Raw genomic sequence first — 57,671 nt, forward strand, 5'->3', positions numbered from 1 at the left:
ATCAATCGGAATGAATTTACTTTGGCAGGATAAGTCAGGTTTATAATTAGCCATCACGTTCAACTGTAGCGAATAATAGTGATTAGATAACAGAGCATTAAAAAAGAACATAAAAATGTTCTTTTAGGAGAAATTCTACAGCCTCAACGCCGATGTTAATCGGAAAAAAATGGTGGGCTATTCTTGTGAGGAACGAACAAAATCCCACTGTTTTTTGTCCGAGTTGAACGCCTTGTTATATGGCATTTGATACACGAAACCACTTTGCCAACTCTTTAACTTTACTATCATTTAAAGCTAATTGTAATTCGTGTTCTCTTAATGATTTTAAAATAGAAACCAAATTTTTGGGGTGCTCTGTTGTTTGTGCGACAACTGCAAGTTGAAGGGCTAAACTGCAACATGATTCAAATGAGTAACTATCAGTTTGTTCACTTGCCAGTTCGAGTACTGGTAAAATAGAGTCAAAAGCATCGAGACTATCTATTTTTTCAACAACATCATCTCGCCATTGTGCAGCAGCCCACTCATCTAGAGATAAGTCATCTAAGGCTTTTGCTAAAGTAATTCTTAACTCATCGACTCGCAACATACTCTTGCCATATAACAGTTTATTCTGCCGCTTAAGCGGCTTTTTCAGACCTCTGAGATTAACACTTCCCTTTATAAGCTTTTCATACTCTCGCTCTAGAACAATCCTGTCAATTTTAATATCTATAAAAAACCGCACACGCCGTTTTCCTCTTGTTTCTGCTACGTCGATAGATCTTTATTTAGCTTTTCTCTAAAGAGAGTTTCCAAAGATGCCGTCCATTTCATGTGTTGTAGCACAAGCAATTAGGCTGAACTAGGGTGAAAGATACGGTAAATCGGGTCAAAGCTCTTTTTGATGTACGAGGAATGTGCACCGATTGTCACTCTGAAGCGCAACCTTTATTCCTCGGTTATAGGTTCGGCCATTTTTACTTTTTCTATCGCCAATAAACGCTTGTGTTGATTACACAAAAAGACAAACAAAACTGCTAATATAAAACATAAAACCAGTGTTAAAACCGCAAAGAAGTCCACTCTGTTTTCTAAAGACATTACCTTGTCATTCATGCTTTTATAATCTTCTAAATTGGCTTTAGATAGCTGAAGAATCGCTACACTACGCTCCAATTCAAACATCGTCTGCTCTATGGCTTTCTCTTCTGGTGCGGCTACTAGCGTCATAGCAAAAACGCTAATACATAAACTCAATACCCATCTGCGTAACATGACACTCCCCTTTCATTAAGCGATTGGCTTAATCTTAAACAATTTATCAATAATAGAGAGGAAGTTTACAAAGCCCTCCATGAGACACTAAATAGTTCTGACCCTCCTTTAAGAGTGTTTCAGGACTCGGCACATAGTCACTTCTGTTTAGTATTGCTTTTCATTAGCAAGCTACTGAATCAGCTGATGAGCCAGTGCGTATTTTACTAAACCTGCTGAAGTATGAATATCCAGCTTATTCTTAATATTTTGCCGATGGGTTTCTACGGTTCTGACGCTAATATCCAACACTTGCGCTATCTCTTTATTCGATAAACCTGTGGCCACTTCCACCAACACAGCGGTTTCGCGCTTTGTTAATTCTTCGTGTTTTTGCTCTAAGGAGGTTTGTGCAAACAAGGCATCTGAAGCACCAGAGCTAAAATAAGTTCCACCTTGATGAACCGTATTAATGGCTTGAACCAACTCTTCAGACGAAACGTCTTTTAGCACATAACCATTCGCTCCAGATTGAATTAACGACATGATGTATTCCTTGTCGTTGTGCATACTGAGCATCAGAATTTTGATGTCTGGCTGCTCGGCTTTGAAGCGTTTCGTCGCTTCTAAACCGTTCAACACTGGCATAGAAACGTCCATTAATACTAAGTCTGGCTTCAGCTCTTTGGCTTTATCTAGCGCTTCTAAACCATTCGCTGCCGTTCCAATAACTTGTATGTTTCCTTCTAATTCTAGGCGAGCTTGAAGGCCATCCAAAACTAAAGTGTGGTCGTCTACTAGCAATACTCGTAATAAAGAAGGCAAGGCTGTCATATTCTTAATTCGCTCTAATATCTTATATAAAAACTACACAGGGAAAGCGGCATAGACCCAGGCACCCTGACCCTTTTGAGAGGCTATATGGAAATCACCACCGATCAATTCCAAACGCTCTCGCATATTAATAAAGCCAATTCCCGGCTCTGGGTTATCCGAAATTCCTTTGCCATTATCTCGGCATTCAAACTCAATTTTCTGACTCTTCTGTCGTATTACGAGCCTTACAAAACTCGCTTCTGCGTGTTTTTCAATGTTGGTTAAGGCTTCTTGAGTGAGTCGATAAATGCTGATTTCCACTTCATCTGACATCTCTCTCGTTACTTCAAAGTGATAATCCACATCAATTTCTGTACGCTCAGAAAATTGGTCAATCAAGGAGCGTATCGCCGTATCTAATCCTAAATCATCCAGCAAAGTAGGACGCAAGTTATGCGAGATCTGCCTGACTTCATTAATGGTCTGGCTGATCAAATCACTGGCTTTTAATAGCTCTTCTTGAACAATTTCATGGCTATCGTTACGACGCAACTTGTTACCCGCTAACTCTATACGAAACTTACAACTTACAAGCGATTGGTTAATGCCATCGTGAAGTTCTCTTGAGAAGCCTCGGCGCTCGTTTACTTGCAATCGCATAAAGCGTTGAGCAACCGCATTCAAGCGCGTGTCTGCCAACTTGTGCTCGTGCAAGTTAATCACCACACCCAATAAAATCACCAAGAGAACAGTAATAACCGCGACGACAATGACAACGAAAAAACTCCCTTGAATATTACGGTTCATGGTCGCTTCTGTTTTTGCTAGCTCATCGTAAATATCGTCTAAATACAGACCCGTGCCCATCATCCAATTCCATCGGTCGATGGCTATGGCATAACTGAGCTTATCTTCTAATCTCATCAATGGCGGTTTCTCCCAAACATAGCGATGGAAGCCACCACCTGCTTGAGCGGCATTGATCAAACCTTGAATCAAATAGTTACCAGAACGATCTTGGAACGCCCATAAATCTTTACCGACAAAATCTGGTTGCGTAGGATGCACAAGGTTGACGCCCGACATTTCATAAACAAAGAAGTAACCATCATCCTCATATCGCAAATCTGAAAGTATCCGTTTTACTTCTTCCTGTGCCGTCACATCATCCATCTGATCGTTTTCTAAAACTGGCGTAATAGCGGACAAGGCAATATTTACGTGATTTTTAAGGGCTTTTTCTTTCGCATTGACTAGATTGTATTCATAAATTGCCAACTCTTCTGCTGCAAGATCTTGGGCAGATTGTAGGCTCAGATAGATAATAATGGCTGTCGCAAGAATCAGCGGCGCAACAGCTAATAGGATGATTTTACTTTTTAAGCCCACTCGGCAAGACCTGTTTTCTAGAATGTAAGAAGCGTAATGGGTCACTTTAACCTGAAAACGCACAAAAACAAAAAAGCGAGCTCAAAGCTCGCTTCCTTTTAACTTTGCATTTTGTGAGTAAGACCAATCTACTCACAAAATGTTTAACCTTCCATAAACACTTTAACCCATACCGTACCATGCAGGGAAAATCATAATGCTGGCAAGTACAAGTATTTGGATAATGATAAAAGGCATTACCCCTTTATAAATGTCCGTTGTACGAACCGAGCTTGGCGCCACCCCTTTGAGATAAAAGAGGCTGAATCCAAAAGGCGGCGTTAGGAAGGATGTTTGTAGGTTCATCGCAATCAAGATAGCAAACCACACCATGTTGATGCCCAAGGCTTCAGCTACTGGCGCTAGAATTGGTACTATAATGAACGCAATTTCAACGAAGTCGATGAAGAAGCCCAAGATCAAAATCGCGATCATGGCTAGAATGATAAAGCCCCATTTTTCGCCAGGTAAGCTCAACAATGCTTCTTCTACAATGTAATCGCCACCCGTGTAACTAAAGGCCATAGAGAAGGCTGTCGCACCCATCAAAATCGCGAAGACCATCGCGGTTACTTTAACAGCTTCTAAACCACTGTCGTAAAGCATTTTCCAGCTAAACTGGCCGTAGATTAGTGCCAAAATAATCGCACCAACGCCACCTAGTGCAGAAGATTCTGTTGGTGTCGCAATACCAGTAAAAATAGAACCCAATACGATTAGAACCAAAGCCAATGGAGGGATAATGGCTTTCAATGCGCTAATGATTTGCTCTTGACGAGTCTCGCCACTTTCATCCTGAGGCATAGCTGGCGCCATTTCAGGGTTCATGAAAGTCACAATTAAAATATAAACAATGTAGCTACCGATCAGAACCATACCAGGCACAAGTGCCGCTTGGAAAAGGTCGCCGACTGGAATACCCAACACATCACCTAGGATGATCAGGATAATAGATGGCGGGATAATTTGTCCCAGTGTACCTGACGCACAAATAGTGCCGCAGGCCAAAGACTTGTCATAGTTGTATTTCAACATAACAGGCAAAGAGATAAGCCCCATTGCCACAACACTCGCACCAACAACACCGGTTGATGCCGCTAATAAAGCGCCAACTAGAATAGTTGAAATTGCCAAACCACCACGAACACCACCAAACAATTTACCCATGGCTTCAAGCAACTGCTCCGCCAATCGGGTTTTCTGCAATACGATGCCCATGAAAATAAACAGAGGAACTGCCATCATGACGGTGTTTTCCATATAACTTTGTATACGGAACGGCATAAAAGCAAACATATCAAAACCTTCGGCAAATACACCGAAGATCAACGCAATACCGCCAAAAGTAAAGGCGACAGGGAAGCCCAGTAACAACATTACTAGAGCAACAAAAAACATGATAATGCCAATCATAAATGACCTACTAGCTTAAAATAATGACTTGGATTAGTGTTGGATAGGCGGATGAGAAAAACCTTCTTCACTCACACCACGGATCGCATTAATAGAGCGAATCATCATTCCTAAACCACTGATTGCCATAGAGAAAAAGGCAAAAGGAATCACCGCTTTAATAATCCAACGATAAGGCAAACCACCAGGATCGCCACTTGTTTCACCTAAAAGGTAAGCTTCTTGGGCAAAACCGACACCGTAGTAGCCAACTAGTAAGGTAAAAGGTATCAAAAGAAACACACAACCGAGTAAATCAATCCACGCTTTGCCTTTAAGTGGCAAGTTCTCGTATATCAAATCCACGCGTACATGCCCGCCATGTTGTAATCCGTAAGGAATACCTAGCAAGAAAATCGCCGCATATAAGTGCCACTCTAGTTCCTGCATTGCAATAGACACATCGTTAAAAACATAGCGCATCAACACGTCATAAAACACGTTGAATAACAGGCCAATGAATAAAACTGTGGAGACAACACCGAGTAGATTTGAGAAACGAGTAATACCTCGTTCTAGGCTCACTAAAAACATAACAAACTCCTAGAAATAAAAAAGGGTGAGAGCACATTTGTCCATGCTCTCACCCTGTAGAGGTCTTATTTCGCTAGATTATCAACACTATCAAGGTAAGCACGGTCGGAGATGTTTGTCCAAACACGTACTTGTTTCATGTAGTTCGCTTGAGAATCAAGGATTTCTTTCGCTAACGGATCCGCTGCTGCTTTCTCATCAAGTAGTTCTTGGTTTGCTTCTTCCATAGCAACCAATACGTCATGCGGGAAAGTTTTCACTTGAACATTTGGGTATTCCGTTTTCATTGTCGCCCAGTTTTTCGCACTCTCGTGGTAAGACTGGATGTACATATCGTAAGAAGCTAGCTTCATAGAAACACGTAGAATTTCGCGAAGATCTTCAGGTAGTTTTTTCCAAGTACGTTCGTTAACTAGGAACTGAAGTTCAGTCGCTGGCTCATGCCAACCTGTGTAGTAGTAAGGTGCGATTTTGTGGAAGCCCATACGTAAATCAAGTGATGGTCCAACCCACTCTAGTGCATCGATAGTACGACGTTCAAGGGCTGTGTAAAGCTCACCAGATGCGATGTTTGTTGGCTTAGCGCCCAATTTCGCCATTACTTCACCAGCGAAACCTGGAATACGCATTTTCAGACCTTGAAGATCTTCAAGAGAGTTGATTTCTTTTTGGAACCAACCGCCCATCTGATTACCCGTGTTACCACCAGGGAAAGATAATAGACCGAAAGGCTTATACACTTTTTCCATCAATTCCATGCCGTTACCTTCATAGAACCAACCATATTGTTCTGGTGTCGTCATACCGAATGGCATTGTTGTGAAATAAAGTGTGTTTGGCACCTTGCCTTTCCAATAATAGGAAGCAGAGTGACCCATGTCGTATTGACCAGAACGAACCATATCAAATACACCAAGTGGCGCTTTGTGTTTGTTCGCTGAATCAATGGTGATTTTTAGACGTCCGTTAGACATTTTTTCAGCGATGCTTGCCATGTTACGTGGCGCATCACCAAAGATAGGGAAGTTAGAAGACCAAGTTTCGGCCATCTTTAGTTTGTACACTCGGTCTGCTGAAAAAGCAGGCAGAGAGAAAGCGCTAATAGTAACGGCCGCGGCAGTAACAAGAGTTGTGATTTTTAAGGATTTCATTGTTTTTATCATCCTGCTGTCATGTGAAGAAACCTAATGACACCCACTTATGCGAGACTAGAAAGCGGCTTTGATAAACGTTTGTTCATTCAAGCCCAAGTAGCAAACATACATCGATACGCAAAGGTTTCGTTTATTATTGTTTTACATAATTGTGCAGGGCAGATAATTGCGTGAATAGAAAATGTAAACAATTCGTATGAATACCGAACTGGATTGGAAAACACGTAGACAAAACTAAGTAGTAATACTGATTTTTTGTTTTCTATAAACTCGCTACTTTCACAGCCATTTTGACAAATAAGGCTCTATCGCTTCCGCCCAAACCCTGTATTGACTTGCATTAGGGTGGAGAAAGTCATTCATCACATTGCTAGTCAGACAACCCTTTTCATCTACAAAGTGATGATTAATGTCGAGAAAAAATACGCGCTGATTATCCGCAAAATACCGAATTTTCTGATTAATAGTGTCATTTAAAACTCGTAATTTTTGTGTCGACTTCGCACTTCGGGGAAAAATAGCCAACAATAAAATTTTCGTTTCCGGCAATTTATTCGATAGAACAGAGAGAATCTGCTTGATGCCTGCAACCGTATCTTCCGGTGAATCCTGTCGATGACCTGTATTATTGGTGCCAATCAGCAAAACCAACAACTTAGGCTTAAGGCCATCCACTTCGCCATGCTCTAATCGCCACAAAACATTTTCTGTACGGTCGCCATTAAAGCCAAGGTTTAACGCATAACGTGGTGCGTAATACTCATCCCAAACTTCTGCGCCTTCTTTCTCCCAGGCTTGCGTGATGGAATCCCCTAAAAATACCAAATCCACACGAGACATAGATTTTTTGAGAGCCAGCTTCTCTTCATGACGAGGCATCCACCAAACGGTTTCTTGCGGCATTGGGTTTAACGCTAAAGCAGAACTCAAAGAAACCTCACTCATTAATTCACCCTCTTCATAATTTATTGGAACCGATCCTTGTTTTTGAAATCAGATATAAAAACCACCACGGAGCCGTTAGATGAAAACCTTACTTCGCGCCAGTTTAGCATTAATGCCACTTTTGATATTTCAGGTACACACCATTCAAGCCCAAGAATGGCATAGTGGTACAAAGCAAACTCAACTCGTCGAGCTTTATACTTCAGAAGGTTGCAGCAGTTGTCCACCAGCGGATAAATGGCTCTCTACATTAAAAGATCACCCAGCTCTTTTTGATGGTTTAGTCCCTGTTGCATTCCACGTAGATTATTGGAATTACATTGGTTGGGAAGACCCCTTCGCATCACCCGTTCATACACAACGCCAACAAACTTACGCTCGTGTTGGACACATTAGCCAAATGTATACACCAGGATTTGTTATTGATAATAAAGAATGGCGCGCTTGGTTTCGAGGACAAAAGACACTTCCTGCATCCAATAAAACCTCAGGTGAATTAAGTGTCGTCTTAAATGACAACAACATCTTGGACGTGAACTATAGCCAAAACCAAGACATGGAACTGCACGTCACTTACCTTGGAATGGGGTTGTCTACGAATGTAAAAGCAGGAGAAAACCGAAATCGCCAGCTGCACCATGACTTCGTCGCTCTGAACTACTTAACGCTTCCTGGCACTCAAAGCTGGAAATTACTCCTACCGAGCATTCCAGAAAAAGGCCAAGAAAAAACCGCTTTAGCAGTTTGGGTGTCAGACAGAAACACAAAAGAAGTGCTACAAGCCGTGGGTGGCTATTTGAATTAAGCCTTCGCAGACATATCGTTTTTACGAAAGGCCTTTATCTAAAGCATGCGTTCTAGGAGTCAGGTTCTAGCTCACTGCCACTCAGGCGAACTAGAACGCAGTTTCTTTGCTGGCGTCATCCAATTAAGATTCACGCCTTCAATTTCATAAGGCAAAGGCAACCTAAGTACTGGCCCCCAATCGGTTTGTTCATTAGTGCAATAATCAGAATAAACGCCAGCACCATTTTTATGAGGCTTCCCTTCAAGCGTGGCAATATGATCAATGTCAGCTTCCAATAAAATCTGAGCCTGTCTCGCCAACGATAAATGGGCCGAAGCCACTCCGCCGCCAGCATGTTGAAGGCGTAACGCTTGCATCACAGTAGCCGCGGTGAGGTACCCAGTGGAATGATCAAGTGCTTGATAAGGCAATGCGGTCACAATGCCCGAATTTTCCACCGCCAAACCACTGCTGCGCTGAACCAAACTGTCAAAGCCTCTTCGATTTTGCCACGGGCCTGTTGAACCATAGGCATTTACTCCAACAGAAATCAGAGCAGGATTCAGTTCAGATAAACGTGATTTTGTTAAACCAAGGCGCGACAAAGCGTCTTTACGGTATCCATGCACCAAAACATGGGCCGACTTAATCAACTCAATCAGCTTTGATAGATCTTCAGCCTCACGTAAGTCCAAACCCGCGCAGTTTTTCCCCACAGCCATATCAATTGTGTTACCGCCTTCATCCCAATGTGGCGGGTCGATTCGCAACACATCAGCCCCAAGATTGGCAAGAAATCGTGTCGCCACAGGGCCAGCAATAACACGAGTCAAATCTAGTACGCGCAAGCCCGATAAAGGGCGCTCCGGAGAGTGAAGCTTCCAATGATGAGAGGAAGATTGAGCAATTTCCCAATTCACAATGGGCTCTTGAGCAACCGCGGTGCCTTGCGGGTGCAACTGCCATTCTTGTCGATTACGTAAAACCGCAGCACAACCACCGGCATTTACGATCGCATTCTCAAGTTCTGTACTATTCCAGTTAGCAATCACCTCTGCCGCTTCTTCAGGTGTCGATACATCACCAAGCACGGACAAAGCACAATCACGATGATGGCTGGCATTTGTGTGTAATCGAATCCAACCATCACAGGCTTGATAGTCTTTTGCAAACTCGTCCCACTCAGACGGCAAACGCCAACCCGTCGGCATCACACTGCTCACACACCACCTATCAACTAAAGTGCGATCTATTTTCGCACTAGGTCGTATGCCAAAGTAATCCTGTATAAACATCTGAGCCGATGACACAGCCGCACGCACTGAAGCGCTTGCCAACTCATTGACGCCATGAAGAGGCTCTTCTGCACCAACAGACATAGATTGTTCAACACCTGAAACGTCAGTCTCACTGCAAACCGCTTGCATCATACTCTTATACATTTTTATTCATCCTGTAAAAACGCATCCGTGAAATAACGAATTAACCATATCTCACCAACAGAAAACTAGAAACTTTTATCAGCCTGATATGAATTGTTGAACCTTGAACAATTAACACAACACACTTTCACATCTAATACTTCAGCTATATAAAAATCATCAAGATATGTTAAGGCTAAACAAAAAATCCATTAAAAATGAGTGTGTTTTTAAGAATAGTTATTTACAAAAATCGAATTTACGGCATTCCTTACATCACTAAATTCCCCTTTTTCTTTACAAGATTCTTTACCGCTTTTAAACATGGCTACCCTTCAAATCCAATAACCTACCCTCCGCTGTGCTTGTTGCATAACACCTCACTCTATAGATTAAAACGTAATGAAAATTGCTCCTGGAGGAGTTATGGAGACATTATACTATTTGTCTATTCGAGCAAGCAGACTACTGTTGGTCTTTATTGGTCTATCGATCATTATTTTTGTGATTGCTCGATTAGTTCCCGGTGACCCAGCACGAATCAGTCTCGGCCCGCTAGCAACGCAAGAACAGGTAACCGAACTACGAGAAAAAATGGGCTTAGATAAGCCACTCGTGAGTCAATACGGTCAATATGTTTACAACCTATTCCAAGGCGATATGGGGGAATCAACGCTCACTAATCGACCTGTACTGACGGATTTGCAGCAAGCGTTACCCGCCACTTTAGAATTAGTCATTGTCGCCGTTATGTTTACCGCGATTATTGGCCTACCTCTTGGTTTATTTGCCGCTTATCGCCCTAATGGCTGGCTCGATCAAGTCACGAGGGTAACCTCACTTGTTGGTGTGGTAACGCCGTCTTTCTTACTCGCCATCATCTTGCAATTAATGGCCAGTATGAATTGGTTCGACTTACCTGTGACTGAGCGTATTTCCAGTAATCTCGATGCTATGCCCTCTTACACTGGCTTATTATTGATCGATTCACTGATCAATGTTCGCTTCGATGTTTTTATCGACAGCTTCCAACATCTGTTATTACCGGCCTTCGCTTTATCAGCAGCGGGCATTGCTCAAGTTATGCGAATTACACGTTCTTCAATGATTGAATTCAGTCATCGTGATCATGTGGATACGCTCAGAGCCTGCGGCGTACCACAAAAACTCATCCACTTTAAATACTTACTGAGACTCAGCACAGCGGCTCCATTAACTATTTTAGGGCTTGAGTTTGCTTCCCTTATTGGCAACGCCTTCGTGGTTGAAATGGTGTTCTCATGGCCAGGCGTTGCAAGCTATGGAGTACGTTCTATTCTCCACAAAGACTTCAACGCAGTTGTTGGGGTGGTTCTTATTTCAGGTGTTTTCTTTATCGTCGCGAACCTAGTGATTGATTTCATTATCGGCTTAATTGACCCACGCATCACACAAAAAGGGAAATAATCAGCATGAATAACAACGAACCTCGACTACCGAACGGGCTAGATGAATTCTCGATGACGACGGCAAGTAAGCAGTATTCAAATATTGGGCGAGCTTGGTATCGATTCTCACGAAATTACGCTGCGGTTATCGGTCTGATTATTGTTTGCAGCGTCATATTGATGGCTATTTTTGCTCCCTTAATCGCACCAAACCCAGAGCACGCTGGGTCATTTGTCAATTTTAGAGCCAGACACTTAGCGCCAAGCTGGGAACACTGGATGGGAACGGACAATGTTGGGCGAGACATATTTAGCCGTGTCATTTTTGGCTACCAAGTGTCATTGGCCTTGGTCGTCGGTGTCCTATCACTTTCCGTTCCTATTGGCGTATTGCTTGGCATTGTTGCCGCCTACGCGGGTGGCTGGGTTGAACAAACTATCATGCGCTTCAACGATATGCTCTTAGCCGTACCCCCTTTAGCTTTGGCGCTTGCGATTACCTCAATACTAGAACCTAGCCTGATCAATGCCATGATTGCCATTTCATTTTTATGGTGGAACTGGCATTGCCGGCTTATTTATCAATTAGCTAAGAGCATTGTCACTGAAGATTTTGTCGAAGCCGCAAAACTATCAGGCGCTTCCCATTGGCATATTATTACAAAAGAAATTCTTCCTAATTGCGTGGCTGCCATCAGTGTAAAAACGACATTAGATGCGGGTTTTGTCATTCTTTTTGGCGCTACATTAAGCTTTCTTGGATTAGGCGTTCAACCGCCTACACCAGACCTTGGCACCATGGTGTCAACCGGCTCAAATTACCTACCTGAATACTGGTGGGAAGCCATCATGCCGGGCTTAGCCATTCTTTATATCATCTTAGGATTTAACCTGTTGGGCGATGGCCTACGTGACTTTTTTGATGTTGAGGTATAAAGCAATGACCGTCGAATCGAGCAATTTAGTAGAAATAAAAAACCTCAACCTTTCGTTTAAAGTTTATGGTGGCACCAAACAAGTTTTACACAACATTTCACTGAGCATCGCACCCGGAGAAAGAGTGGCGCTCATTGGTGAATCAGGGTCAGGGAAAACCGTGACCAGTAAGCTATTAATTAACACGCTTAACCCTGAACAAATTCAAATCGAAAGTGGCGATATTTTCATTCAAGGAAAGAGCGCCCTGACAATGAGCAAAGAGCAGCGGGAAGCGCTAAAAGGCTCCGTCATGTCGATGATTCAACAGGACCCTCAAACCTCTTTCAACCCTGTCTTTCGCATTGGCACTCACCTGCTAGACATCATGCATTCAGGCGACAAAAACTTAGGCATAAAGCAGTCTAAAACAGAGCAAAAAGAACGCATTTTTGAGGTTCTCAGAAAGGTAAAATTATTGGACCCTGAGCGCGTTTATAATGCCTACCCATGGCAATTATCAGGTGGCATGAGACAACGTGTTCTCATTGCCATGGCGTTGCTTCATCCAACTCGTCTATTGATCGCCGATGAGCCAGGTACGGCTTTGGATGTCACCACGCAAAATGAAATTATAAAGCTCATTAATCAACTCGTTCATGACGAACAGCTTTCCTTACTTATGGTGACTCATAATCTAGGTGTGGTGCGCAAAACGGCCGATCGAGTTTATGTCATGCAGCATGGGCGTATCGTTGAACACGGTACGGTCGATGATATTTTCGCCTCTCCTTCGCACCCTTATACCGCGCGATTATTCGACTCTGTACCCAAGCTTTTTCACTCAGAAGAATCCGTTGAAGATAAGCCAGAAACGCCAGTACTGGTGAGATTAATTGACGTCGAAAAACGCTTTGCCACAAAGAAAAATTGGAAAGGTAGCGTCATCAATGAGGTGTTAGCCGTAAAGCCAACTTCGTTGCAAATACACAAAGGGGAAACGTTTGGTATTGCGGGCGAATCCGGCTCTGGAAAAACCACTCTGGCTCGAATGATTATGGGCTTAAGTGAACTCACCAGTGGCAACATTACGATCGAGAACAAACATTTAGATGCTTGGCGATTAAACAATGAAAACCGCTACAGCATACAAATGGTTCATCAAAACCCAGCCGCTTCGATTAATCCAAGACGAACAATCGCACAAACACTCAACGTACCGTTAAAACACATCGCAAAAGTAACGAACCGAAAACAAGAAATACAACGTTTACTCAAGCTCGTTGAGCTGCCACCAGAATACGCGGATATGTACCCATCAAACTTATCAGGTGGGCAAAAGCAACGGGTAGCAATTGCGCGAGCATTAGCGGCCAATCCTAAGATATTAGTGTTAGACGAACCCACATCGGCGTTAGATGTTTCTGTCCAAAAAAGTGTGATTGAGCTGCTCGAAAAGCTCCAACGTCAGCTCGGCCTTACTTACATCTTTATCTCACACGATTTGAGTTTGATGAGAAATTTTTGCGATCGCGTTGCTGTGATGTTTCGTGGCGAGCTTTTAGAAACAGGAACAACGCAAGACATATTTAATAAGCCTACTCAGCGATACACAAAAGCTTTAATTCGAGCCATACCTGTGATCAGTGATGAAGAAGAAAGGCATAAACCTAAGATCAGTGACGAAGATGCCTTACAAGTACTTCAACAAAAATATTAAGGAAAACAAATGACTACCAACTATAGGATTGGAATAGACGTTGGCGGAACCAATACTGACGCCGTGTTAATGAAACAAGGCGAGGTCATCGCTGCGACAAAGCAATCAACCACTCAAGATGTGACCAGTGGTGTTGAAAAAGCATTGAATGCGGTTATTCAAGAATCAGGCGTTAACCAAGAAGACATTAAAGGTGTGATGATTGGCACGACACATTTTACGAATGCCGTGATTGAACGACGCTCCTTAACCAAAACCGCTGTTATAAGAATTTGCCTACCCGCCACAGCCAGTGTCCTACCCTTCGCTGATTGGCCAGAGGATATAAAAGACATCATAAACGCGGGCAGTTACATGGTGAAAGGAGGTTATGAATTTGATGGCCGAGAAATTAATCCATTGGATGAAAACCATATAAAAGACATTGCTCTGGAGTTAAAACAGCAGTCCATTCATTCGGTTGTCATTAACAGCGTTTTTAGCCCTATTAATACAGATGTTGAAGAACGAGCCGCTGCCATACTGAATAGCGTATACCCAGATTGCAAAGTGGTTCTTGCCAGCTCAGTGGGTCGCATTGGCTTATTAGAACGAGAAAACGCCGCCATTCTTAATGCCAGCTTACTTACGCTGAGCGAAAAAACAGTCGACGCTTTTTCCATGGCACTAAAATCTTGTGGGTTAAGTTGCCCATTTTTCATTACGCAAAATGACGGCACATTAATGAAAGCGGCATTCGTTAAGCAATTCCCTGTGCTTACCTTTGCTAGTGGGCCGACCAACTCTATGCGTGGAGCCGTATTTTTATCCGGCAAAAAAGACGCCATTATTGTCGACATCGGCGGCACCACAACGGATGTTGGTTTGGTACAGAATGCCTTTCCTAGACAAGCGTCGACTAATGTTGATGTCGGCGGTGTACGTACTAATTTTCGCATGCCGGATATGGTTTCTGTTGGTCTTGGCGGTGGCAGCAAGGTCGCTTTCACGGGCGACAATGCTAAGCAACAAGTCAGCGTGGGGCCTCATAGTGTTGGCTATCGCATATCAGAAGAAGCGTTGGTATTTGGTGGTTCGCAGATCACAGCGACGGATATTGCTGTCCATTCAGGTCGTGCGATAGTGGGCGATGCGAGTTTAACCTCGTCATTGAACACGGATTCGGTAAAGGCAGCCCTGACGAAAATGGATCAGATCATTCTTGAAACCGTCGAGAAAAACCGCCTCTCTTCGGCACAAATTCCTGTCATTGTTGTCGGCGGAGGCTCTGTGCTTGCCCCTGAGAAAATTGGCTCGCTAGAGGTCATCAAACCGAATAACTACGCTGTGGCAAATGCGGTTGGTGCGGCCATCGCTCAAGTCAGTGGAGAAGTCGATAAGATTTATCACCTCTCAGAAGTTACCCGAGAAGACGCATTGTCCGACGCGCTCAATATTGCGACACATAAATCCATTCAAGCAGGCGCTAAGAGCAATTCAATCAAGGTGATTGACCAAGAAGATGTGCCTCTTGCTTATTTACCCGGCAATGCGACACGTATACGCATAAAAGTCGTTGGCGACTTGGAGTTTTAAGATGATTGAATTAACACATGACGATATTGAAGCCATTGAAATAGGCGCTGCTATTTTAGGAACAGGTGGCGGTGGCAACCCTTACTATGGAAAGCTGCATACGATCGCGGAGATGAATAAAGGAGGCAAGATACAGCTTGTATCGCTTCATGAGCTTGATGATGACGCTCTGGTTATTTCTGTTGGGAACATCGGTGCGCCAGCGGTTTCCATGGAAAAAATATGTGAAGGCAACGAAATTGTTCGAGCTATTCACGCGCTTGAAGACTATATGGGGAAGAAAGTTGACGCCATTATTCCGGTAGAAATTGGTGGCGCGAACGGACTTCGACCAGCGGCGATAGCAGCCATTATGGGATTGCCCTTGGTCGACGGTGATGGAATGGGACGTGCATTTCCTGAAATGCAGATGACCAGTTTTAGTATATATGGTCATTCCAGTGTGCCTTCTGCCATGTCAGACGCCCATGGTAATACCGTTATATTTAAAGACCTCAAAGATGAGCAATGGCTCGAACGATTAGCAAGAGCATGTGTTATCCAAATGGGAGCGTCAGCAGGTATGGTTGAAGCGCCAATGAAAGGCAGCTTCGTTAAAAAATACGCGATTCCTGACACGGTAACTCAGGCTAAGAATCTAGGACTTGCGGTCATTAATGCGCATAAAGAAAACACTAACCCTATTGAGGAGATTTGCCACCAAGAAAACGGTCAGGTGCTTTTTGAGGGGAAAATTGTCGACTTAGAACGAAAAATGTCCGCCGGTTTTACAAGAGGAAATCTGCAAATTGAAGGCAGCGGTTCGTATGTCGATCAAGTCGCTAATATTGAGATCCAAAACGAAAACTTGATTCTAAAAATAAATCAGCGCGTTGCTTGTAGTGTGCCTGATTTGATCATCGTCCTCGATATAGAAACAGGACATGCCATCACCACTGAGGTATTGCGCTACGGTCAAAAAATCGCCGTACTCGCTATTCCATGTCACCCACTTCTTCGCTCTGAGCAAGCTTTAAAGGTAATCGGCCCAGCCGCCTTTGGCTATCAGGACATTGATTATCAACCGTTTAACCAAAACTAATAGGAGTATCTTATGATGTTGAAAACAGTTACGGCGCTCATCACCACCGCGCTAATAACGGCTTTACCAGCTCATGCTGAAAGCTATGAAGATCTTACTGCAACCATGAATATTGTGCAGGTTGTAGGCACGATAGATCCAGCAAAAGTAACCGACTATACCGAATATCTAATGTCGGTAAACCTATACGATGGTTTAACGACGGCTGACACTAAAGGAAATATTGTTCCTAATTTGGCAAGCAGCTGGGATATTACTCCAGACGGTAAGAAGTTTACTTTTCATTTATCTGAAAATGCGACATTCCAGGATGGCTCTGCCGTCGAAGCAAAAGATGTAGTGTATTCTGTTAAACGACTATTAACGCTCAATCAAGGACCTGCGGGCTTCTTTCAATCCTACTTAAATGCGGATGGCGTTAAGATGATTGATGATAAAACAGTTGTCTTCAATTTAGAGCAACCATCGTCTTCTTTCCTTGCCACGTCGCCACTGCTTTTTGTCATTAACTCGGATCTGGCGAAAGAAAAAGGTGGAAATAATGAGTGGTCAGAAGAGTTCTTAGCGTCCAATGCCATTGGTAGCGGCCCATATAAATTAGAAGATTGGCAACGCGGCAGTCGTCTTATATTGGCGAGAAATCGTAATTACTTTAAAGGGTTTAAAGAGAATCCTGTAGAAAAAGTCAGAATACTGGTAACCAGTGATGAAGCGACTATCAAAGCCTTAGCCAATAAAGGCGAGCTTGATGTGAGCAGTATTTACCAAGCGCATGAAACATTAATGGCGATTGAGAAGCTGCCAAATTACCACATCTTGGATATGGCAACAGCAACGGGTTACTACATTAAATACAACAACCAATTAGCGCCAACCGATGATGTTAATATCCGAAAAGCCATTTCTGCAGCCATTGATTATGAGCTAGTAAATGAAGTGCTTCATCCGGGTGTTGCCATGGCTGGACCGCTTGCATCACTCTTTCAAGACGCTTATTTAGATGATTTAGAAATACCTAAGTTTGATCTGGAAAAAGCCGCTGAATATGTGAAAAAATCTCGCTATGCAGGCCAACCAATACCGATCACCCTAGGTTATGTGGCTGGTACGGCTTTTGAAGAAGAAGTTGCTTTGATGATGCAAGCTAACTTGCAATCCATTGGGTTTAAACCAACGTTACAAGCGGATCCATGGAGCCGAGTAACAGAGATTGCAGCACAAGCTTCCACCACGCCTCATGTAAACCAAATCTTCTTTGGCCCAACGTATTCATCGCCACAATCTGTTTTCTTTAACCAATACTCGTCGAAGTCATCTGGCTCTTGGGCTTCTATGTCTTGGTTGAATGATGCGAAAGTTGACGAAATGATTGACGCTGCGGGTTCCGAGCTAGACAGCACAAAACGCAATGAGATTTATCAGGATCTACAGAAGTACATTGTCGATAATCAAGTGGATTCGTTCTTGCAAACCTCTCGTTATCAAATGGCGGTGAATAATTGCTTGAGTGATTTGAAATTCATTCCGATTCAAAGTTTCTTCTATGATTTCTCAACACTAAACTGGTCATGCCGTCCAGCAGGTCGTTAAATTAGTACCTGACTTATAAAAAAACCATAGTGGGGAAACTCACTATGGTTTTTCATTTTTATCCATTAATGAATCCAGCCTTTTTCCATTGCTAGCTTAACCAATGATTGTCTGCTTTCTACTCCAAAGCGTTTAAACAAACCTTTTAAATGAAACTTAACCGTACTTTCTGATAACCCAGTAAATTGTGCTATTTTCTTATTAGATAAGCCTTCCCCAAGCCTTTGTACAATTACTAATTGCTTAGATGTTAGCTCCTCAGTCTGGCTATTTTTAGGTGTTTGCTGGCACTTTTCATTCCAAACAGAAAAAGCACGCTCATACAAAGTATGTCGAATCCGGTTCTTAGCACTCGACTTCACCTTCTTTACCGCATGATTCAACCATTCCATTTCAAACATCAAGGGTAGCCATAAATCGAGCGTATAAGCTCGACGAAATAACGACAATAAACGAGGGGCTAACATAAATTGATCATGGCTAAACCAGAGTAACTTTAGCTCCTGTAAGGTATAACAAATATCTGACCAAGGCGTGTCGTTCAGCTCTGGTGATACTGTGGTGCCCTGCTGGCGACTGTGAATACAAACCAGCCCAACATTGTTACGATAAGTCAGCCAATGGTATAGCTCTATAATTGGGCCTATTGCACTTTCAGGGTCAATATCAATAGAAGATAACTTTGCTTGTCCTTCCGTCCAACGCTGTTGTTGCTGCAAAATCAAAATAGACAAGAGTTTAAAGTAAAGCTTGCCTTGGTCATCCGAAAAAAATAATTGATACTCAAAGCGCAATTGGTCTAATAATGAACTGGTTTGTTCTGTTTCATTATTAATAAGGTGACAAACAACCCCAAAAAAATAAAACTGAAACAGAAACTCTGGCCAAATTTCTGAATGCTTACGAAGAATGGCAGAACGATTCCATTGCTTGTTCGCCAGTTCTATATCACCTCGGTATAACGCGGTTATTCCATCAATAAGATCCGCAAAGTTCTTTTCATAACTAAGCGACTTATAATAGCTAATACGAGTGATACTTTTCCGTGTTTCCTTTACATGTTGTAGTGCTACCTTTGGATAACCCATCCGTAAATTAATACGCGCAAGGTTAAAGTGGCAGTAAAAAACAAGATAAGATACCTCTGATTTTGACGCTAACGCTAATTCCTTATGCTGATAAAGTGACGCTTGTGACCAGTCACCGACCATACTGTAATGGATAGAAAGCATTCCATAATAAATCATCAATGCATCAGAGTTAGACACCAACTGAAACTCAATTTTTTTCAGTTTATCAATCCGCACATCACTTTTAATCGTCGTAAAATACGTATCATATTGGCCCCTTATAAGGGTCATTATTGCTCGATCGCTTTCTTTTAGATGATTTTTATCAAAATCCAATTTTCCAATAAATTCTTTGGCTTCTAATAAGCGATAGTTTTTAAAGTAAAATATGGCTTTTGCTAAGCATAAGTTAAGGTTGCTTGCGATTATGTCTTGAGAAAAAAGATTTAAGATTTGCTCTAGCTTAGCGAAGCCATGAAGGTAGCCATACATGCCTCCTCCACACTCTTCAAACCATTGAATGGCAAGGTCGATATTATTACTTTCTAATGCTGTTTGTATGGCAATAAAATGATCTTTATGATGAAAGATATGCTTTACAACAAGCCGCATTGCCTCTTGATAAACTCTCGAATCCGGTTTGGCAATATCCACTAAAACTTGCTTTAGGTATGGAATGCCCAATGTGAAATTGCTGTTTCGATCCTCAATAATAAGTGGGTCTAACATTTCTATATGCGTTTTTTCGAGCCGCACTAACTCTGTCGATATTTCAGAGTTAAATGCTAAAGCAATCAGTAAGCGTTGCTCATGGTAGGATAAGATTGGCAAAATTCGAGCAGCAATATACTCTCTCAAAGATTCTTTATACCTTTCACTATTCAGGTCAGACCAATTCGAAACTAGGACAGGCCAACCTCTCGTATGCAAATATATGTTTGTGTAATCTGACGGATAGAGGCTGGCAATCTCTTGCTCAGAAAACATTAGCTCCGATTGGTCAATAATGGCCAATTGTCCATAAAGAAGTGCTTGCGATATTAGCTTATTGTTCCCAACCCAACTGGCGCTGATAAAAAGTGTTTGCTCTCGGTTCTCCAGCTCAGAACGTAATTGCAAAACTTGCTCTAGATGCTGGTGAAAACCTCTCCCTATGGTGTCCCAAATAAGGTGCGTATTATCTTCAAATTCACTTGGATTAGGTAAGGTATTTTGTACTTTGCAGTTAAAGTAAGCGGCTAGTTGCTGAAGAAGTACAGATTTACCACTGCCAGGTAATCCGTTAATAATCACAATAGGGGCGGTTTGAATTGTCAGTAGATGCAATAGAGAAGATCGTTCAATCATACGATACTAAGAACACAAAGTTGGATTGTTTACATTAAGATTCACTGACGACTATCAACTAAATCCACTATCACTAATTTATCATAGAAAGAGCGAAAATTATTCACTGTATTTGAATTCAGCTAATGCCGTATTGATTGTATTTTGACATGAAATTGCTATTCACTTTTCTGAGAGTTTACCTTTGTAGCTAACAAAGATCATCAAGTGACTTACTACAAATTAACCCCGTAATGACTGCCATCCGGCAATTCAACATCCAATGTGAATTTTAAGCGAAGACATAAAAAAAGAGCCGTCGCTAAGCGAACGGCTCTTTTCGTTTCAATATTCAGTGTTGTCAATTCAACACTTAAAGGACAAAAGATTTACATCTGAAACAAGAAGTTTTTAATCAGGTCTTTCCCGCCTTCTGTGGCGAAGGATTCTGGGTGAAATTGAATACCTTGGATTGGGTATTCTTTATGGCGAATGCCCATGAGTTCAAAGTCGCCGCCTTGGTGGATTTTACTCACGTCACCAAAGTCCCCTTCTTTCAAGTCGCCAACCGATGCGGTGACTTCTAATACCTCAGGGAAGCTTTCAGCTTCAGCGATGAGCGAGTGATAACGCATGACTTCCAGTTGATCTGGAATGTCGTGGAAGATGCCTTCGCCGTTGTGATTAATTGGGCTGGTTTTCCCGTGCATTGGCAATGGCGCTTTTACGACCTTGCCACCAAACACATGACAAATTCCCTGCATGCCAAGGCAAACGCCCATCAGTGGAATGGTTTTACCAAACTCTAAAATCACATCCGCACACACACCAAAATACGCTTTGTCGTCTGGCGAGCCTGGCCCTGGAGAAATGATGATGCGATCTGGTGTCGCTTGACGAATGTCGTCTAACGTCACTTCGTCGTTACGTTTCACAATCACATCAAAGTGATCAATCGCGCCTTTGCTTTTTTCGGTTTCCAACACTTCGCCAATAAACTGATACAGGTTGTAAGTGAAGGAATCGTAATTGTCGATAATATAAACTTTCATCTTGCCTTCCTTAAACCTTCGCTTCTGTCTTGTTTGCGTCTGGCGCAAAGCTGTCTAACACGCGCTTAGTGCCTGCAAATTTACGTTGAATTTCTTCGTATTCGTCTTCGGCATTTGAGTCGTATACGTTACCGCCACAGGTTTGCACATAAGCTTTATTGCCTTTGGCGAATACCGTACGAATCGGAATGGCAAACATGCAATCGCCATTGAAAGAGAACTGACCTACCGCGCCGCCGTATGGGCCACGGCCATCACTTTCCAAATCGTCGATGATTTTCATCGCTTCGATTTTCGGTGCGCCAGTCAAAGTACCCGCTGGGAAGTTACTTGCCAAGGCAGAAAACATGTCGTGATCTTCCGCCATGATGCCGACAATTTCACTGGAAATATGCTGAACGTGGCTGAAACGTTTAATGTCCATTAAGGAACGAACTTTTACCGTACCGAAGCGCGCCACTCGGCCGATGTCGTTACGATGCAAGTCCACAATCATATTGTGCTCGGCAATTTCTTTTGGATCGTTCAACAAAGCGCGAGCCAACGCCGTATCTTCTGTGGCGTCTTTACCGCGCTTTGCTGTGCCCGCAAGCGGGAAGGTTTCCATTTCACCTTGGCGCACACGGAACAAGAGTTCAGGGCTCGCACCAATCACTTTTTGCTCACCAAACTTGATGTAATACATTTGTGGCGAAGGGTTCACTTGACGTAACTCTTCGTACAAATTGATGGTATCGCCTTCCAAATCAAACCACTTTTTAAAGCCCACTTCACACTGGAAAATTTTACCTTCCACAATGTCTTGTTTAACTTTGGCGACCGCATCAGCGTGGTCTGTTTTGCTCATGGATTCGCCAACAGGACGAACCACAAACGGGCCGTTTTCTGGCGTAGGTTCCGCCATCATCGCTTTCACTAATTCGACACGATTGCCTTGCGAGCCTTCGCCATCTTCGTAGTAAAAATAGAAGACTTCGCCTGTCATCTTGTCGAGGATCAAACCGTCTTTGTACAAGCCAAAGCGGAACGCATCAAACATCTCGCTGGATTGCAGATCCAAAGTCGGTTCAAAGTAATTCATACTGTCGTAACCGATATAACCCGTTAAACCACCAGCGAAGCCACGCGACAAAATATTTTGTGGCACGATATCACGCAATAAATAATACGGATTGTCCGAGTCGTAAGCTTCTGTCTCACCAGTACGTTCTTGGATGAACAGCTTTTTGCCTTCTGCCCAAATCAGCTTTTCAGGGTCAAAACCAATAATAGAATGGCGGGAAATGAAGCTCTCTTCGCCAAGGGATTCCAACATAAAACAGTTCTCAAATCGCTTTTCCACCTTCTTGAACAAGGCAAAAAAATCGCAATCGGAACTGATGGTAATGTACTTAGGTTTGCGCGGCAGCGTGATGCGCTCCGGCTTTTTATGGTGTGCGTTCATTCTTCTTTTAATTCCTTCAATGCTCTAGAACCACGGGTCACTGTGGCAATGCCAACACCCAACTGCTTCGCAATGTCGCGCTGCGGCACACCTTGCTCCAATAGGGAAAATATCTGCAACCTGTGCTGCATCTCATTCAACTCATTTGGTGTCAGCAACGCCTTTAAACGCTTCTCCAACACCGCATCGTCTGCGTCTTTTAAAAACTCAATCAAATCTTTCATAAGGGTTTCTATTTAATGAAATCGCCATGTATTCACGTACTAGTACAGTAATGCATTTCTTATCATTAGGCAACTGGATAAATGGCAAGAAGAGAATTAATATTGAAGTTATCTTTTATGATAACTAAGAGAAAGAGAATGGACTTAAACGATCTAAAAGAAAAAGCATTTCAAAACAACAAGGTAAAAAGAGAATACGATAAATTAGCCAGTGAGTTTTCACTTATCGACCAACTGATTTACATGCGTACACAGGCAGGTCTAACACAAGCTCAGCTTGCAGAACGGATGCACACACAAAAAAGCAATATCAGCCGACTAGAGCGAGGCAACGCCAACCCAAGCTGGGCGACTTTGCAAAAATACGCTAATGCCTGTGGGTTTGAGCTTTCACTGAAAGCGGAAAAAAAACAATAAACTGAACATTTTTACACAGAAATTTTACTGACCTTTGAGTTTTCTGCTTAACTCTATTGCTTGCTGAACAATATCTTGGATATTTAATTCCTCTCTTCCAACATATTTTTCAATTAGTTGATCCAGTACCGTTACTGCCTCTACGATTCGATGAGACTTAATTAAAATACTAGCATTACTCAATAAGGCTTTAGCGACTTGCTCTTGCATAGCTAGCTCATCGCTATCTTTGAATTGTTCAATTAGTTCATAATATACCTTTATGGCTTCTTCTGAACGATCTAACTCATCAAGTGTATTCCCTTTATTCATTAACGCTATCACTACTTGCACTTGCAACGCTATTTGGTCACTAACTTTAAATCGTTTAAGTAATTCATCGCATACAACAATCGCATTCTCCAAATCCCCTAAATGAACCAATATAGCGCCTTTGTCCATTAATGCTTTCGCAATTTGTTCTTGTATCGCCAATTCGCTGTTGCCATTAAATCGCTTGATCAGCTCGCTATATACATAAATAGCCTCTTCGAAGCGATTTAATTTATTTAATGCAACACCTTTGTTTAAAAGCGCTTCTGCTACTTGTCTCTCAATTTCAGTTTCTTTTCTCTCTTTAAACTGTTTATCAATAGAATCATAAACTTCTATCGCCTCAATGCATTTATTTGATGTTAATAGTGCATAAGCTTTACTTAGTAAGGCAGCAGCATCCTGCTGAACACTCATACTCTGTTGCACACTTGCTAAGCTGTCTATGTATTTTTTCTCAAGTTCATCTAGCCTTTCGTGTAACTTAGTGTCGTAAGTCGTCGATAAGCTTCTAATTTCTTGCTCGAAATTCTGCCTTAATTCGCCTAACGTTCTGATAGTCCATTTCTCAACTTCAATATCAGCACTTTCTTTCGCACTCGCAACAGCCTCTCTTTTCGCTCCTGAACTAAAAAAGAATGCAATGCCCGCAATGATAACACCTAAAACCCCAGCAATAATCCCAAACCTATCTGTCGAGGCATAAATCGCGTCGATAAATTTGTCTTGAGCATCAAGCCTTTCATCAATATCTTTTTCACTTACCTCTAGCACCGTTTCGACTTTAGAAAGTCGGTCTTTTAGATTTTGCACTTCACCCTCAGACACCTGTTTGGCATCAAGATCACTGACGTCTTTTTTGATGGCTATAAGCTCTTGATAAAACCATTGGGGCAGTTGTGCGTTAGATGTCGTAACGACATCATCTGCGGCAAAAGTCGAGTGAGAAAATGTGACTAAGAAAAGGCTGACGAAAAGAAAACGTGTGAGGGAGTTAAGCACTCTATAACATCCTTGAAAAATGAGTTGCCATAAGAATAGCGTTTAACTCGTTGTTTGGGAATGAAACAAACTTTTACACACTCATTCACAACGGAAAACATAGCGCTTTAACATCTCAGATGTGAAAAGCATTCGCCAGAGTTTACAAGTCTCTCAAGCGGATTTCGCGAAAGCGCTTGGCACCAGTGTTGATACGATTAAAAGTTGGGAAAGTAAACGCCGAAGCCCTACAGGGTTGGCGGCGAAAGTATTGGCAACGATTGAAGAAAACCCGAATTTTTATAAAGCATTGTCTGCCCATTAATATAGTCATTTGGTGCTTATAAGAATTTTTTTATTTTTTTCCATCATTTGTGTAAGAAAAGTGAATGACTCTGCGTCTAAATTGCAGAATTACGAATGAGCTTAGTCTGTCTGTACGTTTTGTGTTTCGGGTTATTATCAAAAAAGGGTATCAACATGGGCATTGTGGTCACGGTTTTTATGGCACTTATTCTGTTTTTGTCGGTTCCTAATCCTGTTGGAAAGCGTTTGAAGAAGTATCAGGATAAGATTTTTGTCATTACTTTTTTAATGGGTGCGTGGAATGCTTTGTGGTATGACGCTCAACATTTTGATGAGTTTTGGGGAATAGCGGCGCTGATTGCGGGCTTCTCTATGATGATCACTAGCTTGCCAAACATATCATTGGATAAGTCGCCTTCTTTGATAAAACATACCCTTGGTTGGCTTCAAACTAAGATCAACTCGCTACCGCAAGGCTTCCAAGAGTTAATGCTTTTAATGCTGTTTGGATGCGCCTGTATTTATGGTTATACACTGATTAAATTGAACTTAGCTTAATTTATAAAAGCACAACTTACGACACTAAGAGAGCAAGCCAGTTCGGGGTTTCTCCCTTTTTTATAACCTCATCATGCTCTTAATATGACAAAACGCAGCTCGCCCTAGTGCGTCTATGTTGTAGCCACCTTCAAGCACAGAGACCACTCGTCCTTCGCAGTGTTTATCTGCCGCATCCATTAACACATCGGTAATCCAAGTGAAGTCCGCTTCATCTAGTCTTAACTGTCCCATTGGGTCTTCTTTATGAGCATCAAATCCTGCTGAAATCATGATGAGCTGAGGCTTGAAGCTTTCCAGTCTTGGTAATAATTGCTCGGTAATAATGGCGCGGAAGGCATCGCTGCCAGACCCCGCTTCCAATGGCATATGCAAAATGTTGTCGTGGGAAGCGCCCGGGTCAGCGTAAGGATAAAACGGATGTTGATAACTGGATGCGTAAAGTACTCTGGTATCTGCTTTGAAAACATCTTCTGTGCCGTTGCCATGATGCACATCGAAATCAATGACGGCGACTCGCTCTAAACCATATTGGTGAATAGCGTGGCGCGTGCCAACAGCGATGTTGTTAAACAGACAAAAACCCATGGTTTTGTCGAATTCCGCATGATGTCCCGGCGGACGAATCGCACAAAAAGCGTTATCCACTTCGCCAGCCATAACTAAATCGACCGCTTTCACGACCGAACCAGCGGCATGAAGAGCAGCCCCTAATGTGTGCGGCATCATCAAGGTTTCTGGCTCTAATTCAACATGCCCTGATTCTGGCGCTCGGGCAAAAATAGAATCCACATAAGCGACGTCATGTGTGTTGATCAGTTGTTCTCTAGTGGCGGGCATCGCTTCAATTCGACGAATAAAATCCATCAATTGGCCTGTAATCAAGCGGTTTTGAATCGCGCCAAGACGTTTCGGTGACTCTGGATGATCGTCACCCATGTTGTGGCGGTCACAATAAGTATGTGTAATGTAGGCAGTTGTCATCTCGTCTCTCGGGTTCTTTATTCTTGTTTTTACTCTCGTTGTTTTAACGAAAACCACAAAGACAGTCTATCCTACCATGGTCTACAATCCATAAAGATAGAAACCGTGATACCTTAATTGTTTGTTCTGTATTAGCCACTCGGAGAACGTCAATGAGCCAACATGCATTGCATCCCTTACTTGCACCAAAGTCCATGGTGGTTTTAACCGGTGACGATGCCAACGATCCTCTCATGCTGGCGCTGTTAAAATCCTTGGCTCATACAGACAAATCTCATCGTCAAAAGTCTTGCCCTGTTAGCTTGGTAGGCACGAGGCCTGCTGCCTCTTTTTCATTCCCACGGTTTGCGTCTTTGGATGAATTCATTGCTTCAAATGGAGCAAAGCCAAGCCCAGATCTTGCTGTGCTAGTTGGTACTCATTCCAATTCATCAATGGAAGATATTATTGCGGCGTGTGGCGAAGCTGGCATCGGCTCTTTGTTAATGCTGTCTTGGACAGGTGAACCTGAAGCTAAGTTGATCCCCATATTGCGCAAACACAATGTTCGTTTACTTGGCCCAAACAGCTTTGGTATTTGCCGTCCTAAGCAAGGAGTTTACGCTTGGCTTGGCTTAACACAGCCATTAACAGGGCGATTAGCTTTGATGTCGCAATCTGGCACCGTCGCCAGCGCCTTGGTCGATTGGGCGACGTGGCAAGGCATCGGCTTTTCTCAAGTTGTATCAATGGGCTCACCTGTTGATGTGATGCCGTCACAAGTTCTGGATTATTTATCAACCGATTTCGACAGTCAGGCCATCCTGATGTATCTGCAGAAAATCGGTCGCCCAACCCGTTTCTTGAGTAGCTTACGCGCCACAGGGCGAAGCAAACCCGTCGCCGTGGTTACCGAGCACTCGGTTGGCTCTGACGAGCGTGTACTGGATGCAGCTCTCAGCCGAACTGGCGCGGTTCGCGGTCGACGCTTGAATGATTTGATCGCCGCGGCGTCTGTTATGACCAACGCTCGACGCGTGAAAGACGGCTCGTTGCTGATAATAGGAAATGGCGCAGGGCCGGGAGAATTAGCGGCGCAACGCGCCATGGAACTCGACATAGACTTACTCAATCCTGAAGGCGAACTGCGCACGGCACTTGAAACCACCATGGCAGGTCGCGGCAGCGTTGGCTCGGTGACAACCGTTTGGGCAAGCTGTGCTACTGATTTATTTATTGATTTGGCCGAAGACGCTCTCAGTAGCCCACACTGCGGTGCCGTATTACTCACTCTAAGCCCAACCGCCTTGATCGATATTGATTCCTTGTATGACCTAATCTCCAAACTCCATCGAGATCAGAAAAAGCTCGTCATGGTGTGTTTGCTTGGTGGCGGCAATATGACCAACATGCGCACTCGCATCAACGAAGCTGGGATTCCAACCTTCCGAACACCTGAAACGGCAATTGAGGGCTTTCAGTTTTTAGTGCAATTCCAGCGCAATCAGTTATTGGCGAAGCAGTCGCCAGACAGCCATGCATTTCGTTTTAAAATTGATGTATCAGAAGCTACTAACAGCCTGAATGAGCGATTAAAAGCGGGACAAAACACAGCAAACGCAGACGATTTACGCAGCATTTTTGAGTTATTCCATATTCCCTTAATTTCTCGCAGGCAAGCATCTCATCAGTTATTAGCTCCCATTCACTTACGCGTTTTCCAAGACCCAATATTTGGACCGGCAATTGGCTTATCGTTGGAAGGTGCTCATCAGCATAAACAAGTTGAAGCCGTTGCTTTACCACCACTCAATACCGTTTTAGCAAAAGACCTAATACAACGGGCTTTTCCTGGAGAGGAATCCTTTGAATTAGAAAGCTTGCTAAGAAATTTATCCACCATGGTTTGCGAACTCCCCGAAATAGAAAGCCTAGAACTGGCTGATTTGAGGGTACATGAAACGGGCAGTGTCTATGCTGATGTCAGTGCGACGTTACGACCACGCAAAAGCGAGCGACGATATGAACATTTGGCGATTCACCCTTATCCTAGACAATGGGTTTCCGAACGGATTTTGAAAAATGATGAAGTCGCGACCGTTCGCCCTGTTTTACCAAGAGACGCCGTGATTTTGGCAAATTTTGTTCGTAGTATGTCTCACGAAACACGCTATTTTCGCTTCATCTCTAACATATCAGAACTAACGCCGCGCATGCTGGCGAGTATGTCTCATATCGACTACGACAGAGAAATGGCATTGTTGGCCGTTCTCCATCGAGATGGCCAAGACTTACTGATCGGCACGGCACGATACGTAGATAACTTCGACGACCAAAGCTGTGAATTTGCCGTGGTTTTAGGAGATGAGTTCCAAGGGTTAGGACTGGCTTCTTATCTCATGCGACAGCTGTTTAAAGTTGCCGCAGACAAAGGAATTAAAGTGATGAAAGGTATCGTACTGGCAGAAAACAAACGCATGATCGAGTTCTGTCGTCATTTGGGTTTCACCATTCAGAGAGACCCAGATGACTTTGGACAAGTGGTTGCAACAATTAGCTTACCACCTAAAACATTAAAAAATAACGAATTTAGATTTTGTCATTATTAGATCTCAATACGTCCTTGAGCACGCTTTATTTTTTTTATGTCGTCAAATGATAAATTAGGGTCGAAGCCACACTTATCTAACAGTGGAGAATGAATAATAACCTCACTTCCTTTCCTTTTAACTTGTGCCGTATAACTTAAACCAAATGACAATGGAGTATACTCATTATATATACCCTTTATAGCAGGGGAATCATCGTAGGTTACAATCCAAGGTTTATCTAAAGAACGTATAATATCGCTTAATTCACAATGGTCATCATGCTCAAAAAAGTTTTGATATAACCCCTTCCCTTTCTCGTAATAAGGAGGGTCTATATTAATCAAACACTTACTACCAATATTTTTCAAATCATCTTTCAAAAAATCTCTTGCATCTTTATTCGTTAACGTAATTCTTTCTTTAAGGTTTGCTATAGATTTTATTTTTTTGATTGATTTTAGTTTATTATAACGGCAGTCTAGTTTGTATCTTCCATCTTGATTTTTACCTCCCATAACACCTCCTTTTATTATGCCAGAACGATTAGTTCTGTTCAAAAAAAACGTTGAAAAGCCCAGTTCTATAATGGTGGAATTCAAATCGTCTTGTATTTCCTTTTGCTTATGCCACTCATCAATAGTAACCGGTGTATCATTTATTAATCGGGTTAGTTCTTTAGTTTCGTTTAAGACACAATACCAAAAAGCATATACCGACCCATTTAAGTCATTGATACATACATCTTTAACTTTTTCATTCAACAACAAATACCAAGCAATACCAGCACCACCTGCAAATGGTTCAATATAAGTACCACCTATAAGATTATTTATTTTAAGTGTTTCTAAAACATAAGCTATTAGCTTTGTTTTTCCACCAGGGTAACGCAATGGAGAGTTATGAATACGCATAGATCAATGCCTCAGAAAATAATATCATTTAGATTTTTTAAAGTCCCAAGAATTTGGATTAATAGAATTTTCTGTTGCTGTTGCCTTAAACGCTAAATTTAAATCCCACAAGAATTTTTTGTAAGATGCATTATCTTTATTTTTTGAAAGCCAATGCCTAAAAACAAGTATAAAAAAAACTTTATATTTATTAAATATTTTTTTCGCTTTTTCCCGTTCGGGTCTTTCAATTAATCCTTCAACATCATTAATTATATTATTATGCTGAAGCCAAGATACAGAAAAACCTTCCCTTTCCACCTGATGTTGAACCCAAAAGTCAGAACTTAGATCAGCATCATTATATAGCAAAACCAAATGATTAAAAACAATCTGCTCTGGCGATCCGTCTTGAGGTAAAGATAACACTCTCACATTCTTATTAGAATTTACATCTGTTTTGTCACCATCAAGTATACATATTGCCTTTAGAGTTGTTTTATTTAAAAACCTATCATTAAATAAGTCGCGCAAACTATCAGAACCTAAGTTTATATCAACGAAATGAAAGTAATTATTTATTCTTGAAAAACAATCATCACTATCCGATAAGTCATCAAATATTTCTGTTAACAGAATTCGTGCTTCTGCATCTTCTGTAAATATAGGAATCTTTTTATCTGACAATGTTTCTAGCCTCGTTTCATTTGTTAGAAACATATTTATACGATATATATCAGGCTCTTCCATAGGAGATACCGTATTGCCTGCTTGACTAGTCAAATATAATAGATTCTGATTGAACTTTAATGTTTTTTCCAAAAGATAAAGGCTGTGTGTTGTAAAAAAAACCTGTATTTTATAATCATCTGAATATTTTTTAATTAGAAGAAATAATTTATATTGCACTGATGGATGTAGAGTCGCATCTATTTCATCTATTAATAGCGTACTACCAAAACCTGTTTCATAAAACAACCACCTTAGAGAAATAAGTGCTGTCAAAACAATAAAAATATTATCTTCACCTGCTGAAATTGTATTTGAATCAACACCATCATACTGGGTAGTAAATTCACTTCTTATTTTTACATCATTTGAATTTTCAGTTCGAATATTATCTATATCAATACTTGTTAAATGTTTATATTCAGAGATCAGTATTCTTTCATATTCAGGTGGAAGACTACTTGTAATGTTCCTTGTAATATCTCCTAACTCACCAATAGGCACAATTCTCGTCAAACCCAAGTAAATAACAGCTCTTTCTTCAAGAGTTTGCTTTTGACCTTGAGGATACTTTGGAATCAGCCTATACCTTTTTGCATCATCTACTTTCTGGGTATTATTATGACGCCTAAAGTCACAAGTATAACCTTCATATTCGACAGTATAAAGTGTGCCTTTCACACCTACAGCAGGATCATTATATTTTTTATCTCCCTTTGTTAGGGTCTCGATTTTCGGGTTTACTGTTTGATTTATTTTTTTGATTATATTAAATAATTTGGTATCTACATCAGGATTTGTTTGCTTTATTTTCTGATATGAGTTTCCAATAATATGTAAAATAGAACTTTTACAAGTTCCATTTTGCCCTGATATAACATTAATTCCAGGTTTAAAATTTAACTTAACCCCTTTTATTTTCCTATAGTGTACGAAATCAATACTTTTTATCATATTATTGTATCCTTACATTAGCTTATGAAAACAAAAAAACTCTAATTGAAATGTTATTTTTCACTCTGACGTGAGAAATAACTAACCTCATTGTAAAACACCTTTATTCATTTAACAAAAAACCACGCAAAGGCGTGGTTTTTGACAAGTCGTTTGAAGAACCGATTACTTCAGGTTTTCAGGCCCGAATGAGAAAGGCAACAATTCTTCCATAGTAAGCGATTTACGCACACCTTCAGGACCACAAATGTGAATCATAGTGTCGGTAGATGAAAACTCTCGAATCTTCTGGCGACAACCGCCGCAAGGCGTAACAAGTTGATCGCCTTTACCAATCACATAAATGTCTTTGATTTGCGTGTCACCACCTAAAACCATGGCCGAGATAGCGCCGCCTTCGGCGCAGACACCTTCTGGATAAGCTGCGTTTTCAACATTACAACCTTTGTACAGATTGCCACTGGAGGTACGAATCGCAGCCCCAACTGTGAAGTCTGAGTAAGGGACATAGGCCTTACTCATCGCTTCTTTTGCCAGTTGGAAAAGCGTTTCATCTTGCTTTGCAACAGACATATTAGGCTCGCTCTTTTACATAAGGTCGACCAACGGCTTTTGGCCCTATCGCTTTGCCAATGAATCCAGCCAGCAGCAGCACAGTCAACACGTAAGGAAGCACTTCGATCGCCTGTACTGGCACTTCACCAATACCTGGAATCACCACGCCTTGCATACGAATCGCAACAGCATCTAGGAAACCAAACAACAAACATGCAAACAACACAGGAACGGGACGCCACTTACCAAAGATAAGTGCTGCAAGAGCCATGTAACCTTTACCAGCACTCATGTCTTTCAAAAAGCCAGCGTTGTGTGCTGTTGATAAGTAAGCACCTGCCAATCCACACAAGATGCCACAAACAATCAAGGCACGGTAACGAATAAAGGCAACGGAAATACCCGCAGTATCAACCGCATGAGGGTTTTCACCCACCGCACGAAGACGTAGACCAAAACGTGTTTTATAAACAACCCAATAGGTTAATGGCACCATGGCAAAGCCTAGGTAAACTAAAATATTATGGCCGCTCAGTAGCTCGGAATAAATTAAGCCAATTACTGGAACATCGACTAATGCATCAGCAAAAGGCAAGGTAACAGAAAGAAATCGAGAATCCCCAGACAGTGTTGGCGTTTGACCGCCCATACCAAACCAGTTCATCGACAAAGTCACCGTTAAACCTGCCACGATAGTGTTAATCGCAACACCAGAAACGATATGGTCACCGCGGTGAGTGATACAAGCAAAGCCATGAATCATCGCCAAAGCGACTGATGTCATGATGCCAAAACACAAGCCAATCCACGCAGAGCCAAATACAGCAGCTCCTGCCGCAGCGGCAAATGCACTACCTAGAATCTTACCTTCCAAGCCGATATCAACAATACCTGCTCGCTCTGAATACAAGCCCGCCAATGCAGCAAAAATCAAAGGCGTAGATACACGCATGGTTGCATCTAGCATAAGTATTAATGTTTCAAACATATTTTTCCCCTACGCCACAGCTCTGCGAATAAAAAAGCCTTCGATACGATCTTTAAACATGTGTTCAAGCGCACCAGAGAATAAAATAACCAAACCTTGGATCGCGACAACGATCTCTGGCGTGATGGTCGGAATTTCAAACGCCAACTCTGAACCACCCTGATACAAGGCACCAAACAGAATGGCAGCTAGAATAATTCCTATCGGATGGTTGCGTCCCATCAAGGAAACCGCGATACCAGCAAAACCGTAACCTGCCGTGAAGTTAAGCAGCAAGCTGTGGTTTACACCCATAATTTCATTGATACCAACAAAACCAGCCAAACCACCAGAAATCAACATCGCCCAAATGGTTACTTTTGCCGTATCAATACCAGCATACTTAGCTGCAGTCGGATTGGTTCCTAATGTGCGTAACTGATAACCCCAGCGCGTGTGCCAAAGCAGTCCCCACACAAAAACACAACATACTAAGGCCAATACAAAGGCAAAGTTAAGTGGCGAATCACCAATATCGATACCAAGTGGCGCAAAGAATTCATGTATGTAAGGCATCCAAGCGTTTTCGCCAAACGTACGGCTGTTCGGCGCCATGCGTCCGTCTTCTTTTAACCAGTTCACAATTAAGTAAACCATCAAAGAAGAGGCGATAAAGTTAAACATGATGGTCGTGATAACGATATGACTGCCACGACGCGCTTGTAGATACGCCGGAATATAACCCCATGCAGCGCCAAATGCGGCAGCACCAAGAATGGCAAGAGGCGCAATGATATAAAACGGCATTGTGTGGTCTAAAGCCAAACAAACCAAGCCAACACCCAAACCACCAATATACGCCTGACCTTCCCCACCTATATTGAACAAGCCGCCTTTAAAGGCAACCGACACAGCCAGACCAGTGAAGATTAAATTCGTTGCGTAATATAAGGTGTATCCGATGCCTTCGTTGTAGCCAAACGCACCATAAATCAGATACCCCGCGGCTTCGATTGGGTCTTCACCAATGGCGAAAATCACCAAACCAGACACAATAAAAGCCAACATGATATTTAAGAAAGGAATAAGCGCAATGTTTACCCAAGCAGGAACTTTTGCCTGACTCATGCTGACACCTCTGCTTTTTCTTCGTTGTAGGCGTTCGCCATCATTAAGCCAAGGGTTCGTTCATCTGCGTCTTTTGCATCAAGTTCGCCCACAACTGCACCATCAAACATAACAATGATGCGATCACTCAGTGCCATAATTTCATCCAATTCAACAGAGACCAACAAGATTGCTTTGCCGGAGTCTCGTAATTTAACAATTTGTTCGTGTATATTTTCAATCGCACCGATATCTACACCACGCGTTGGCTGACCAATCAGCAAGATATCTGGGTTCTGCTCTACTTCACGAGCAATAACGATTTTTTGCTGGTTACCACCAGAAAAGTTGGCTGTTTTTAAATGAGGGTTCGGCGGACGAACATCCCAATCAGCCATGCGCTCATTACATTCCTCAATCATCACTTTACGGTTCATCAAAACCTTACCGTTGTAAGCATCTGAATTGTGGTAACCAAGCACAGCAGCTTCATAAGCTTCAAAGCCTGTTACCAAGCCCATTTTGTGACGATCTTCAGGAACGTGGGCCATTTTAAGCTCACGCATTTGTGCGGCATTTTTCGGTGCTTTTACAGTAATCACTTGGCCTGCGATATGAATTTCACCTTCACTCATTGGCTCAATGCCAGACAGTACATTCAAAAGCTCACTTTGGCCATTACCAGAAACCCCTGCAATACCAAGAATTTCACCCGCACGCAGCTCTAAACTCACGTCTTTAAGACGCTTCACGCCTTGGCTATCAAATTGAGAAAGGTTTTTAGCAGAAAGGAATACATCACTTGGTTTGGCTTCGTCTTTATTAACTGTTAAACGAACTTTTTTACCAACCATTAACTCAGCAAGCTCTTCTTTGTCTGTCTTAGCTGTTTCACGATGCGCAACCATTTGGCCTTGCCTCATGACAGAAACATTGTCAGTAGAGGCCATAATTTCACGCAATTTATGAGTGATAAGTAAGATGGTCACGCCTTGTTCTTTCAAGGCTTTTAAAATACGGAAAAGATGATCGGCTTCTTGTGGGGTTAGCACACCTGTTGGTTCATCAAGAATAAGGATACGAGCGCCACGGTAAAGGGCTTTTAAGATTTCTACTCGTTGCTGTAGACCAACTGGAAGATCTTCCACAATCGCGTCTACATCAATATCTAGGCTATATTCTTGCGCTAAACGTTGTAGTTCAACCCGTGCAGCGTCCACACCATCTTTTAAGAGTGCGCCGCCCTCAGCACCCAAGATAACGTTCTCAAGTACACTGAAATTCTCTACCAGCATGAAATGCTGATGCACCATACCTATGCCTGCATTAATAGCATCCTGAGAACTGCGGATATCAACACGCTTGCCATCTACTTCTATGTGCCCTGTATCAGCTTCATAAAAGCCATAAATAATGCTCATTAGAGTCGATTTACCAGCGCCATTTTCACCGATTATGCCGTGAATCGTGCCAACTGGAACTTGTAAGCAAATATCTTTGTTAGCCTGAACGGCACCAAAGCGTTTGCTGATATCTTGCAATTCAATTGCGTATGGCTTTGCTTTATTCGTCATATCTAAAAATAATTCATCTGCTTCAAAATGGAACACTCTAAGTGTATATCAAGACCAAGAACACATTAGGTGTTTTTATTGCTACTTTACTCGCAATAACTTAACTACCTGCTACAAAAGCCAATGAAAACTCTGTTGTTGTCGCATTTAATGAAAAATATAAGAGCAAAAAAAACAGCTGCCTGCGAAAGGCAGGCAGCTGTTTTATTTTACAACTTAGTAGTTACAAGTGTTGTCTGACATGTAGTCATGAACAACGATTTCGCCACTTACAATCTTAGCGCGAATTTCTTCTACCTTCGTTTTCATGTCAGCTGTAATCAAGCTTGCATTGTTGTCATCAAGAGCCCAATCAACACCGCCTTCAGCTAGACCAAGAACAACTAGACCTGGTTTCCAAGTGCCTGCTGCAGAATCTTTATAAGTGTTGTACGCCGCTAGATCTACACGCTTAACCATAGACGTTAGCATAGTGCCTGGTTGGATGTGGTTTTGGTTTGAATCCACACCAATAGCAAATTTACCTTCGTCTTTAGCCGCTTGATAAACACCGATACCTGTACCACCAGCCGCAGCGAAAACAACATCCGCTCCTTTAGAAAATTGGCTCTTAGCTAATTCAGAACCTTTAGTTGGGTCGTTAAACGCGGCACCAGTAGAACCCGTCATGTTTTGGTGAACAGATGTGCCGGAAGCAACGAATTTCGCACCTTGCTCATAACCACAAGCAAAACGACGAATTAGAGGAATATCCATACCACCCACGAAACCAACAGTGTCAGTTTCAGATTTCATCGCAGCAACCGCACCAACAATAAAAGAACCTTCATGCTCTTTAAATACAACAGATTGAACGTTTGGAAGATCGATCACACCATCGATGATAGTGAAATGAACATCAGGGAAGTCTTGCGCTACTTTAGTAACTGCTGATGTCATGTTGAAACCAACCGTTACAATTGGAGAGAAACCACGGTTAGCAAGGCGACGTAGACCCTGTTCTACCTGAGCTTCATTTTTTGGTTCAAATTCACGAACTTTAATGCCAGTTTCAGAAGTGTATTTTTTAACGCCGTTATAAACACCTTCGTTAAAAGACTTATCATATTTACCAGCTTGATCGTATACAACCGCAGGGTCTGCTGCTTGAACCATCGTTGATGAGATAGCTAACGCCGTGACAGACGCAATAAATATACCCTTCATTCCAATTCCTCTTTTTAATATAGTTAAATATATGGTTAACCTTTCTGCCCAATCGGTCAAAAATAAACCTATTAGAAAAATACCGCAATAAAATATGCATTCTTTTAACAATATTGTTGCACATAAAACCGTAAAGACAATCAAAAACTCACATCATGATTTCTCTATTAGCATGATTAATTAGCAATTCTCGTGCCTAATCTGAACAAAAGGTCAAGTTTGACATTTTCGGCAATAAACCGTGCTTCGCTGAGCCTGTCGAATCTCTTTTAAAGTCGTGCCACAAACCGTACAAGGCTTGTCTGCTCGACCGTATACTAGCAGTTCTTGCTTAAAGTACCCTGGCTTTCCATCGCCACCAACAAAATCTTTCAAGGTGGTGCCGCCCTGTTTAATTGCAGCTGCAAGCACCAACTTAATGCACTCTACCAATGTAGCAAGACGCTTTTTACTGATATTACCCGCCATGCGGCTCGGATGAATGCCTGCTTTAAAAAGCGCTTCATTCGCGTAAATATTTCCAGCACCTACTACAACTTTGCTGTCCATAATAAAAGTCTTAATTGGTACTTTTCGACCTTTTGCCCGAGCGTGCAGCATGTCTACATTAAATGCATCAGATAAAGGCTCTGGGCCAAGGTGTTTTAACAAATCATGCTCTAGCCAATCTTTCGCCGTCCATAAAATAGCGCCAAAACGACGAGGATCGGTATAACGCAATAATGGTTCATCTTCTGCAAAACAGAAATCCACATGATCATGGAACAAAGGTGGCGTTTGAGCTGGTACAAAATACAAACTACCAGACATGCCAAGGTGAACAATCAGTGTCCCTTTTGCCGTATGAACGCCAATATACTTACCGCGACGAGAAAGATGTGTAATTTCATGCCCGGTCATTTCAGAGCTCAGTTCTGGCGTAATTGGCCAGCGGAGCTTTGGTTGACGAATATCTATCTTAGAGAGGGTTCGGCCCACGAGATGAGGCTCTATACCACGTAACGTGGTTTCCACTTCTGGCAATTCAGGCATAAGCGACCTCGATAAACATTAAAGACGTTCTACTAGATACAAAAAAACCGACTCTAGGAGTCGGTTTCTTCGGAGGAAAATCAAAATTATTTGATTTTCGCTTCTTTGTACATAACGTGTTTACGTACAACTGGATCAAACTTTTTCATTTCAAGTTTATCCGGAGTATTTCGCTTGTTCTTGTCAGTTGTGTAAAAGTGACCAGTACCAGCAGAAGATACCATGCGAATTAAATCGCGAGCGCCTTTAGAAGCCATGATTCAGATCCTTATACTTTTTCGCCGTTAGCACGCATTTCAACAAGAACTGCTTCGATGCCTTTTTTATCGATAATACGCATACCTTTAGAAGATACACGTAAACGGATGTAACGGTTTTCACCTTCGACCCAAAAACGGTGCCAATGAAGGTTAGGAAGAAAACGACGCTTAGTACGACGCTTTGAGTGAGAAACGTTATTACCTGTAACAGGTCGTTTCCCTGTAACTTGACATACGCGAGACATAATTAAATACCTTTTGTGCTATCCAGAATTATTGGAAGTGAAACACTTCCTCAGGCGGAGCATGATTCCTTATGAATCAAAAAAATCCCATACCGAGGGTATAGCGGCGCGCATTTTCCCATAACACAGCGTACTGAGCAAACTTTTTGTTAAAAAATGATCAATTAGACACACATTCCTTTTTTTGTGAGAACGAAACCAAGCCCAAAGCGAACAACATTCCCACCACAACACAAGTAATGCCAATGACTTCGACCCAAGTCACTGTCTCATTAAGAATCCATACACCTAGACACAAAGCAAATGGCGGCACCAGAGCAGCAAAGACAGCCCCCTTCGCTGCCCCCAAAAGCGTCACGCTTTTTGAGTAACTGTATAATGCAATAATAGCTGCAAACACACCTTGGAACGTGCCGTGCATTAATACCGTTGTAATAGGCAAACTCATGAAGGTTGTATCTTGGTGAAGCAAATATAAAGGCAGACACACTATACCAGACACCACGGACACCATTGCCGTTGCCACCCAAGCTTTTAATTGCCAATATTTACTCAACAATGTGAAACTTGCCCATAAAGCACCACAACCAACAAACATCAGATCACCAATAAAAACATCAACACTCATCCGATGAAAGCTGCTTAATCCAACAAATAAAATACCCAACACGATAATAAGAACGCCAAGTATTCGCTGCTTAGACAACTTTTCCGACAATAAATACATGCTGCCTAAGGTGGAGAAAACCAGCATACAACTAGGTGCAACAATGCCAAAGTGCGCACTGGAAGATAAGGTTATGCCTTTCATTGCCAATAATATATATGGCGCGCCAGCACCAATCGCCAAAGCAACGCCTTTAGTACACAATATTCGCAACGAAACTGAGTGGTAGAACAATACAGGCAATAAAATAATTCCTGACACGCCAAAACGTAATATCGTGAGTTCCAAAGACGTGACATTTTGAATTTGCCCAAACTTAGACAGAACAGGCCAACTCCCCCAGATTAATGACGCAATCAACCCCATTCCTACACCCAGCAGCATATCTTTATTCTTAAAAGGCATCCAACGCTCCTACTTAATATTGGTTTTCAAATAGTTTACGTGCAGAATAGAAACCAAACGCATAAAAACACACATTAAAATGTATAATTACTGCGTATTTATTCATTTTATGGGAAATTCCTTCGTGTTAGATAATTTTGATCATCACATTTTAAAAATCATGCAGTCAAATTCTCGCAGGACAACTGAAAGCATTGGGCAAGAAATCGGCTTATCTTCCACTGCCGTTCAACGAAGATTGAAGCACCTAAGAGACTCTAAAGTCATTGAAAAAGAGGTAGCGATATTATCCCCTTCAAAAATAGGCAGTCACGTGTTAATTCTCGTAGAAGTCGTACTCGTTCGAGGCGGCTCTTCCGTCGTCAACAATTTCAAACTAAAAATGCAAAACCACCCTAGCGTACAACAGTGTTATTACGTCGCAGGCAAGAATGATTTTATTTTAATGATCGCCGCTTCAAGCATGCAAGAGTATGAGCTCATCACGCAAACTCTATTCATGGATGATGAGACAATTTTGAAATTCCACTCCAACATAGTGATGAATAACGTAAAAGTCGGTTTAGAAATCCCACTGTAGCAACATCTTCAAACCAAACCTCTTTCTGCCAATGACACAGGGGTTGCGTCTCCCACGATAAAGTGATCCAGTAACCTCACATCAATAAGCATCAAAGCGTCTTTGATTTTCGCCGTAATAGAAATGTCTGCGTGACTGGGTTCGGCAACACCGCTTGGGTGATTGTGGGCGAGAATGACCGCCGCTGCGTTGTTCTGCAATGCAGCTTTAACCACTTCTCTTGGATAAACGGCTGCGGCGTCAATAGTGCCAAAAAAGAGTTCTTGGTATCGGATGAGCCGATGTTGCGTATCTAAAAACAAAACGGCAAAGACTTCTCGCTGGGAGTGTCGTAACTGGGAAGAAAGATAGCTTCTTACATGTTCTGCATCGGTAAAGACAGTTTCACGCACCAACTGCTCTTTCAAATGCCGTTTAGACATTTCAAGCACCGCTTGTAATTGGGTGTATTTTGCATCTCCCAACCCAAAACCTTTGCAGAACTCTTCTCGACTTGCAGATAAAAGGGAACGTAATCCACCAAATTGAGTCAATACTTGTCTAGCAAGTTCGACGGCACTAATGCCTTGCGTTCCCGTACGAAGAAAAATCGCCAATAATTCTGCATCCGTTAACGCGCTCGCGCCTTGGTGAATCAGTTTTTCGCGCGGTCTTTCCTGTTCTGGCCAGTGTTTAATACTCATGATCTACTCCTTGATCCATGATAATCTTGCTTTAATTTCAATAAATCACCAACGAAACAAAAGACATCCTTTCTTTATTTGTTTTCGTTGAGAGTTTACTTTATCTATCACAGAAAGAATTGAGAAGTTTTTATGTCAGATCTATCGCAAAAACGCATTCTACTAGGCATCACTGGCGGTATTGCTGCCTACAAAAGCATTGAGTTAATACGTCTATTAACCAAAGCTGGAGCAGATGTTCAGGTAGTATTAACAGAAGGCGCAAAAGCCTTTGTGACAGAGATGACATTACAAGCGATTTCTGGTCACCCAGTGCGCAGTACTTTATTAGACCCAAACGCCGAAGCAGGTATGGGACACATTGAGCTGGCAAAATGGGCTGATTTGATTGTAATTGCACCGGCTTCTGCGGACTTCATGGCGCGCTACAGCCAAGGCATGGCGAACGATCTACTATCAACACTTTGCATTGCCACTGAATCACCTGTGTTGTTGGCGCCAGCCATGAATCAAGCTATGTGGCGACATCCTGCAACACAAGATAATTATGCATTATTAATGAAACGTGGCGTGCTAAGTGTTGGTCCTGCCGATGGCGCGCAAGCTTGTGGCGATATTGGCCCAGGGCGCATGAGCGAGCCGAGCGATATCTTTAATGCCATTTCTCAGCACTTTAATAACACGTCTATTCAACAAGATTTAGCTGGGCAACATTGGGTCATTACCGCTGGCCCAACCATGGAAGCCATCGACCCTGTGCGTTACATCAGCAATCACAGTTCCGGTAAAATGGGATATGCCTTAGCAACCGCCGCATTGGCTCGTGGCGCGAAAGTCACGCTAGTAAGTGGCCCAGTGCAATGCGTTCCACCGCAAGGCGTCAATTTGCTTTCAGTGAAAAGCGCTGATGACATGTTAGCTGCCTGTGAACAAAGCATGGCTTCGCCAGCTGATGTGTTCATTGGTGCCGCCGCCGTGGCAGACTTTAAAATGAAAACCGCCACAGACCAAAAAATGAAGAAGCAATCTGATACAGATGAAATGCAGCTCGTTTTGGTGAAAAACCCAGACATTATTGCCACACTATCAGAAAATAAACGTGCGAAAACCATGGTTGGGTTTGCCGCTGAAACACAAAATGTGATCGAATACGCGCAAGGTAAACTGGAGCGGAAAGGCTTAGACATCATTGTTGCCAACGATGTTTCTCGTTCGGATATTGGCTTCAATCAAGATGAAAATCAAGTCACTGTCATTACCAAAGAGCAAACATGGTCGCCAGAAAAAGCCGCGAAAAGCGAGCTAGGTAACCAGCTCGTCGAATTTATTTATAAGCACACTCAATCAATACGTTAAGCGTGGCTTACCTTAAACAAAGAATGAAGAGAATGAACCAATGAAACACCCTATTCAGTTAAAAATACTCAGCGATAAAATTGGCAATGAGATTCCATTACCAACCTATGCAACGGAAGGTTCAGCAGGCTTAGATTTGCGCGCCTGTCTTGATGCTGCCATTGATCTCGCTCCGGGTGAAACCACATTATTACCAACAGGTTTATCTATTTATATCCAAGATCCGAGCTTAGCAGCGACGATTCTCCCACGTTCTGGTTTGGGTCATAAACATGGCATCGTGCTAGGAAATTTGGTCGGTTTAATCGATTCCGATTACCAAGGCGAGTTAATGGTGTCTTGTTGGAACCGTGGCAATACAACTTTCACCATTGAGCCGGGTGAGCGAGTGGCGCAGTTAGTATTGCTGCCTGTTGTTCAAGCAGAATTTGATATTGTGACAGAATTTGAAAGCACTGAACGTGGTGAAGGTGGCTTTGGTCACACTGGTACAAAATAATATCAAATTACGAAATAGGTGAGTTTTTCTCATCTATTTCGCATCACTTTTTCAAATAACTCATTCATTCTCGCACACAAGAATCAAATTTGTTTTTTCGACCGCTAACTATGTAATTATATTACAAATTTCTGTAGTTAATCCGTTTAGATCACGCTATTATTTCCACCCTAAGTGGTTGCTTACACTCGTTGCCAGCCTTGACTGTCACCATTTTGACATCATAACCCACTAATTTATATATCGATGACACTCTCTTCTTTTACTGTAAGGGTTTACGGTAATGCATTTTGTCATCGAGCCAGTTTGTTCTTATTGATAGGAGTATGTAATACGTGCCTTTTTCTCGTGAGTCTGCTTTAGATGTTGCTAAGGTTTTAAGTGAATCACTGCCTTATATTCAACGCTTCGCTGGTAAAACATTGGTCATCAAGTACGGCGGCAACGCAATGACAGATGAATCTTTACAAGCAGGATTCGCACGAGACATAGTTTTAATGAAGGCCATTGGTATTAACCCTATCGTTGTTCATGGTGGCGGCCCACAAATTGGCGAGATGCTGACAAAGCTTAATATCGAATCAAAATTCATTAACGGCATGCGCGTTACAGACACAGCAACCATGGATGTTGTTGAAATGGTGCTTGGCGGCCAAGTAAACAAAGAGATCGTTAACTTGATTTGTGAAGCAGGCGGTAAAGCCATCGGCATCACAGGTAAAGATAGCCGCTTCGTAAAAGCCAAAAAGCTTTTTGTTAAACATCAAGCGGAAGGCATGACAGCACCAGAGCAAGTGGATATTGGTCATGTTGGTGAAGTGGCGAGCATTGATACAAGTTTCTTAAAATTATTCGAAAGCAGCGATCTTATTCCTGTTATTGCGCCAATCGGTGTGGACGACCAAGGCAACTCATACAATATCAATGCAGACCTTGTTGCAGGAAAAGTTGCGGAAGCAGTTGGTGCTGAAAAGCTAATGCTGTTGACCAACATCTCTGGCGTACAAGACAAGCAGGGCAATGTGTTAACTGGCCTAAGCACAGCTCAAGTTGATGCTTTAATTGCTGATGGCACAATTTACGGAGGTATGTTGCCGAAAATCAGTTGCGCTCTATCTGCTGTTAACTCAGGTGTCACAAGTGCTCACATTATTGATGGCCGAGTTCCGCATGCCACCTTACTGGAAATCTTTACAGATACTGGCGTTGGTACATTAATTTCCAACACCAAGTTAGTCGAATAAAGACCATCTACAAACTATACGAATAATACAGGTTAAAACTGGATACGACACATGAGCAATAAGAAGAATGATCGTCGCACACAGATTCTGCACGCACTTGCTCAAATGCTAGAGAGCAGCCCAGGTGCACGCATTACAACGGCCGCTTTAGCAAAGCAGGTTGGAGTTTCTGAGGCGGCACTTTATCGCCATTTTCCTAGCAAGGCTAAGATGTTCGAAGGCCTAATAGAGTTCATTGAAGAATCTCTATTCACCCGTATCAATCTTATTATTCAGAACGAAAGCGATGTTGTTGTACGCGTAGAAACTATACTCATGCTCATACTTGGCTTTGCAGAACAAAACCCAGGCATGTGTCGCTTGTTAACAGCAGATGCTCTAGCAGGTGAAACAGAGCGCTTACGAGTTCGTATTGCCCAAGTATTTGATCGTATTGAAACTCAGTTGAAGCAAGTTATTCGTGAAGCAGATTTAAAACAAGGTTTACGACCAGCAATGGGCGTAACGCCAAGTGCTAATTTTCTTGTTGCTATTATCGAAGGGAAAATTCGCCACTATGTACGCAGCGAATTTAAAGTAAAGCCAATGGATGTTTGGCAAGATCAATGGTCAATATTGGCACAAAATTTGATGATAAACCGCTAGGGCTTGAAGTCTCCTTTCAAACCCTAGATTTAGCACTAAATTAGATACCATATTCATGGCGATAGGCTTTAACTGCACCAAGATGTTCGGCAAATTCCGGTGCATCTTGTTCTGCTAAATACGCCATGATGTCATTTAAAGACACTATGCTGATGACAGGCATAGCGAAGTCTCGCTCGACTTCTTGAATGGCAGACAATTCACCTTGGCCTCGTTCTTGACGATCTAAGGCAATAAGAACACCAGCAGGAGTGGCATTGGCTTCTTGAATAATAGCCATTACTTCTCGGATAGCGGTTCCAGCGGTAATAACATCATCGATAATCATGATGTTGCCTTCTAATGGAGCCCCGACAAGAGAACCACCCTCACCGTGAGTCTTTGCTTCTTTGCGGTTGAATACGTATGGTGTATCCACATCATGGTGATCATAAAGCGCAACAGCAGTTGTTGTTGCCAAAGGAATGCCTTTGTAGGCAGGGCCAAATAAAACATCAAATGGAACATTTGCTTCCATTAGTGAGGCTGCGTAAAAGCGACCTAACTTTGCCAATGCTTGGCCAGAGCTAAATAAGCCAGCATTAAAGAAGTAAGGGCTTACGCGGCCTGATTTGAGAGTGAATTCGCCAAAACGCAAAACGTTTTGTTCAATAGCGAATTCGATAAAGTCTCTTTGGTAAGGTTTCATGCCAACTCCAGAAAGATAAATAATACACAACACAGCGTCGCCAAGATCGAGCGAAGCCATGCCAACTTTGGATAGACGCTAATATAACACACGGCTAGGAATTGTAGGGACCAGAAATGAAGGTCATCAGCCTTAATGTAAACGGTATAAGACAAGCAGCCGATCGCGGCTTTTTTGAATGGATGGTTCGTCAGAACCCAGATGTTGTATGTCTACAAGACATACAGACAGATGAACGCAGTTTAAATGACAGTGTTTTCTTTCCACCAGAGTTCAATACTTACTTTTTTGACTCAATGGAAAACCCAGATCAAGCAGGTGTTGCGATTTATTGCAAAACCATGCCTAAAGCCATTATGACAGGCATGGGTTTTACCGAATGTGATTTCGAAGGTCGTTTTATTCAAGCGGATTTCGATAAAGTAAGTATCGGTACTTTTTTAACACCTCATGGCTCGAATCATGAAGAAGCGTTACAAGAGCACAAATACCGCTTTATGGAAGGCTTCAAAAACCATTTAATAAAAACACGCCGTAAGCGTCGTGAATTTATTTTCTGTGGTACAGCCAATGTGGCGCGCTCACCAATTGATGTAAGTAGCTGGTTCGTTAATCAACGCAACTCTGGTTTCTTGCCAGAAGAACGTAAATGGATAAACGAGATCTTCAATGAAATGGAATATATTGATGCGTTTCGCCAAGTGAACAAACAAGACAAACAGTACACTTGGTGGCCGGATTACGAACGCGCTTGGAAATTAGATGAAGGTGGTCGTTTAGATTATCAAATCACCACTCCTGGTATCAAAAATTTGATTCAAGGCGGTAGCATTTACAAAGGTCAACGCTTCTCTGATCATGCTCCATTGATCATGGAATACAATATCGACTAGTCGCTTACAGGTTCAGCTTTGTCTGAAACTGTGAAGTGAACAAAAAGAAACCCCTCTCGGCATATGCCCAGTGGGGTTTCTTGTTTATACGATGTTTTTACTGCTCATCGGCCAAAGGTTTGAGTTTCACCTTTAACTTAAGCTGATGTATGCTTCCCGGCGCAATTTCATAGCCGTCAGTCAGAACATTCGCTGCTTCAACACAGACAAAACGACGATACTCTTCATCTTCCATATCTGTTCGTTTTTTAGCAAGCTCAGCACCAGGGTTCCATAAAACTGTGCTTTGGCTTCCTTCCGTCTGAATAACAATCTTACGATTGAAAACAGGATCTTGGATCTCACATTCATCTGGCGCAGATAAATACACTCGATCCATGCAATCACATGGAGTCACTACGCCTTCTTGCAACTTCTTCTCGCTGTTATCGAATTTATCAACATAAGTGATCTGATCTAAACCATGCACTTCTGCTGCTTTGTTATCAGCCACATTGAAATACGTATGTAAGGCTTCGCTGATTGGCATAGGTTTATCGGATAAGTTAGCTGCTGAGAAATTGATTCTGAAACCTTTGTTGGAGAATCGAAATACTTGTCTTAATTCAAAAGCATATGGCCACATTTCTTCGATTAAAGGATGATCTTCGGAAGCAAGGCGAATTACGATTTTCACATCGCCATTTTTGAAATGACCCGCTTCAATAAGTTCCCAGCGGAAATATCGAGCCAGACCATGCGCTGGGTAGTCATCATACTCTTCATTCACCCCAAACCAAGGCCAACATACTGGAACACCAAAATGACGACGTTCAAAACGTCCTTTTCCACCTAAGTTCTCAGATTGAAATAAAAGGTCCTCTTGACCAGTAGGAATAAAGCTCTCTAAATGCCCTCCCCATAACGCAATCGCTGCGCTAAAGCCGGGTTGATCAATAATGATCTCATCGCACTTTTTCAAGCTTGCTGGGCGAATTTCACCACCTAGCTCTTCCAACTCTTTTATCAGTCGGCCATTCATTAACAACTCCGTTAAATGTTTATTGTGAACACATATTAACTTCAGATAATACGATTACAATAGTTTGTAGTGATACTGACAATTCAACAAAACAGATAAGCCTATTTTTCATGAAATAAAACTTAACCTCATACTGTTTTTACACTATAAAACATGGAATATCGAAGTAACACTAGCAAACCGAAATAGCATGGGATACAGAATGCTTCTCGGTCGAGAAGCATTGAATGGGCACGTACTCATCGACCCTCAAGGTGAATGCCTGCTTGGCAATCACCTTTCTAACGAACTAGCCGACCTTTATAAAGCTCATAAAGCCTAATTCATGAACTGGCCTTATCTTATTTTGATAAGGCCTTAGTCAATCTCTGCAACCTTGCACTCGCAGTTGATAAAGCCGTTTTATTGACCGCAATATCCGTTACATCATAAACCACTAAACAAAGGTGCTTAATCGAGCCATCTGGCTCAGAGAGCGGCCTAATTGCCACATTCTGGTACATCTTGTCCGAAACACCTGTGATTGGTCGGTAGCTTTTAAAAGGAAATAAATTCGGCCTTTGCTCCCAAGAGATAAATATAGGCGTTTTTAAACCAAACACATTATCAAGCTTCTGGCGTAACCAGCTCGCATCTAAGTCTGGAAAAAGCGTTAATAATGATTGTTGCTTCGCAATAGAAGAACTCACGCCACTGTGATTTTCCATAAAGCTATTCCATAGCTGTATCTCATACTTTGTATTCAAAACAACAAGCCCTACATCAATATGATGGAGCATATCAAACATCCAATGAAAATCAGCTAACCCTTCTGACTCTTTCATTATTCATCCTCAGCCAAAAACGATAACAGATTCTCAAGCGTTGCTACTGAATCTTCGGTGAACAACAACATTAAGTCGCAATTTATTTGATAGTTTTCTACTTCATAGACGATCTCAACGGCCAAAGTGCGCTTCCAAGTCGTTTTCTTAGCATTAATAAGGTCTTTAATTTTAACGTGTTGCCCCAGTAAAGCTGGGTGACTATGGCTGAAATCAATGTTCAACTGTTTGCCAATGGCTTGCATAAAAGGACCAACAAGAACAGAAGAAACATCCATCAAAAGTTCAGTTTCTAACTCTCTTGTAATCTCCTCCCTTACGCCCAGCAATTCCGCCATATCGGGAAAGCTCGAATCACTAAAAATAAGCAATGCTTCAAACGCGATACCAGAACCAACAAAACCTTGAGATACCGCAGAGCAACTGTCCTCTTTAACACTGTAATCCAGCGCCATTTGAAGCTCACCTACTTCAAGGATGTTTACTTTAGGTACAGGTAGTTTGATAAAAACATTCAGCATATTGGCCAAAACACTAGCCGCACGCCCCATAGCAACATTCGAAACTTCTTGTAAACAGTCATTAAGAGAAAACTGTTCTGCCGCAGTAACGGCATGAGCATTCGTTTGGCTCTCGTTTTGACTTGAGGAAAAAAGCCCTAAAGAAATAAGTAAGGCGCGAAGTTCGTCCGCCTCAGCAGGTTTTTTATGGAATGCCACCGCCCCCATGTTTTTCACCCGCTCGATCGCTTTTGGCTGAACATCGCCGGAGACAACAATAACAGCAGGAGATTGAGTAAAAGATTGAAGCGCTTCGAGCGTTTCATAGCCGTCTTTTACTGGCATATTCAAATCTAAAAATAAAATATCAAATACAGAAGACGATAAAATGCCTAAGGCTTCTTGGCCATGTTCTGCATACTCAACTTCGACATCCCAATCCGTTGGCAAAATTCTAGTTAGCTGTTTTCTCGCGATGTTTGAATCATCGCATATCAGCACTCGTGTACTCATTACTGCCTCTTAATATTAGAGTGTTTCTAACGTGTACTATGACATCCCACATGGCTTCACTAAAGTGACAAAAGTGTTACTTAGCGTAAAGTTTCATTACTTTAGTATAGTATACACTTGTATTTTTACCTTACACCACAGAATCAAACGTAAGAAAGCAACGCGACAGACACCAGCCTTTCATCGTATTTATTAGGTTTCGTACTAATAAGTGAGGTTTTTATAACAGTAATACCAAATCGATCCAGCTCTTCAATATCGACAAAACCGTAATCATAAACATCATCTAATAGAAGATAATCCAATGCAGAAAAACTTGGCTTTTCTTCACCTAAATCCGCTAATACAGTGTGGACTAGGCGCTTTACCCTTTCCATCAACGACAAGCCTTGCTGTTCGGGGTCGACGCCCAAATTAGGCAAATACACTTTAGGATTCGGATTCTGGCAGATAGCACGACCAACGCCTTCCGATAACAAGTTCGCCAAAAGGCTACTGTAATAACTGCCAGGTGGATAACAAATCAAATCTGCGCTTTCTATGGCATCTTTGCGGTCATCTGCTATGAGTTGATTAATGGGAGAAACCGCTCGCAAACCGCGATTTAGCCACATTTTTTTGATTGGACTGGATAATACCTCCGTTTCTTTCCCTGTAATATTATGCTGACCTAACACAACTTGCCCATTTTCCAATTCCACACCAAGATGAAAGCTTGCATCCACAGTGGTTTTTACATCGCCCAATGTTTTCACCAAACGAGAAAACAAGAACACGATAGGATCAAGTTGCTGAAAGTTATTTAAGTAACCACCAGCAATAATTAGATTACCAATGCTTGCACCTCTCAGATCGAAACTTTCATTAATTCGAGCCTGAGTCACCGCTAATTGCGCCTGAATAAGCGCCTTCATTGGATTAGGAATACTCTCAATTAAAGGGTGCTGCCCAGAAACGAGCTGCTGCAATTGTGTTTTGAGCGCTTCAGGAGAGTCATTTTGACTTAGCCTGTATGTAAATAAAGCATACACTTCAGGCTGCCCCATGACCGTTTCATCAGCTAGCGCCATTAATCGACTGCGTAAATCACCTACCGCGGGGATATCAAACTCAGCTCGCAAACGCGCAGAGCTGCCACCAGAATCAAATGGTGTAACAAGATGAATAGAATGATGCGTGTATTCTTTAAACACTCGGCTGATTTTATTCAATGCCGAACCGCCGCTAAAGAAAAGCACTTTCGGCCCTTGCTCAGGCAAGGTTTGATAACGATGGACACGAATAAGATCAGGCATTGTCATTCGACGAAAAATGCGCAAAGAGTCCACCATAAAAAAGCCTCATTTAGAAAATTCACAATTGGAGCAAAACGCTCTATTAGAACCCAACAAACATTATAAACCTATTATCTCTTTAAAAACCGCCACGACTCGACAATACTATTTTCGCAAGTTCAGCAAAGCCCAAACCTCCAGGTTGAGTGGTTTGATAACGTGGAATATATTTCATTGATGAAAGGTGCTGTTCAATATTGGCCACCCCAACACTGAGCGGAAAACGCGCAAACATACTTTCATCATTTGGGGCATCGCCAACATACAAAACTTGCGCCTGCTGTTCCTGCTCATTTAAGCCATATATTTGGCTTAATACACGTTGCGCCATGGAAAATTTATCGTAACCTTTAGAGCACACATTGATGTGAATTGAGCTGGCTTTTGCATTCAAACCAAGGGCAATCAATTCTGCGAGGAAAGCGTCTTTTTCTGCTACTGCTGGCGGGCTTACATCTTGTGCGTAATCAATAGCCACGTCTGTTATCCGATAAGACTGATCTCTTGCCAAACGCAACCTAGGATACTTAACCAGTAGCAAATTTACTTGTTCGAGCAAGCGAACTTGTTCATCACGCATAACAGCCTCTTCACGCCAGAACGCATAAGAAAGGTGTTTCTGTTCAGTTTTGCCAATAAAACAGGCTCCGCCTTCCGTGATTACTCCCTCAACCGGCAATGCGCGAGCTATCATGTCAGACCAACCTGCGCAGCCTCCTGTAACAGGGATAACCTTAATACCATTTGCTTCTAATGTCGCTAAAGCTTGTAGGGTTTCAACGGGTAACATCCCTTCCCATGTAAGGGTGTCATCAAAGTCCGTTAGAATAAAACGCAGTCCATGACAATCGTTCACAGTAAGATCTGACAAAGCTGAAATAAGCATTAACCACCTTATGAGCCAAGTTGAATTTTAACACCTTGAGTGGTGAGTAAATGAATTTGAGTTTCTGTAAGCGAATCCGTAAAGAGGTAATCAATTTTGGAGAATGTCTGAACTCTCGCCATCGCTTTCCGTCCCCATTTATGCTGATCCGCAACCAATAAGCTGTGGCGGCTTTGCTCAACTAAAACACGACTAACAGCAGCCTCTTCGGGATCGAAATCCAATATTCCCTGCTCTTCATCCATACCACCGCAACCCAATACACCATAATCAAAATAATATTGCTTTAAACCAGACAAAGTCTCTTCGCCAACTAAGTCATGATGACGATGGCGCAATTTACCGGCTAACACACGCACGCGTATTTCTGGATAATGTCCAAAAATTCCTGCGACTGTGAGGTTATTAGTGAATACCTGTAAGTTTTTATGGGATACCAGCGCTTTGGCCACATATTCAACCGTGGTACCTATTCCTAAAAATACAGACGCGCCATCAGGAATCATCTCTGCGACCTGACCAGCAATCCAAAACTTGGCCTCACTGTTCAAAAACTGCCGATGATCAAAAGGAAGGTTTTCTGTACTCGACACAGGCGCAATACCGCCATGTGTTCGACGCACTAAATGACGCTCTGCTAATTGATTGATATCCTTACGGATAGTTTGGGAGGACACGTTAAATCGTGCCACCATTTCTTCAACTAACAGAGCATCTTCTTGTTGCACCCAGTTTAGTATCTGGTTCTGTCGCTCATTTAAACTCACAAAAAGACCTTATTTATTCAGACAAAAATGCAAACTTACTTGGATCATCTGTAATAACTGCATCCATTCCCCACGCCCAATGGAACTCCACTGCTTGAGGGTCATTTGCCGTATAACAAAGTAATTTATAGCCTGCCGCTTTCACTGCTTTGGCGCGCGCTTCTGTTAATCTGGAGTAGTCACAATTCAAACTGTAGGCTTGAATACTCTCCAATTCTTCCTGCCAATTGTCTGGAATATCTTCATAAAGCTGAGCTAAATGTCGATCACCATCGATGCCATAACTCATCTGCAAAGCTGCATGATTAAAACTAGAAATCATCAGCTTATTATTATCGACCCAATGCGTTTTCAACACTTCCATCACCGCAGGAACGATCGTTTCGACATCTGCGCCATCGTGTTTGATCTCAAGATTTAAGCCCAATTCCAAAGACTGAATACATTCTAATGCCTCTAAAAGTGTTGGCACTTTTTCACCTGCAAAATCGGCTGAGAATTTCGTACCGGCATCTAAGCCAATCACATAATTAAGCTGTGCGTCACGGGTGACGCCTTCGCCATTTGTACAACGTTCAAGCGTGTCATCATGGAAAATGACAAGGCCACCCTCGGCAATCAAATACACATCAATTTCAACCCAAGTCGCACCTGCAGCGGCGGCCGCACGAATTGAAGATAAGGTATTTTCAGGCGCAAGTAACGCCGCACCTCGATGCCCCATAACTTTTGTATTCAATATCTCAGTGTTTGAGCTTTTGTCTTTTTGCATCTAAATTTCACAGCCTCTGTTGGTTTACTGCATCAAATAAGTGCCAATGTTTAACAGGAGCTTTTAACCACATAAGGCTATTTATCTTAGGCAAATGAGGCCCAGATAACCGAACGACAAAAGCTTCTCCCCGTTTTGATCCGTCATCCAATATGCCATGAATTAACGTCTCCGCACCAAGGGATTCTACCGCTTGAACACGCAAAGCGAAATCAGCATTTTGCTCATCTACCATTTCCAAATGCTCAGGACGAATTCCCCATATAACGCCGCCGCGATAATCATGGGAGAGCGTCAAGGTAAGAGACTCGGACAGTTTCAACCCTTGCTCAGCCAAATTAGCAGGAAGAAGGTTCATTGCGGGCGAACCAATGAAAGACGCGACAAAAGGCGTAGCAGGTTTGTTATACAAATCCATTGGTGTTCCAATTTGTTCCGCCTTGCCTTTATTTAAGACAACCAAACGATCTGCCAAAGTCATGGCTTCCACTTGGTCATGGGTAACATACAGTGTGGTGGTACCTAATTTTCGCTGTAGTTGACGTATTTCAACACGCATTTGAACCCGAAGCTTTGCATCCAAATTAGACAAAGGTTCATCAAACAAAAAGACTTTTGGGTCTCGTACCATCGCCCTTCCCATAGCGACTCGCTGACGTTGACCGCCAGATAACTGACCCGGTTTACGTTGCAGTAAATCTGTCAGACCTAGCATTTCAGCCACGTCAGTAACTTTTTGCTCAATAAGCTCTTTTGATACTTTGCGGTTCTTCAAACCATAAGCCATGTTGTTATAAACCGTCATATGCGGATACAAGGCGTAGTTCTGAAATACCATAGCGATGTCTCGCTCAGCGGGCTCTTTTTCATTCATTCGTTCGCCACGAATGCGCAATTCACCATCAGAAATGCTTTCTAAACCTGCCACCATACGCAACAAAGTTGATTTACCACAGCCAGATGGGCCAACAAGAACAATAAGCTCACCTTCTTCAATCGTTAGATCAACACTTGGAATAGCGTGATAACCATTAGGATACGTTTTACCAATCTTCTCTAAAATAACATCCGTCATCACTACTTCTCCGCGTCCACTAGACCTTTAACAAATAATTTTTGCATACCAATAACCACAGCGACTGGGGGCAACATGGCAAGCAAGGTGGTTGCCATTATAAGATTCCACTCAATATCGCCATCGGTCACAGACAACATGCGCTTTATACTCATCACTAAGGTGTAATAAGCATCGTCTGTTGTAATCAACAAAGGCCACAAATACTGGTTCCAACCAAAAATAAACAAAATGACAAACAAGGCCGCAATATTCGTGCGCGATAACGGCAGCAAGATATCAAAGAAAAAACGAAATGGGCCTGCACCATCAATACGAGCCGCTTCCACTAGCTCACCGGGAATGCTTAAAAAACATTGTCTGAACAGAAATGTCGCCGTTGCACTGGCAATCAATGGCAAGGTCAACCCAGTGTAGCTGTTCAATAACCCAAGATTTGCGATCACCTCATACGTTGGCACAATGCGAACCTCAACAGGCAGCATCAGCGTCATGAAAATAATCCAAAAGCACAAATTACGAAAAGGAAAGCGAAAGAAAACAATGGCATAGGCAGACAGGAGTGAAATGGCAATTTTGCCAAAAGTAATGCCTAACGCCATAATCAAAGAGTTCAACATCATGAAAAACACAGGTGTATCAATGCCGTTACCGGCTTTTTCAAACAACACCGTATTCCATGTTTCTGCTCCAGTATCACCAAACCACAATGGAATATGGCCAACACCAAATGCAGAAGCAGGGTGTGTCGAAGCAACCAACGCCATCCATACCGGTAGTGCCACCAAAGCAATGCCTAATATTAGCGTTGCATGACTAACAAACGTTAGCCAAGGTCTATTTTCTATCATGAGTACTGCACCTTGCGTTCAATATATCGGAACTGGATCACTGTCATGATGCCAACAATGCCCATCAACACCACAGACTGCGCCGCAGAACCACCAAGATCCAAACCGACAAAACCGTCTTCGAATACCTTGTACACCAAAATATTTGTGCTCTGCCCTGGGCCACCATTAGTCGTTGCATCGATAACACCAAAGGTTTCAAAAAAGGCATACACAAGATTCACAACTAAGAGGAAAAACGCTGTTGGAGACAACAAAGGAAAGACAATCGTCCAGAAACGCTTAAACGGGCTAGCACCATCAATAGATGCCGCTTCAATCAGCGATCGAGGCACAGCCTGCAAACCGGCTAGGAAAAATAAAAAGTTATAACTGATTTGTTTCCATGTAGACGCAATAACCACTAAGAGCATTGCCTGACTGCCATCCAAATAATGGTTCCAATCCACGCCTATCGACTCTAGCCATAACGCAATAGGCCCCATACTTGGGTCAAACAAAATCCACCAAAGCACACCAGCTAATGCAGGCGCTACCGCATAAGGCCAAATTAATAAGGTTTGATAGGTCAACTTTGCACGGATCACACGATCCGCCATCACCGCCAACAATAAGGCGACCGACATACCTAAAATGGCCACAGAAAAACTAAACACTAAAGTTGTTAAAATCGATTCGTAATAAAGAGGATCAGTAAAAAGCTCAATGAAGTTTTCTAAGCCAACAAACTCTCGGCTCAAGCCAAACGCATCCTCTTGGTAAAACGCTTGCTCTAATGCTTGCCCTGCAGGCCATAAGAAAAAAATCGCGGTAATCAAAAGCTGAGGCAAAAGTAATAACCAAGGTAGGCCTTTTTGAGGGAAAGTAACCGTCATAAACACACCCGAAAAGTAAATAAGAGACAGACAAAAAAATGCCTTCTTCATTACTCAATAAAAATCGAGAACGAAGAAGGCCTTCATTATTTAGTTATTTGCTTTCTCGAACTTACGAAGCAAAGCATTACCACGCTTCACTGCGTTATCTAAAGCCGCTTGAGCTTTCACCTCACCGCTCCAAACAGACTCTAATGCTTCATCGATCACCGCACGGATTTGAACAAAGTTACCCAAACGTAAACCTTTTGTATTAGCCGTTGGTGTACCAGTCGTCATTTGAGTCACACCCGTTTCTGTACCGACATTTGCATCGTAGAAACCTTGGCCTTTCGTCAAATTATAAGCGGCTTTCGTTATTGGAAGGTAACCAGAGAATTGATGCCAATCTGCTTGAACAGAAGCACGAGATAAATAACTTAAAAAGGAAGCCACACCTTTATATTCTTCTTTTGAATGTCCTTGCAGAACCCATAAAGAAGCGCCGCCAATGATGGTGTTAGAAGGTTGTTGTACCTTGCCTTCCCAGTAAGGAAGCTCCGCAACACCAAAATCAAATTTTGCATTACGTTTAATGCCCGCATAACCTGCAGATGACTCAGTAAACATCGCACACTCTTCGCTGTAGAATTTCGCAGCGCCGTCATTTGTACGACCAGAATAACTGAAAATACCGTTTTGCTGCCATTCGCCCATTTTCTCAACATGAGCAACTTGTAACGGTCCATTAAAAGTTAACTCTGTATCGAAGCCACCGAAACCATTACTCTTTGAAGCAAAAGGCACATTATGACGTGAACTCATATTTTCTAAATGCACCCAAGATTGCCAAGAGGTTGTAAAACCACAAGTCACACCAGATTGTTGCAACTTCTTCGCTGTTGATTCTACTTCTTGCCATGTTTTAGGAACTTGAGTGATACCCGCTTTTTTGAATAAATCTTTGTTGTAATACAGAACAGGTGTGGAACTGTTAAATGGCATCGACAACATTTTACCTTCGTTGCTGGTGTAATAACCGGTTACCGCACTTAAATAAGCGCTTTCATCAAAAGACTGGCCTGACTCACGCATTAGCTGATGCACAGGATAAATAGCACCTTTCGCAGACATCATACTCGCTGTACCCACCTCGAAAACCTGAACAATCGCAGGTTGCTGTTTCGCGCGAAACGCAGCAATGGCCGATGTCATAGTTTCCGTATAATTGCCTTTATAGACAGGTTTTACATGGTAGGCATCTTGTGAATCATTAAAGCCTTGAGCAATCTCATTAACTTTTTCACCATTGGCACCACCCATTGCGTGCCACCATTCAACTTCTGTGGCTGCAGAAACTGAGCCCGCAATAGACAAACCAATAACCACTGACGCTAGTTTAAAATTATGCATTTCTGTGTTCCTCACAATGAGCTTTTATTAGAAAAGAAGGAACGACTGTAAATAGAAAATATTTCAATTTGATGATGATTAGGTTTCATTTGAAATACAATTAAACTCAAATGAAATCAATTAAATGAAACTCGCTGAAAGGAAGCAAAAGATAAAAAAGAAACTCGATCCCTTACGAAGAAGGTGAAAACCCTTGTTTCAAAGCCGATATCAAATTATCAAACTCATTCTTCAAGTTATCATTCACTTGAAAAGAAATACTATGTCCCTCTTCGAACGTGATTTCAATTTCTCTAATAAGTTGGTAAAACTTATGGCCAGAGACTTCTAAACCTTCACCTCTTAGCCTGTGCG

The 57,671-nt window shown here is 42.3% G+C and carries 57 protein-coding genes; 18 read left to right on the plus strand and 39 right to left on the minus strand.

The genetic code is table 11. From position 1 onward, the window contains the following. Positions 1-235 precede the first annotated feature (235 nt). The 8 genes from ABFY09_RS05565 to ABFY09_RS05600 form a co-directional block, all read right to left on the minus strand. Positions 236-730, minus strand: coding sequence for a hypothetical protein (locus tag ABFY09_RS05565; RefSeq protein ID WP_347983308.1), 495 nt, complete (start codon positions 728-730; stop codon positions 236-238). A 203-nt stretch (positions 731-933) separates the two neighbouring features. Next, positions 934-1,260 (minus strand): hypothetical protein, encoded by a 327-nt coding sequence (locus tag ABFY09_RS05570; RefSeq protein ID WP_347983309.1) that lies wholly within the window; start codon positions 1,258-1,260, stop codon positions 934-936. A 171-nt stretch (positions 1,261-1,431) separates the two neighbouring features. Then, the gene (locus ABFY09_RS05575; protein WP_347983310.1) at positions 1,432-2,073 is read right to left on the minus strand and encodes a response regulator transcription factor; all 642 of its coding nucleotides are present in this window, start codon (positions 2,071-2,073) and stop codon (positions 1,432-1,434) included. Positions 2,074-2,106: 33 nt separating this feature from the next. Beyond that, positions 2,107-3,444 (minus strand): cache domain-containing protein, encoded by a 1,338-nt coding sequence (locus tag ABFY09_RS05580; RefSeq protein ID WP_347983311.1) that lies wholly within the window; start codon positions 3,442-3,444, stop codon positions 2,107-2,109. 162 nt (positions 3,445-3,606) lie between these two features. Continuing rightward, positions 3,607-4,896, minus strand: a complete 1,290-nt coding sequence (locus ABFY09_RS05585; RefSeq protein ID WP_347983312.1) for a TRAP transporter large permease subunit — start codon at positions 4,894-4,896, stop codon at positions 3,607-3,609. Positions 4,897-4,929: 33 nt separating this feature from the next. Further along, on the minus strand, positions 4,930-5,469 hold the full coding sequence (locus tag ABFY09_RS05590; RefSeq protein WP_347983313.1) for a TRAP transporter small permease subunit: 540 nt from the start codon (positions 5,467-5,469) through the stop codon (positions 4,930-4,932). A 65-nt stretch (positions 5,470-5,534) separates the two neighbouring features. After that, positions 5,535-6,620, minus strand: coding sequence for a TRAP transporter substrate-binding protein (locus ABFY09_RS05595; protein WP_347983314.1), 1,086 nt, complete (start codon positions 6,618-6,620; stop codon positions 5,535-5,537). A 282-nt stretch (positions 6,621-6,902) separates the two neighbouring features. Next, the gene (locus tag ABFY09_RS05600) at positions 6,903-7,568 is read right to left on the minus strand and encodes a platelet-activating factor acetylhydrolase IB subunit (protein ID WP_347983315.1); all 666 of its coding nucleotides are present in this window, start codon (positions 7,566-7,568) and stop codon (positions 6,903-6,905) included. Positions 7,569-7,647: 79 nt separating this feature from the next. On the opposite strand from ABFY09_RS05600, the gene ABFY09_RS05605 reads away from it, so the two are divergent. Continuing rightward, positions 7,648-8,373: a DUF1223 domain-containing protein gene (locus tag ABFY09_RS05605; RefSeq protein WP_347983316.1), complete on the plus strand. Its 726-nt coding sequence runs from the start codon at positions 7,648-7,650 to the stop codon at positions 8,371-8,373. A gap of 71 nt (positions 8,374-8,444) precedes the next feature. Here ABFY09_RS05605 and ABFY09_RS05610 read toward each other — a convergent pair whose 3' ends face one another. Continuing rightward, on the minus strand, positions 8,445-9,797 hold the full coding sequence (locus ABFY09_RS05610; RefSeq protein ID WP_347983317.1) for a CoA transferase: 1,353 nt from the start codon (positions 9,795-9,797) through the stop codon (positions 8,445-8,447). A 405-nt stretch (positions 9,798-10,202) separates the two neighbouring features. Here ABFY09_RS05610 and ABFY09_RS05615 point away from each other — a divergent pair, with 405 nt between their 5' ends. From ABFY09_RS05615 to ABFY09_RS05640, 6 genes are read left to right on the plus strand one after another with little or no spacing between them, the layout of a single operon-like run. After that, complete coding sequence (locus tag ABFY09_RS05615; protein ID WP_347983318.1) at positions 10,203-11,222, plus strand: ABC transporter permease; 1,020 nt, start codon at positions 10,203-10,205, stop codon at positions 11,220-11,222. 5 nt (positions 11,223-11,227) lie between these two features. Then, positions 11,228-12,139, plus strand: coding sequence for an ABC transporter permease (locus ABFY09_RS05620; protein ID WP_347983319.1), 912 nt, complete (start codon positions 11,228-11,230; stop codon positions 12,137-12,139). Between the two features lie 4 nt (positions 12,140-12,143). Further along, positions 12,144-13,838 carry an ABC transporter ATP-binding protein gene (locus ABFY09_RS05625; protein WP_347983320.1) on the plus strand — a complete coding sequence of 565 codons (1,695 nt, stop codon included), beginning with the start codon at positions 12,144-12,146 and terminating at the stop codon, positions 13,836-13,838. Positions 13,839-13,847: 9 nt separating this feature from the next. Further along, positions 13,848-15,413 (plus strand): hydantoinase/oxoprolinase family protein, encoded by a 1,566-nt coding sequence (locus tag ABFY09_RS05630; RefSeq protein ID WP_347983321.1) that lies wholly within the window; start codon positions 13,848-13,850, stop codon positions 15,411-15,413. Between the two features lies 1 nt (position 15,414). Next, positions 15,415-16,494 (plus strand): DUF917 domain-containing protein, encoded by a 1,080-nt coding sequence (locus ABFY09_RS05635; RefSeq protein WP_347983322.1) that lies wholly within the window; start codon positions 15,415-15,417, stop codon positions 16,492-16,494. 12 nt (positions 16,495-16,506) lie between these two features. Next, positions 16,507-18,084: an ABC transporter substrate-binding protein gene (locus ABFY09_RS05640; protein ID WP_347983323.1), complete on the plus strand. Its 1,578-nt coding sequence runs from the start codon at positions 16,507-16,509 to the stop codon at positions 18,082-18,084. A 65-nt stretch (positions 18,085-18,149) separates the two neighbouring features. On the opposite strand, the gene ABFY09_RS05645 is transcribed toward ABFY09_RS05640, so the two are convergent. The 4 genes from ABFY09_RS05645 to ABFY09_RS05660 all read right to left on the minus strand — a co-directional run bounded on the left by ABFY09_RS05645 (position 18,150) and on the right by ABFY09_RS05660 (position 23,200). Beyond that, the gene (locus tag ABFY09_RS05645) at positions 18,150-20,501 is read right to left on the minus strand and encodes a LuxR C-terminal-related transcriptional regulator (protein WP_347983324.1); all 2,352 of its coding nucleotides are present in this window, start codon (positions 20,499-20,501) and stop codon (positions 18,150-18,152) included. A 368-nt stretch (positions 20,502-20,869) separates the two neighbouring features. Continuing rightward, positions 20,870-21,532, minus strand: a complete 663-nt coding sequence (locus tag ABFY09_RS05650) for an aminodeoxychorismate/anthranilate synthase component II (RefSeq protein WP_347983325.1) — start codon at positions 21,530-21,532, stop codon at positions 20,870-20,872. 10 nt (positions 21,533-21,542) lie between these two features. Beyond that, the gene (locus ABFY09_RS05655; protein WP_347983326.1) at positions 21,543-22,976 is read right to left on the minus strand and encodes an anthranilate synthase component I family protein; all 1,434 of its coding nucleotides are present in this window, start codon (positions 22,974-22,976) and stop codon (positions 21,543-21,545) included. After that, positions 22,973-23,200, minus strand: a complete 228-nt coding sequence (locus tag ABFY09_RS05660) for a Trp family transcriptional regulator (RefSeq protein WP_347983327.1) — start codon at positions 23,198-23,200, stop codon at positions 22,973-22,975. Before ABFY09_RS05660 ends, ABFY09_RS05655 begins: the two co-directional genes overlap by 4 nt. Positions 23,201-23,338: 138 nt before the next feature. On the opposite strand from ABFY09_RS05660, the gene ABFY09_RS05665 reads away from it, so the two are divergent. After that, a complete protein-coding gene (locus ABFY09_RS05665; protein WP_347983328.1) occupies positions 23,339-23,617 on the plus strand; it encodes a helix-turn-helix transcriptional regulator in 279 nt (92 codons plus the stop codon). 24 nt (positions 23,618-23,641) lie between these two features. On the opposite strand, the gene ABFY09_RS05670 is transcribed toward ABFY09_RS05665, so the two are convergent. Next, positions 23,642-24,931, minus strand: coding sequence for a tetratricopeptide repeat protein (locus ABFY09_RS05670; RefSeq protein ID WP_347983329.1), 1,290 nt, complete (start codon positions 24,929-24,931; stop codon positions 23,642-23,644). A gap of 112 nt (positions 24,932-25,043) precedes the next feature. Between ABFY09_RS05670 and nadS the strand changes: the two genes are divergently transcribed. After that, positions 25,044-25,235 carry a NadS family protein gene (gene nadS, locus ABFY09_RS05675; RefSeq protein WP_347983534.1) on the plus strand — a complete coding sequence of 64 codons (192 nt, stop codon included), beginning with the start codon at positions 25,044-25,046 and terminating at the stop codon, positions 25,233-25,235. A gap of 155 nt (positions 25,236-25,390) precedes the next feature. Then, positions 25,391-25,774, plus strand: a complete 384-nt coding sequence (locus ABFY09_RS05680) for a hypothetical protein (RefSeq protein ID WP_347983330.1) — start codon at positions 25,391-25,393, stop codon at positions 25,772-25,774. A 60-nt stretch (positions 25,775-25,834) separates the two neighbouring features. Here ABFY09_RS05680 and ABFY09_RS05685 read toward each other — a convergent pair whose 3' ends face one another. Beyond that, positions 25,835-26,758, minus strand: coding sequence for a histone deacetylase family protein (locus ABFY09_RS05685; protein WP_347983331.1), 924 nt, complete (start codon positions 26,756-26,758; stop codon positions 25,835-25,837). A 152-nt stretch (positions 26,759-26,910) separates the two neighbouring features. Here ABFY09_RS05685 and ABFY09_RS05690 point away from each other — a divergent pair, with 152 nt between their 5' ends. After that, positions 26,911-29,346 (plus strand): GNAT family N-acetyltransferase, encoded by a 2,436-nt coding sequence (locus tag ABFY09_RS05690; RefSeq protein WP_347983332.1) that lies wholly within the window; start codon positions 26,911-26,913, stop codon positions 29,344-29,346. On the opposite strand, the gene ABFY09_RS05695 is transcribed toward ABFY09_RS05690, so the two are convergent. From ABFY09_RS05695 to ABFY09_RS05745, 11 genes are all read right to left on the minus strand, one after another. Beyond that, on the minus strand, positions 29,343-30,239 hold the full coding sequence (locus ABFY09_RS05695; protein WP_347983333.1) for a DNA adenine methylase: 897 nt from the start codon (positions 30,237-30,239) through the stop codon (positions 29,343-29,345). The genes ABFY09_RS05690 and ABFY09_RS05695 overlap by 4 nt on opposite strands. Positions 30,240-30,263: 24 nt before the next feature. Continuing rightward, positions 30,264-31,901 (minus strand): AAA family ATPase, encoded by a 1,638-nt coding sequence (locus ABFY09_RS05700; protein WP_347983334.1) that lies wholly within the window; start codon positions 31,899-31,901, stop codon positions 30,264-30,266. Positions 31,902-32,066: 165 nt separating this feature from the next. After that, positions 32,067-32,474 (minus strand): cytidine deaminase, encoded by a 408-nt coding sequence (gene cdd / locus ABFY09_RS05705; RefSeq protein ID WP_347983335.1) that lies wholly within the window; start codon positions 32,472-32,474, stop codon positions 32,067-32,069. Between the two features lies 1 nt (position 32,475). Then, on the minus strand, positions 32,476-33,444 hold the full coding sequence (locus tag ABFY09_RS05710) for an ABC transporter permease (protein WP_347983336.1): 969 nt from the start codon (positions 33,442-33,444) through the stop codon (positions 32,476-32,478). 9 nt (positions 33,445-33,453) lie between these two features. Continuing rightward, entirely contained in the window at positions 33,454-34,551 is a 1,098-nt protein-coding gene (locus ABFY09_RS05715) for an ABC transporter permease (RefSeq protein ID WP_347983337.1), read from the minus strand. Beyond that, positions 34,548-36,104 carry an ABC transporter ATP-binding protein gene (locus tag ABFY09_RS05720; RefSeq protein ID WP_347983338.1) on the minus strand — a complete coding sequence of 519 codons (1,557 nt, stop codon included), beginning with the start codon at positions 36,102-36,104 and terminating at the stop codon, positions 34,548-34,550. Before ABFY09_RS05720 ends, ABFY09_RS05715 begins: the two co-directional genes overlap by 4 nt. Before the next feature lie 216 nt (positions 36,105-36,320). Beyond that, the gene (locus tag ABFY09_RS05725) at positions 36,321-37,310 is read right to left on the minus strand and encodes a BMP family ABC transporter substrate-binding protein (RefSeq protein WP_347983339.1); all 990 of its coding nucleotides are present in this window, start codon (positions 37,308-37,310) and stop codon (positions 36,321-36,323) included. A gap of 213 nt (positions 37,311-37,523) precedes the next feature. Continuing rightward, positions 37,524-38,342, minus strand: coding sequence for a bifunctional DNA-formamidopyrimidine glycosylase/DNA-(apurinic or apyrimidinic site) lyase (gene mutM, locus ABFY09_RS05730; protein WP_347983340.1), 819 nt, complete (start codon positions 38,340-38,342; stop codon positions 37,524-37,526). Positions 38,343-38,428: 86 nt separating this feature from the next. Continuing rightward, positions 38,429-38,599 carry a 50S ribosomal protein L33 gene (gene rpmG, locus ABFY09_RS05735; RefSeq protein WP_011978459.1) on the minus strand — a complete coding sequence of 57 codons (171 nt, stop codon included), beginning with the start codon at positions 38,597-38,599 and terminating at the stop codon, positions 38,429-38,431. Positions 38,600-38,610: 11 nt separating this feature from the next. Further along, a complete protein-coding gene (rpmB, locus tag ABFY09_RS05740) occupies positions 38,611-38,847 on the minus strand; it encodes a 50S ribosomal protein L28 (protein ID WP_317005857.1) in 237 nt (78 codons plus the stop codon). A gap of 160 nt (positions 38,848-39,007) precedes the next feature. Next, entirely contained in the window at positions 39,008-39,919 is a 912-nt protein-coding gene (locus ABFY09_RS05745) for a DMT family transporter (RefSeq protein WP_347983341.1), read from the minus strand. Positions 39,920-40,043: 124 nt separating this feature from the next. Here ABFY09_RS05745 and ABFY09_RS05750 point away from each other — a divergent pair, with 124 nt between their 5' ends. Then, a complete protein-coding gene (locus ABFY09_RS05750; protein WP_347983342.1) occupies positions 40,044-40,499 on the plus strand; it encodes an Lrp/AsnC family transcriptional regulator in 456 nt (151 codons plus the stop codon). An 8-nt stretch (positions 40,500-40,507) separates the two neighbouring features. Here ABFY09_RS05750 and radC read toward each other — a convergent pair whose 3' ends face one another. Further along, positions 40,508-41,182 (minus strand): DNA repair protein RadC, encoded by a 675-nt coding sequence (gene radC / locus ABFY09_RS05755; protein WP_347983343.1) that lies wholly within the window; start codon positions 41,180-41,182, stop codon positions 40,508-40,510. Between the two features lie 132 nt (positions 41,183-41,314). Here radC and coaBC point away from each other — a divergent pair, with 132 nt between their 5' ends. From coaBC to slmA, 4 genes are all read left to right on the plus strand, one after another. Continuing rightward, the gene (gene coaBC, locus ABFY09_RS05760) at positions 41,315-42,538 is read left to right on the plus strand and encodes a bifunctional phosphopantothenoylcysteine decarboxylase/phosphopantothenate--cysteine ligase CoaBC (RefSeq protein WP_347983344.1); all 1,224 of its coding nucleotides are present in this window, start codon (positions 41,315-41,317) and stop codon (positions 42,536-42,538) included. A 40-nt stretch (positions 42,539-42,578) separates the two neighbouring features. Then, entirely contained in the window at positions 42,579-43,037 is a 459-nt protein-coding gene (gene dut / locus ABFY09_RS05765) for a dUTP diphosphatase (protein ID WP_347983345.1), read from the plus strand. Positions 43,038-43,372: 335 nt separating this feature from the next. Next, the gene (gene argB / locus ABFY09_RS05770; RefSeq protein WP_347983346.1) at positions 43,373-44,281 is read left to right on the plus strand and encodes an acetylglutamate kinase; all 909 of its coding nucleotides are present in this window, start codon (positions 43,373-43,375) and stop codon (positions 44,279-44,281) included. 51 nt (positions 44,282-44,332) lie between these two features. Continuing rightward, positions 44,333-44,926 (plus strand): nucleoid occlusion factor SlmA, encoded by a 594-nt coding sequence (gene slmA / locus ABFY09_RS05775; protein WP_347983347.1) that lies wholly within the window; start codon positions 44,333-44,335, stop codon positions 44,924-44,926. A gap of 40 nt (positions 44,927-44,966) precedes the next feature. Here the strand turns inward: slmA and pyrE are convergent, their stop codons facing one another. Then, complete coding sequence (gene pyrE, locus ABFY09_RS05780; protein ID WP_347983535.1) at positions 44,967-45,614, minus strand: orotate phosphoribosyltransferase; 648 nt, start codon at positions 45,612-45,614, stop codon at positions 44,967-44,969. A 116-nt stretch (positions 45,615-45,730) separates the two neighbouring features. Between pyrE and ABFY09_RS05785 the strand changes: the two genes are divergently transcribed. Then, positions 45,731-46,507, plus strand: coding sequence for an exodeoxyribonuclease III (locus ABFY09_RS05785; RefSeq protein ID WP_317005853.1), 777 nt, complete (start codon positions 45,731-45,733; stop codon positions 46,505-46,507). A 97-nt stretch (positions 46,508-46,604) separates the two neighbouring features. Here the strand turns inward: ABFY09_RS05785 and ABFY09_RS05790 are convergent, their stop codons facing one another. Continuing rightward, the gene (locus ABFY09_RS05790; RefSeq protein ID WP_347983348.1) at positions 46,605-47,528 is read right to left on the minus strand and encodes a D-hexose-6-phosphate mutarotase; all 924 of its coding nucleotides are present in this window, start codon (positions 47,526-47,528) and stop codon (positions 46,605-46,607) included. Positions 47,529-47,661: 133 nt separating this feature from the next. On the opposite strand from ABFY09_RS05790, the gene ABFY09_RS05795 reads away from it, so the two are divergent. Continuing rightward, positions 47,662-47,850, plus strand: a complete 189-nt coding sequence (locus tag ABFY09_RS05795) for a RimK/LysX family protein (RefSeq protein ID WP_347983536.1) — start codon at positions 47,662-47,664, stop codon at positions 47,848-47,850. Between the two features lie 19 nt (positions 47,851-47,869). Here ABFY09_RS05795 and ABFY09_RS05800 read toward each other — a convergent pair whose 3' ends face one another. The 10 genes from ABFY09_RS05800 to ugpB all read right to left on the minus strand — a co-directional run bounded on the left by ABFY09_RS05800 (position 47,870) and on the right by ugpB (position 57,317). Beyond that, the gene (locus ABFY09_RS05800) at positions 47,870-48,352 is read right to left on the minus strand and encodes a hypothetical protein (protein WP_347983349.1); all 483 of its coding nucleotides are present in this window, start codon (positions 48,350-48,352) and stop codon (positions 47,870-47,872) included. Next, on the minus strand, positions 48,352-49,365 hold the full coding sequence (locus ABFY09_RS05805; RefSeq protein ID WP_347983350.1) for a response regulator: 1,014 nt from the start codon (positions 49,363-49,365) through the stop codon (positions 48,352-48,354). The genes ABFY09_RS05800 and ABFY09_RS05805 overlap by 1 nt, the downstream gene beginning before the upstream one ends. 143 nt (positions 49,366-49,508) lie before the next feature. Next, positions 49,509-50,696, minus strand: a complete 1,188-nt coding sequence (locus ABFY09_RS05810) for a GAK system CofD-like protein (RefSeq protein WP_347983351.1) — start codon at positions 50,694-50,696, stop codon at positions 49,509-49,511. An 82-nt stretch (positions 50,697-50,778) separates the two neighbouring features. Then, positions 50,779-51,585 carry an HAD-IIB family hydrolase gene (locus tag ABFY09_RS05815; RefSeq protein ID WP_347983352.1) on the minus strand — a complete coding sequence of 269 codons (807 nt, stop codon included), beginning with the start codon at positions 51,583-51,585 and terminating at the stop codon, positions 50,779-50,781. Between the two features lie 8 nt (positions 51,586-51,593). Then, positions 51,594-52,352 carry a DeoR/GlpR family DNA-binding transcription regulator gene (locus ABFY09_RS05820; RefSeq protein WP_347983353.1) on the minus strand — a complete coding sequence of 253 codons (759 nt, stop codon included), beginning with the start codon at positions 52,350-52,352 and terminating at the stop codon, positions 51,594-51,596. 13 nt (positions 52,353-52,365) lie between these two features. Continuing rightward, positions 52,366-53,124 carry a glycerophosphoryl diester phosphodiesterase gene (locus tag ABFY09_RS05825; protein ID WP_347983354.1) on the minus strand — a complete coding sequence of 253 codons (759 nt, stop codon included), beginning with the start codon at positions 53,122-53,124 and terminating at the stop codon, positions 52,366-52,368. Positions 53,125-53,131: 7 nt separating this feature from the next. Beyond that, a complete protein-coding gene (ugpC, locus tag ABFY09_RS05830; RefSeq protein WP_347983355.1) occupies positions 53,132-54,199 on the minus strand; it encodes a sn-glycerol-3-phosphate ABC transporter ATP-binding protein UgpC in 1,068 nt (355 codons plus the stop codon). A 2-nt stretch (positions 54,200-54,201) separates the two neighbouring features. Further along, positions 54,202-55,050 carry a sn-glycerol-3-phosphate ABC transporter permease UgpE gene (gene ugpE / locus ABFY09_RS05835; protein ID WP_347983356.1) on the minus strand — a complete coding sequence of 283 codons (849 nt, stop codon included), beginning with the start codon at positions 55,048-55,050 and terminating at the stop codon, positions 54,202-54,204. Further along, positions 55,047-55,925 (minus strand): sn-glycerol-3-phosphate ABC transporter permease UgpA, encoded by an 879-nt coding sequence (gene ugpA / locus ABFY09_RS05840; RefSeq protein ID WP_347983357.1) that lies wholly within the window; start codon positions 55,923-55,925, stop codon positions 55,047-55,049. The genes ugpE and ugpA overlap by 4 nt, the downstream gene beginning before the upstream one ends. Before the next feature lie 90 nt (positions 55,926-56,015). Then, the gene (gene ugpB, locus ABFY09_RS05845) at positions 56,016-57,317 is read right to left on the minus strand and encodes a sn-glycerol-3-phosphate ABC transporter substrate-binding protein UgpB (RefSeq protein WP_347983358.1); all 1,302 of its coding nucleotides are present in this window, start codon (positions 57,315-57,317) and stop codon (positions 56,016-56,018) included. Positions 57,318-57,671 lie beyond the last annotated feature (354 nt).

This window comes from Marinomonas sp. 5E14-1, from assembly GCF_039939215.1.
Taxonomy (GTDB): Bacteria; Pseudomonadota; Gammaproteobacteria; order Pseudomonadales; family Marinomonadaceae; genus Marinomonas.

Bases quoted from the DNA above. Each gene is read 5' to 3' on its own strand.
- ABFY09_RS05570 (WP_347983309.1), bottom strand. From the start codon at position 1,260: ATGTTACGCAGATGGGTATTGAGTTTATGTATTAGCGTTTTTGCTATG.
- ABFY09_RS05575 (WP_347983310.1), bottom strand. From the start codon at position 2,073: ATGACAGCCTTGCCTTCTTTATTACGAGTATTGCTAGTAGACGACCAC.
- ABFY09_RS05585 (WP_347983312.1), bottom strand. From the start codon at position 4,896: ATGATTGGCATTATCATGTTTTTTGTTGCTCTAGTAATGTTGTTACTG.
- ABFY09_RS05590 (WP_347983313.1), bottom strand. From the start codon at position 5,469: ATGTTTTTAGTGAGCCTAGAACGAGGTATTACTCGTTTCTCAAATCTA.
- ABFY09_RS05595 (WP_347983314.1), bottom strand. From the start codon at position 6,620: ATGAAATCCTTAAAAATCACAACTCTTGTTACTGCCGCGGCCGTTACT.
- ABFY09_RS05600 (WP_347983315.1), bottom strand. From the start codon at position 7,568: ATGAGTGAGGTTTCTTTGAGTTCTGCTTTAGCGTTAAACCCAATGCCG.
- ABFY09_RS05605 (WP_347983316.1), top strand. From the start codon at position 7,648: ATGAAAACCTTACTTCGCGCCAGTTTAGCATTAATGCCACTTTTGATA.
- ABFY09_RS05610 (WP_347983317.1), bottom strand. From the start codon at position 9,797: ATGTATAAGAGTATGATGCAAGCGGTTTGCAGTGAGACTGACGTTTCA.
- ABFY09_RS05615 (WP_347983318.1), top strand. From the start codon at position 10,203: ATGGAGACATTATACTATTTGTCTATTCGAGCAAGCAGACTACTGTTG.
- ABFY09_RS05620 (WP_347983319.1), top strand. From the start codon at position 11,228: ATGAATAACAACGAACCTCGACTACCGAACGGGCTAGATGAATTCTCG.
- ABFY09_RS05625 (WP_347983320.1), top strand. From the start codon at position 12,144: ATGACCGTCGAATCGAGCAATTTAGTAGAAATAAAAAACCTCAACCTT.
- ABFY09_RS05630 (WP_347983321.1), top strand. From the start codon at position 13,848: ATGACTACCAACTATAGGATTGGAATAGACGTTGGCGGAACCAATACT.
- ABFY09_RS05635 (WP_347983322.1), top strand. From the start codon at position 15,415: ATGATTGAATTAACACATGACGATATTGAAGCCATTGAAATAGGCGCT.
- ABFY09_RS05640 (WP_347983323.1), top strand. From the start codon at position 16,507: ATGATGTTGAAAACAGTTACGGCGCTCATCACCACCGCGCTAATAACG.
- ABFY09_RS05645 (WP_347983324.1), bottom strand. From the start codon at position 20,501: ATGATTGAACGATCTTCTCTATTGCATCTACTGACAATTCAAACCGCC.
- ABFY09_RS05650 (WP_347983325.1), bottom strand. From the start codon at position 21,532: ATGAAAGTTTATATTATCGACAATTACGATTCCTTCACTTACAACCTG.
- ABFY09_RS05655 (WP_347983326.1), bottom strand. From the start codon at position 22,976: ATGAACGCACACCATAAAAAGCCGGAGCGCATCACGCTGCCGCGCAAA.
- ABFY09_RS05660 (WP_347983327.1), bottom strand. From the start codon at position 23,200: ATGAAAGATTTGATTGAGTTTTTAAAAGACGCAGACGATGCGGTGTTG.
- ABFY09_RS05665 (WP_347983328.1), top strand. From the start codon at position 23,339: ATGGACTTAAACGATCTAAAAGAAAAAGCATTTCAAAACAACAAGGTA.
- ABFY09_RS05680 (WP_347983330.1), top strand. From the start codon at position 25,391: ATGGGCATTGTGGTCACGGTTTTTATGGCACTTATTCTGTTTTTGTCG.
- ABFY09_RS05685 (WP_347983331.1), bottom strand. From the start codon at position 26,758: ATGACAACTGCCTACATTACACATACTTATTGTGACCGCCACAACATG.
- ABFY09_RS05690 (WP_347983332.1), top strand. From the start codon at position 26,911: ATGAGCCAACATGCATTGCATCCCTTACTTGCACCAAAGTCCATGGTG.
- ABFY09_RS05695 (WP_347983333.1), bottom strand. From the start codon at position 30,239: ATGCGTATTCATAACTCTCCATTGCGTTACCCTGGTGGAAAAACAAAG.
- ABFY09_RS05700 (WP_347983334.1), bottom strand. From the start codon at position 31,901: ATGATAAAAAGTATTGATTTCGTACACTATAGGAAAATAAAAGGGGTT.
- cdd (WP_347983335.1), bottom strand. From the start codon at position 32,474: ATGTCTGTTGCAAAGCAAGATGAAACGCTTTTCCAACTGGCAAAAGAA.
- ABFY09_RS05710 (WP_347983336.1), bottom strand. From the start codon at position 33,444: ATGTTTGAAACATTAATACTTATGCTAGATGCAACCATGCGTGTATCT.
- ABFY09_RS05715 (WP_347983337.1), bottom strand. From the start codon at position 34,551: ATGAGTCAGGCAAAAGTTCCTGCTTGGGTAAACATTGCGCTTATTCCT.
- ABFY09_RS05720 (WP_347983338.1), bottom strand. From the start codon at position 36,104: ATGACGAATAAAGCAAAGCCATACGCAATTGAATTGCAAGATATCAGC.
- ABFY09_RS05725 (WP_347983339.1), bottom strand. From the start codon at position 37,310: ATGAAGGGTATATTTATTGCGTCTGTCACGGCGTTAGCTATCTCATCA.
- mutM (WP_347983340.1), bottom strand. From the start codon at position 38,342: ATGCCTGAATTGCCAGAAGTGGAAACCACGTTACGTGGTATAGAGCCT.
- rpmG (WP_011978459.1), bottom strand. From the start codon at position 38,599: ATGGCTTCTAAAGGCGCTCGCGATTTAATTCGCATGGTATCTTCTGCT.
- rpmB (WP_317005857.1), bottom strand. From the start codon at position 38,847: ATGTCTCGCGTATGTCAAGTTACAGGGAAACGACCTGTTACAGGTAAT.
- ABFY09_RS05745 (WP_347983341.1), bottom strand. From the start codon at position 39,919: ATGCCTTTTAAGAATAAAGATATGCTGCTGGGTGTAGGAATGGGGTTG.
- radC (WP_347983343.1), bottom strand. From the start codon at position 41,182: ATGAGTATTAAACACTGGCCAGAACAGGAAAGACCGCGCGAAAAACTG.
- coaBC (WP_347983344.1), top strand. From the start codon at position 41,315: ATGTCAGATCTATCGCAAAAACGCATTCTACTAGGCATCACTGGCGGT.
- dut (WP_347983345.1), top strand. From the start codon at position 42,579: ATGAAACACCCTATTCAGTTAAAAATACTCAGCGATAAAATTGGCAAT.
- slmA (WP_347983347.1), top strand. From the start codon at position 44,333: ATGAGCAATAAGAAGAATGATCGTCGCACACAGATTCTGCACGCACTT.
- pyrE (WP_347983535.1), bottom strand. From the start codon at position 45,614: ATGAAACCTTACCAAAGAGACTTTATCGAATTCGCTATTGAACAAAAC.
- ABFY09_RS05785 (WP_317005853.1), top strand. From the start codon at position 45,731: ATGAAGGTCATCAGCCTTAATGTAAACGGTATAAGACAAGCAGCCGAT.
- ABFY09_RS05790 (WP_347983348.1), bottom strand. From the start codon at position 47,528: ATGAATGGCCGACTGATAAAAGAGTTGGAAGAGCTAGGTGGTGAAATT.
- ABFY09_RS05800 (WP_347983349.1), bottom strand. From the start codon at position 48,352: ATGAAAGAGTCAGAAGGGTTAGCTGATTTTCATTGGATGTTTGATATG.
- ABFY09_RS05805 (WP_347983350.1), bottom strand. From the start codon at position 49,365: ATGAGTACACGAGTGCTGATATGCGATGATTCAAACATCGCGAGAAAA.
- ABFY09_RS05810 (WP_347983351.1), bottom strand. From the start codon at position 50,696: ATGGTGGACTCTTTGCGCATTTTTCGTCGAATGACAATGCCTGATCTT.
- ABFY09_RS05815 (WP_347983352.1), bottom strand. From the start codon at position 51,585: ATGCTTATTTCAGCTTTGTCAGATCTTACTGTGAACGATTGTCATGGA.
- ABFY09_RS05825 (WP_347983354.1), bottom strand. From the start codon at position 53,124: ATGCAAAAAGACAAAAGCTCAAACACTGAGATATTGAATACAAAAGTT.
- ugpC (WP_347983355.1), bottom strand. From the start codon at position 54,199: ATGACGGATGTTATTTTAGAGAAGATTGGTAAAACGTATCCTAATGGT.
- ugpE (WP_347983356.1), bottom strand. From the start codon at position 55,050: ATGATAGAAAATAGACCTTGGCTAACGTTTGTTAGTCATGCAACGCTA.
- ugpA (WP_347983357.1), bottom strand. From the start codon at position 55,925: ATGACGGTTACTTTCCCTCAAAAAGGCCTACCTTGGTTATTACTTTTG.
- ugpB (WP_347983358.1), bottom strand. From the start codon at position 57,317: ATGCATAATTTTAAACTAGCGTCAGTGGTTATTGGTTTGTCTATTGCG.